Consider the following 57189-nt stretch of genomic DNA (forward strand, 5'->3'; position numbering starts at 1 on the left):
GGGTGCGTCTCGTAGCGTGGTGTCACTTCCCGCGGGTCTTCTTCGTCGTTGACGTAGGAGGGCCATCGTGGGATACCCAGTTGTTTCCGCCAAGAAGCAAAGAAGAGACCCCACGATGACCCACAACCAGTCTGCCTTGACGACCCTGATCGCAGAAGTTCTCACTGACCCTGACCTGGCGCATTCGGATGTGTTCCGGCGGATGCTGCAAGCCGGGCTGCAGGATCTGATCGACGCGGAAGCGACCGCGAAGATCGGCGCCGCCCCGCACGAGCGCACCCCGGAGCGCACCACCCGCCGCAACGGCACCCGCCCGAAGACCCTGGCGACCCCAGCCGGGGAGGTCGACCTGCAGATCCCGAAGCTGCGGGAGGGGTCGTTCTTCCCGTCGCTGCTGCACCCGCGCCGCCGAGTCGACAAAGCCCTCTACGCGGTGATCTGCCAAGCGTGGATCGACGGGGTCTCGACCCGCAAGGTCGACCAGCTGGTCCGCGCCTTGGGGAACGACACCGGCATCTCCCGGTCGACGGTCTCACGGATCTGCTCCGAAATCGACGAGACGGTGCAGGAGTTCCTGCACCGCCGGATCGATCACACCTGGTTCCCGTACCTGTTCCTCGACGCCACCTACCTCGACGTCCGCCACCGCGGCCGAGTCGTCTCCCAGGCCCTCGTCGTGGCCACCGGTGTCTCCGGAGAGGGCCGCCGGGAGATCCTCGGGATGGCGCTCGGGGACGCCGAGACCACCGACTTCTGGACCGAGTTCCTCCGCGGTCTGCGCGACCGCGGACTGAAAGTCGCGACCGATACCGACCCGCTCGGCGTCGCGCTGGTCACCAGTGACGCGCACGCCGGCATCAAGGCTGCCGTCAAAGCGATCCTGCCCGGAGCCGGGTGGCAAAGATGCCGCGTCCATTTCGCGCGCAATGTCACCCAGAAGCTCGGCTCAGCGAGGTCGAAGCCCGTGAACGCGCTGATCTCCACGATCTTCGCGCAGACCACGCCGGAGTCCGTGATCGCTCAATATCACCAGGTCGCCGACTCGCTACGCGGCTCGTTCCCAGAGATCACCGCGATGCTCGAGGCAGCCGAACCGGACCTGACCGGGTTCGCGTCGCTGCCGCGCGAGCACTGGCAAAAGGTCTGGTCGAACAACCCCATCGAGCGCCTCAACCGGGAGATCAAACGCCGCGCCGACGTCGTCCAGATCTTCCCCGACCGTGACAGCGTGACGCGCTTGATCGGCGCCGTCCTGCAAGAGCAGCACGAGGAATGGTCCTACGGCGAACGCCGCTACTTCTCCGACATCTCCATGCGCAAGCTCGTCCACACCCTCCACGACCACACCGAGCAGCCCCGCCCCGAGCTCCTGCTCACCGCCTGACCCACCCATCAGGAACAACCGCAGTTACACCACCAGACGAGACTTGACCCACCGAAGGGGGCGGCACGCGATGCCGAAACAAGAAAAACCCCCGGTCAACCGGGGGTTTCGAATGGTGGGCGATACTGGGATCGAAACAGTATCAGCGCAACTGGGACACCACCCGATCCGGCCGCATGAATCCGCCATTCTGCCGCGTGTTCTAGCGGAAACTGCCGATCCAGTGTTAAGGTCACTGGAAGACACAAGAGGACACCACCGGACTTTAGATATTGCACGGTGTTGCACGAGACGGGATCCGACATGGCGGCGAAGAAGACCCGCAAGCGGCGCGAGTCGTTCGGCGCGATCCGCAAGCTCCCCTCCGGCCGCTACCAAGCGTCCTACGTCGGACCCGACGGCATCCGGTACACCGGCCCGCAGACATTCGACGCGATCGAGGACGCCCGCGGGTGGCTCGCGCGACGTCGCATCGAGATCGCCGACGGCGAATGGACACCCCACACGGCGAAGTCAGCGACGGCCGCGAAGAAGGGGCTCACCGAGTCGTTCGCGGACTACGCCGAGAAGTGGATCTCCACACGCACGAACCGGCACGGAGACCACCTCCGCCCCCGCACCGCCGCGGAGTACCGTCGACTCGTCGCCGGCCCCCTCTCCCCCTTCGCCGACCAACGACTCACGGCGATCACCTCGGAGAGCGTCCGCGCGTGGTACGCCGACCTTGTTGGGCGCGGCACGAAGACTCAGGCGGCGCGCGCGTATGAGCTTCTAAAGGCGATCCTCGCCACGGCTGTCGCCGATGGGCGGATCAAGTCGAACCCGTGCCAGATCAAAGGCGCCGCGTCCGCGTCGACCGGGAAAGCGGTCAAACCGCCCACGGGCGCCGAGCTGCAGAAGATCCTCGACACGATCACACCCCGCTACCGCGCCGCCGTGGTTCTCGCGGCTTGGGCCGGTGTCCGTTACGGCGAGCTCACCGAGCTTCGACGGAAGGACATCGAGCTCGTCCGCGAGGGCGGCAGGCTCGAGATGGTCGCGGTCAACGTGGCCCGCGCGGTCACGCACGTCCCCGGGCAGGGGTTCATCGTGGGGCCCACGAAGAGCGAAGCGGGCGTTCGCACGATCGTCCTGCCCCCGCATGTCAACGCGATCATCGAGGAGCACCTGCAGGAGCACACCGGCCGGTTCCCGGACTCGCTGTTGTTCCCCGCCGCGGACGGCAGCACGCATCTCGCGCAGTCCGCGTTCTACAAGCACTGGAACCCCGCACGGATCGCCGCGAAACGCCCCGACATGCCCTGGCACGCGCTCCGCCACTACGGAGCCACCCGCGCCGCGCTCGCCGGCGCTACCCTGCGCGAACTGCAGGCCAGGCTTGGGCACTCCACCGTGGCCGCGGCGATGCGCTATCAGCACACCGTCGGCCGGGACGAAGAACTTGCGAGGCGCATGTCCGAACTCGCCTAAAGACTTACCCGTCACCCGACGGGCAAGAAGATGCCCCCGCCGCTGGGCAAGAGCGACGAGGGCCGATCACGAAGGACACCCATCATGACCAGCAACATCGTAACCACCGAGCAGACGCTCCAGCGCGCCCGGTTCACACTCGACCAGTACGCCGCCAGCATCGAGGCGATTCTGCGCTCGCGCGACGACCTCCTCACGGACACGCTCACCGAGCTCACCGCGGCCGGATACGACGCGAAGATCGTACGCCGGTGGAGGACCCATGAACTCCTCGCGGGCGACGTCATCGGGGTCCTCGAGACGTTCGACCGTTCGGACGGTGGCGGCGTCCTGCGCCGTCTCGAGCCGTGGGAGTACCCGGACCGGTTCGACCGTGTGGGGGTCTACGCGGAGACGTGGTCGACCAACTCCGCACGGATCACGGTCCACCACGGGCCACACCGCGTCATGCTCGTCGACGGCCGCGACGTCCTCGCCGTCAAGGACGAGGACGCGGAGTCGGAGGCCGCGCACCGCCGCTCCGTCGCACGCCTCCGCACCCTCGCGCGCCACGACGACCTCCGCGTCCGCGTCCTGGACCACGACATCGCACTCGTCGACCCGCTCGACAACGTCGTGCACGAAGGCGACGTCCTGTCGGCGTTCGCGTGGATTCTCGACATCGACCTCGACACCCCGGTCACAGCATGAGCTATCGCCCACGCGAAGGGCGACCGGCGGAACCTCGCCGTCGGTCGCCCCGACCGCTCGCCCGGTGTGACTGCGCGGAAGGCCACTGGCTCGCGCGCGTTGCGATCCACGACGGCGAGCCGTGCATCGAGTACCGAACCGCAGTTGTCGGGGTCACACGCTCTGGAAACTACACATCTTCGACCGGCAGTCGGCTCGCGTGGGAACCGCTGGCTCAGCTGCGAGCCGAGATGGCGGACGGCCTGGAATCGTTCACGGTCAATGGCCGATGCCCGCGTGATCGCAACTACCGCCTCGATCTCGTGGAGCTCGCCCGGAGGATCGGCCAACCGACCGTGATTCTCACCGCGCAACACGCCGACCGGATCGACATTCGGCCCTTCCGGGCGGACATGGACTAACTTGTCCGCTAACGGCTCGCTCATCGAGTAGCGAAACAGCCGCCCAACTGGCAAGGGGCGCACGACTCCATCGGAGTGTGCACTCATGCCTGAAGACACCCCGCAGTGGGTGCGGATCAAGACCGCAGCCGCCCTGACTGGCCTTTCTGAGAAGACCATCCGGCGGCGAATCGCCGACGGAACCATCGAGGCACGCCGTGTCGGTCCTCGAGCGATCCTCATCCCTCTCTCAAGCCTCGACACCATGGGGCGCCCGCTGCAGTACGTCGGCGGTGCCGCGTGACCGCAAAGAGAAACCGCCCCACGGCGGAGGCGGCACTCAGAACTCCTGGCGGGCGAGTTCGGGTCGATGCTACCGCGTCGGGGCTCCGGTGCCCGGCCGCACGCGCGCATCTCGTCGACGCGCTGGTCGCCCGCACGATCGCAGCTGAACGGCCAGCGCTCGCCACGCTGGGCGGTGATCTGACATGGGCGCTGGGCTCGTGAACGCCGCGTACGAAGTCGCCGAGCGGCTGAGTCTCGAGCACGCACCGACCCGCGTCTTCGTGTACATGGCCGTTCGTGCGCTCGACGGTGACCCGCAGCCGGCGTTCTGGGAGGGCTACGACGCGCTTGCGCGTGCGCTCGGCAAGTCCGGTCCCGCGGGCCACCGCGCCGCCGGTCGCGCGATCCAGGCGCTCAAGGAGGCGGGTGCGATTCGCACCGTTGGGCACCCGGCGCCGGGAAGCCGGACCGCACGATATGCCCTGCTCGACGGTCGCGGGTTGCCGCTCGCGGCCCAGAGCATCACCGGACGCTCACCGTCCGACGATGACAACTCACACGACGCTCACCGTCCGGTGAACACAGGACGCTCAGCGCCGAACACCGGACGCTCAGGTGTCAACTCACAAGACGCTCACCGTCCTGCAGAGGAGAAGGAGGAGGACAAGGAGGAGGGGCCCCCGCCCTCGACCTGCCCTCGTCACCCCAACGGCACAAGCGAACCCTGCGGCGCCTGCGGTGCGGCGCGGCGCGCGGCCGAGGCATGGCGACCGCCCCGACGTCCGGCCCCTCCGCACGCTCACCGATTCGACCCCGGGTCGGGTTACTGCGCGTGCGGCATCCGAGAGGATCTCGCGTCGTGACCGGCCCGGGACTGTGCGTCCGCGACCTCCGCCACGAGTGGGACCCCGCGAGCGGTTGGTGCTTGCACGGCTGCGGGTGGCGTGAGGACGGCCGCTCCGCGTACCGGCCGCAACGCCGCCGACACACCGCCGATGACGTCGACATCACCGAGCCGCGAAGGAGCGAACCGTGATCGGTCGGCTCGTCGCGGAGCACACGCCGTCGCCGGTCGCGCGTCGGCGTGAGGTGTCGCGGGAGCGTGGGTGGCCGCGCGAGTGGGGTCCGATCCTGGACCTCGAGGCTGCGGGTGTGGACGAGTGGCGGCGGTGGCATGAGGGGTGGCTGACGACTCGCCGGTTCGATGACGGGTCGGTGGGGTTCTTCATCGTGTGTGGGTTCGCGCACCCGCGGATGATGCGAGCGCTCGCGGAGCTCATCGCGTGCGGATGGACGGTCACCGTGTACGCCGCGGAACGGCATGTCGCCGTCGAGATCCGGGAGGCGACGTGACGCCCGCGACTGAGGCTGTGGCGTGGCTGAGATGGCTGGCCGCGCGGATCGAGCAGGCGCAGGGCGTGAGTAGAACCACGGAGCGGACGTGGCGGATCGCGGCGGAGCTCGAGCAGTACGAGCGCATCCGGCGGGCGTTCCACGAGCCCGGGATCTGTCCGACGCCGGGGTGCGATAGGCCGATCGCTCCGGCCACGGGGCGGCGTGGCCGTCCACCGGAGCACTGCGTCGAACACAAGCGTGTGCATAAAACGCGCATAAATCCGTGACCGGCGAGGGTGGAGTCATGGCAAAGACAGCAGAGCTGATCACCGTTCAGGAGATCGCGTCCGCGTTGGGCGTGCCCGGACAAGCCGACGCGGTCCACGACGGTCTCCGCGCCGACGGGATCGAGATCGTCGAGGACTGGGCGGGGCGACCCGCTGTGTCGTTCGACGACGCGAAGGCGGTCGTGGACCGGCACCGGAAGGCGCAGGCGGAATGGGATGAGCGGCAGCGGCGTCTGATGTACGAGGAGGACGAGCGCCGCAGGTGTCAGACGGAGTTCGACATCCTCGTCGGGACGATCGTGCCCGTCCTGCGGCGGCAGGAGCCGTACTTGGGAAGCGCGGAGGACGACCACCGCCGGTTCGGGCGGGCGCGCCGCGCCGCGCTCGACGTGCTGAAGGGCCGCCACAGCAAGCAAGCGATCGCGTCGCTGCAGGTCAAGCCCGTCGTCACGCTCGGTGAGACCCACAACGCCAGCCTCGAGGCCCTCGAACCTGAGGTGCGAGAGCGCGTCAAGGCCGCACTCGGAATGTGAAGGGAACCATCATGACCGGGACCGAATACGCAGACCGCGCCCGAGGCCGCGGCACCTTCCCGAAGCACTGGCGCGGACTCGTCGAGGGGCAGAGCTCCGAGGAGCGCGCCGCGACGATCGTCATGAACATCGCCGCCGACCACCGGGCCCGCGGCAACCACGACAAGGCCGAGGCGACGCTCCTCAGCTACCGCACCGCGGGCGCGTCGAACCGGTCCGCGACCATCGCGCTCGCACGCGCACGCCGGCTCGCCGGACACTGACATGCACCAGACCGCGCGCGGGCACAACGGGTACTCCTTTCCCCAGGTCGGTTCCGTGCGCACGGGGGAGGCTGCCGTAGTGGAAGCGGCAACCTCCCCCAACCCCAACGGAGGTGAATGATGGCCGGACGTGGCATCAGCATCGACATTCTCGCGAACGTCCGCGACGCACTGCAGGGAACCGGTGACGTCGAGAAGGCGCTCGCCGACGTCGAGGCCACCCTCGACGACCTGCAGCGGTCGGGGGACGACTCGACCGACAAGATGTCGCGCGGGTTCCGTGACCTCGCACGTGACGCGGACGCATCCGCCGACAAGCTCGAACGCTCCTACAAGACCGCGTACCGGGACACCGCACGCGCGGCCGACGACGCCGCCGACGACGCGGTCCGCGCGCAACGGAGACTCGGTGAGGCGTCCGAGGAGGTCGGGCAGGAGATCCGGCAGAACCTCGGCGAAGGGATCGCGAACGCCGCCCGCGGCGACTTCGAGTCCCTCGCGGACACGATCGGCGACACCCTCGGCGGTGCAGTGTCCGGTATCGGCGGGATCGGTGCCGCGGGGCTCGCCGCGGCCGGCGCGCTCGGGATCGGTGCGCTCGTCGCAGCGTTCCAGCTTGCCGAGGAGAACCGCAAGAAGCTCGAGGAGCGCGCGAACGATCTCGCGAAGGCGTACATCGACGCCGGGTCGAACGTGCTCGACGCGATGACGGTCGCGGCGCGGTCGTCCGAGATCCTCACCGACCCGGAGCGGCGGAAGGAAGCCGAACAGCTCCGTGACGTGCTCGGCGTCGATCTCGCGACCGCGGTGCGCGCGCTCGCCGGTGATCAGAACGCGCTCGCGATCGCGAACAAGATCGTGCAGGACTCCGAGACGGAACGCCTCGACCTGATGCGGCAGTCCGCGAACTACATGTCCGGCGAGTTCACGCAGGCGGAGAAGGCACGCCTCGACCAGCTGCAGAGCCAGAAGACGAAGGTCGACGAGCTCAACGGCGTCACGAAAGAAGCGACCTCGACGTTCGACGCGCAGCAGAAGATCCTCCGCGACCTCGTGAACAACGCCTCGTCCGCGACCAAGGAAGTCGACGAGCTCGGCAACGTGCTGTACACCCTCCCGGACGAGACACAGGTCCTGATCGAAGCGCAGACAGGCAAGGCAACAACCGATGTGTCGAAGTTCAAGGGCGACCTCGACGGCATCCCCGAGACGGTCACCAGCCGCGTGAAGGTCCTCGTCGACGACTCGGCATGGCGGAACTGGCGCCCGAACCCCAAGACGGGCGTCATCATGGCGACCCGCGCACGCAACCTCCCCGACTGGGACTGATCATGCGCACCCTCACCCCGGACGACGTCCTCAGCCTCATCCCCACCGCCGACCAAAGGCCAGACGGTGCACTCCTCGACCGCACACTCGACGGGCTCGAGCTCCCCGTCCACGACGGCGTGGTCACCATCGACGCACTCATCAACCCCGCCCTGCGGGTCACAGCAGAAGCGATCTACTACGCCGCCGAACACACCGGCCGCGACGTCGCCGAGGTCATCTTCGACCTCCGCACCCGACTCCACCCCCAGGACTGAACGATGGTCGCGAAGTCCGCGCACGACCGGAAGTACGACTACGCCCACAAGAAGCGCCGGAAGCAGTGGGTCCCGATCGTCGAGGCCGGCGGGGTCCGATGCCACCGCTGCAACAAACCCATCCAACCCGGCACACCCTGGCACCTCGACCACCACGACGACGGCTCCGGATCCTCACCCTCCCACCGCGCCTGCAACGCCGCCACAGCCCGCATCTGGCGCGACAAAGCCCTCGGCATCGACTCCACACCCAACGACGGCTACTGCCCCTGCGGACAGCCCTACGCCTGGTTCACCTGCACCAGCGACCTACCCCACCGACCCCTACCCCCACGCGCACCCCGCGAAGACGGCACACGAAGCATCTGGGACCGCCAACCCCGGAATCTTTAGCGATCGAACACCCACCACCACCCGCGAGTGGACTCGATCTCTCCCCGCAAGATCCCCCCTCCCCCCGTCCCAAAAAAAGGGGGTCGACTCGCGGGTCGTCATGGTGTCGGATCCGGAAAGAATTGGGGCGAACCTGCTGTTCAACCGGCGGCACGGGCGGCTACGCTCACCGGCGCCGGGTCCGGTCCATTCGACGACGACGACGCGGTCGTTCCATCCGGACGCGAACGCGGGGATGCGCTCAGCTGGGCGGTCGGGCCACTGCACCCACGCCCACACGGGCGGCTTCGACTGTCCGTGCTGCACCCACTGGATCGGGTGCGGCCCGTACGCTTGCGCCGGCAGCGTGCACGGTCGCGCGGTGGACTCGGCGATGCGCCTGTCGTTCAGCGTGTCGTAGTGCGTCTCGTAGCGGCGGTTCTTCGTCAATCGGCCCGGGTCCCCCTCCCCCGGCCGTGTGACTAGGTTAGCCGCGCAGCTTCTTCGCCGCCCGACCCGCCCACCACGCGGAGAGGTCCGTTTGCGCGGCCATCGCGGTGAGGATGAGCCCCGGCAACCCCAGTCCCAGGCCCCATGCAAGGAGCCCGACGTCAAAGACATCCGGCTCCGGCGAATCGCTGATCCGGAGAGTAGCGACGAACTGGACGATTAGCGGGATCGCGATCCCGAGCAGCAGCAAGCCGCCCTGCTTGCACCAATCCAGGAGCGTTTTGCCGCCGTCATCGGTCTTCGGTCGCAGTCGCCTGGCGGCACTGGTGATGTGATGGCCGTCGACGACGGTTGCGTCGGGGTCGGTGATCGCGATGACCTCAGCTTCGGCGATCAACCGGTCGGAGTAGAGGCCAATCTCGTCGCTCAGCTTCTCTACCGCGCGGGGACTCAGATTAACCTTCCGTTGGAGGCCGCCCGGCGTCATGCGGACGGAACCGATCGTGCGACGGCGTCGGTGTGGGGCGTTCTGACCCGCGCCTCAATGAACCACAGTTCAGCCTCACGCCACTCCCGCGCTATCGCGCGTCGGCTTTGAGGCCGCGCAACGCTTTCGTCCCGCCACAGCGCCAGGCGCACAAGAAACGCAGCGATTACCGGAAGCACCGTCATAGCCAGCACCACCAGGGTGATCGTCAACCACAGCGGTACGGACAGGATCGCGATTCCGACGATCGTGCTGACGCTCACCAGAACGCCGACCGCGGTAGCCACGGCGCTCGCGGCCGGAGTGTGACCCCGTGCGTTCAGCGCACTCCAATGCAACTCGGCGTCAATCGCGAACTGCGCGCCGCCCGATTCCTCATAGCCGACCCTTCTCGCCGCCACATGCGCTCCGATCCCTTGCCGCGTTTGCAGTGACGCCAGGCTAGCGCGTGCCCCGGATCACCGTGCCTGGCGTCGATCGCCACCACCGGTCCGCATTGCGGGGTGGTGCGAAGCCTAGGGACGTGGATACGGGGATCCGTTATCGCACGCATGTTGCACGACGCCGCCCGGGATGCAGAAAACCCGCGGAATTCCGCGGGTTTCGTGGTGGGCGATACTGGGATCGAACCAGTGACCTCTTCCGTGTCAGGGAAGCGCGCTACCGCTGCGCTAATCGCCCGAGTCATGCTCCGGTCGGGACCGGGAGTGGAGGTGGCGACGGGATTCGAACCCGTGTAAACGGCTTTGCAGGCCGGTGCCTAGCCGCTCGGCCACGCCACCGCGTGTGGTTTGACCCCACGTGCCGCGGTCCCATTCCGGATCTCTCCGGGCAGAAAACCCCTGCACTCGAGCGGATGACGAGACTCGAACTCGCGACCCTCACCTTGGCAAGGTGATGCGCTACCAACTGCGCTACATCCGCATTTCGCGTCCGGGTTTCGCACCCCGGGCACTCCAAAGACTTTAGCCGATCCTCGCGATCATGCAAAACCGAACGCGCCTCGCGCGTGTCATTGTCACGGTGGTTCGAGCGGGTCCTCGGCATCCGGTAGGATCGTTACTCGTTCCCCACGGGGCACGGGCGATTGGCGCAGTTGGTAGCGCGCTTCCTTCACACGGAAGAGGTCATCAGTTCGAGTCTGGTATCGCCCACCACACGCTCCGCGTCCGGCCGGCGCGGCCGGCCGGACGCATCGAGGTCAACGACCGCGACCGAGCGCTTCCTCCATGACCGAGTGGTCGATGAAGGTGCTCAACTCCTCACGGCTGCGCGGCTGCCGACCCGTCTCCTTCGCAACCCAGACGTCTTCGCGCTCCAGGACGTCGAGCATGTCCGGGACGATCTCGCCGGGGAAGGCGAGCTCCGGCCACGACTCCTCGATCTCGTGGAGAGTGAAGCCCGTCACGTCCGACACGAGCGGCCAGTGCTTCTCGGGGTGGCGCTCCAGCGACTTGTTCGCCTTCAGGATGGAGCGGACGAATGTCACGATCGAGCGACGCTTATCGGGGTCTGCGAGATCCTGAGCGCGTGCGTGCAGGTTGAACACCTCGCGGTACAGTTCACGGTCTTGGAAGACGATCGCGTCGTCACCGAGCTCTTCGATCGCGCCGACCGGCTCCGGTTCCCAGATGGAGATCGCGTCGACGTCGCCGCGCACGAGGTACTCCGACATCTGCTCCATGCCGCTCTTGCCGTCGACCTCGGGCGGGAGGCCCACGATTGTGACGTCGTCCTCGGTGAGTCCGACCGTCTCGAGCATCGCGACGAGGAAGAAGTTCGCAGAGGTGTTGCGCGGCAGCATGATCGTCTTGCCCTCGAGGTCCTCCAGCGTCTCGATGCCGGCGGACTTCCTCGCCACGAGCCGGAAGAAGCCCTCGGTGACGGTCATGATGATCCGCAGGTCGGGGTTCACGAGGGACTCGCGCAGAAGCTGCGTCTCGGCATTCGTCGCGAGGTCGACTTCGCCCGCGGTGATCCGCGTGATGCCGCCTTCACCGACCTCCAGGCCTCTCGGATAGAACTTGTCCGCAGCTACGAGCACGGGAGCGAGCTCGATCCAATAACTGCCCGACACCGAGATCGGTGCTGGCGGCCCGCCACGGCCGTCATCGCGGCCGTGAGCTTCCTCGTCACTGCCGACGGCGGATGCGGCGCCGTTGGGCGCCGGCGCCACCGAGGACGCTCCCAGCAGCGTCAACGTCATCGTCGAAGCCGCCACGAGGGCGAGCGCGTTGCGGATCAGGCGGTGGGATCTCATCGGGAGCCTTTCGGTTGCGTAATACGAACTTTTGATTCACATTACGAACTTACGGCGACCCTGTCGAGGGCCCGGATGCATCGTGAGGGGCTCCCTCGTCAGCGGGGGCGCTTCACCAACCCCTTCTCCAATGCAGCAGCACGCGGCCGTACAGCAGCCGCTTGACCGTGCTGCCCGGCAGCACCTCTTTCGCGATGCGTCGCAGGTCTCCGAGCGTGTCCTCGGGCGGCCACTGCGTCGGAGCCGTGTGCTCCCACTTGCCGCGCATCCGTATCGCGATTCCCCGTGCCACCCACGCGACGGCCACCCACGGCAGGTCCCGCACACGCGGGCGCACGAACGTCACCACCCCGAGCACTCCCCCTGACTCGACGAGCGATCCGAGGTGTTCGAGCGCCCGCCGCGTGTCCGGCAGATGGTGCAGCGTCGCGTTCGACACCACCGCGCCGAATCTCGCCTCCGCGGGCGCGAGCTCGAAGACGTCCGCGAGGCGCCACTCGACGCGGGCGTCGGGGAATCGCGCACGAGCGCGATCCAGCACGCCCTCGTCACGATCCACGGCGACAACCGCGGGAAGCGACTCCGCGAGACGGGCGGCGAGGAACCCGTCTCCGCAGCCGACGTCGAGCGCCGCGCGCGCACCCGCCGGGACCGCCGCCGACAGCCGTGCGTCGTAGTGGATGTTGACGTTCCAGACGCGGCGTCCGGCATCCGCGACACGCTCAGCCATGCGATCAGCACCCGTCTCGCACGCGGTCACGCGGCGGCGACCGCCGCCTCGTCCTGCTCCTCAGCGGACTGTTCATCATCGAGCCGAGGCGCCCACACCGCGAACGCGATCGCAACCAGACCGAGGGCGATGGCGGGTCCGTGCGGGTAGTACGTGCTCACGAGCGTCGCCAGAGCGATGATCGGCAGCGTCAGCCCGAGCGTCAGCGCCTCCCACAGCGGCAGACGCCTCGCGCGCGGTGCGAAAGCGGCGACGATCCCCCAGATGCCCAGCAGGATGAGCACCGGGCCCTCCCAGCCCCACAGGAACCGCAGCGGCGCATCTTGCCCGTGGTTCAGGTAGCTGAGGACGATCACGACTGCGAGCACGAGCAGCAGGGCTCCGTACACGCGGCCGCTCCAGCCGACGCGCGCGAGGGTCGGCCCCATCGCGAGCCACAGCAGCACATACGACACACCAACCGCGGCGCCGAGTATGAGGTAGAGATCCAGCAGCCCCGCTTCTGCGAGTGCCGTGCGGATGCGCGTGTAGAACGGCGTGCGCGCGATGGCGATCGCCCACTCGGGCGCCGCCGAGCCCGACCACACCACCGCCTGCTGCGGCAGCAGGAAGAGCGCCCACAGCGACGCGATCGCCGCGAGCACCGCGCATCCGGCTCGACTCGGCCGCGCGCGCATCAGGCGACCACCTTCCAGCCGTAGCGGCGGTGCAGGGCATCCGCGACCAGCGCGAAGCGATCGGGATCGAGGGCGGATGCCTCGCGCCGCATGCCGTCGACGTGGACGCTGTAGAGCTGGTCGACATCTGCCCACGACGGACGGCCCTTCGAGTCCCACGGGCCGGAGCCGACGTGCAGGAAGTCGCGGTCTCCGTCGTGGGACTGGCTCGTGAGCTTGATCGCGTACACGCGCTGGGCGTCCTGCCGGCCGATCACGAGCACCGGGCGATCCTTGCCCCGTCCGTCGCGCTCGACGTAGGGAACCCACGTCCACACGACTTCGCCCCCGTCGGGATCGCCGTCCGGTTCCGGGGCGTAGTGCAGCTCGAGCGCGCCGGCGGAACGTGGTTCGAGTTCGACGGTCGCCGACGCTCCGGTGCGCCCCGGCTGGTCCTCTTCGCCGACGATCGTGGTGGTGCGCTTGGACGGTCGAAGCAGCCCGCCCAGCGTTGCGAGAAAGCGCTTGCGTTTGGTCACGTCGAAACCCTAGCGCCGCGGCGGCTGTACCCCCGGCAGGCCGCAGGCATGCGGCAGGGGCGCCGCGGCTGCTGCCGCGACGCCCCTGCGCGATGGTGCGGTGCCCGGCCGGGGGGATCCGGGTTCGTTCGGTATTACGCCCGCTCTGCGAGGAGGTAGCCCTCTTCGCCGTGCACGACGGTGTCGACACCGGCGATCTCGTCCTCGTTCTTGACGCGGAAGCCGATCGTCTTCTCGACCGCGAAGCCGATGATCCACGCGAGAGCGAACGAGTAGATGAGGACGCCGACCGCTGCGACGACTTGCAGCACCAGCTGCTCCCAGCCGCCACCGAGGAAGAGGCCGGTCTCGGTCGCGAAGAAGCCGAGATAGATCGTGCCGATGAGGCCTCCGACGAGGTGGATGCCGACCACGTCGAGCGAGTCGTCGTAGCCGAGCTTCCACTTGAGCTCGACGGCGAGGGCGCAGACGGCACCCGCGAGGACGCCGAGGAGGATCGCCCAGCCCGGGGTCAGGTTCGCGCAGGACGGGGTGATCGCGACGAGACCCGCGACCGCACCCGAGGCGGCACCGACCGATGTGGCCTTGCCGTCCTTGAACTTCTCGACGACAAGCCAGCCGATGATGGCGGCGGCGGTGGCACCGAGCGTGTTCACGACGATGAGGCCGACGCTCGAGTCGCCCGTGCCCAGCAGGCCCGCGGTACCCTCGGCACCGGCGTTGAAGCCGAACCAGCCGAACCACAGGATTGACGCGCCCAGCAGCACGAGCGGGACGTTGTGGGGCTTCTGGATGCCCTTCTGGAAGCCGATGCGCTTGCCGAGCACGAGCGCGAGCGCGAGAGCCGCGGCGCCGGCGTTGATGTGCACGGCGGTGCCACCGGCGTAGTCGATGACGCTCGTCGAGAACCCGAAGGTCTCACCGAGGCTCATGACCCAGCCGCCGCCCCAGACCCATGCCGCGACCGGGAAGTACACGAGTGTGGCCCAGACCCCGGCGAAGATCATCCATGCGCCGAACTTGGCGCGGTCGGCGATCGCTCCCGAGATCAGGGCGACGGTGATGATCGCGAACGTCGCGCCGAACGTGGCGCCGACGAGCGTGTCGCTGTCGGCGTTCGCGAGGCCGAAGTCCGAGAACGGGTTTCCGGCGAACGCCCACGAGCTTTCGACGGCACTCATGTTGAATCCGTAGAGGACCCACAGCACGCCGACGAGCGCGAGCGAGCCGAAGCTCATCATCATCATGCTGACGACGCTCTTCGCCTTGACGAGGCCGCCGTAGAAGAACGCCACTCCCGGCGTCATGAAAAGCACCAGAGCCGTCGCTGCGACGGACCAGGCGAGGTTACCGCTGTCCATGAGAATCCTCATCCATGTCGTGTTACTCGAGGGACCCCGGAGGTCACGCGGTTTTCGGGTTGCTTGTCTCCGGGCGAGCCCCAGTTTCGCGATGCAGGATTTCCAGCGGCGTGCGTGTCTTGTTTCGCCCTCGTTACGCGACCCCGTCTGAGGTAAACATCACGTTTCAGACGGGCGAGAACGCGCCGCGAGTTCGCTCAGCGAAGCGCGTACGGGGTCACGCGAGGGTTGACGCGACGAGGCGCGAGATGGCCCGCAGGTACTTCTTTCGGTAACCGCCCGCCAGCATCTCTGCGGGGAAGACGCCGTCGAGCGTGATGCCCGTGGCGCGGATGGGGATCTGCGCGTCGTACACGCGGTCGATGAACGCGACGAAGCGCAAAGCGGCGGACTGGTCGTCGAACTCGGTGACATCGCGGATGCCGACGAGCGACAGCCCCTCGATGAGCCGGATGTACCGCGACGGGTGCACGCGCGCGAGGTGGGAGATGAGATCGGAGAAGGCGTCGTCCGACACGAGGCCGCGGGTCGCGGCATCGGCGATCTCGGCTTCGTATGCGTCGGCGTCGAGCGCGACCGCGTGCCCGTCGACCGCGCGGTGCCGGTAGTCGGTGCCGTCGATGCGGATCGTCTGGAAGCTCGAGGCCATCGCGTGGATCTCGCGCAGGAAGTCCTGCGCGGCGAAGCGCCCCTCGCCGAGCGCGTTCGGCGGGGTGTTGCTCGTCGCGGCGAGGCGCGTGCCGCCCGCGACGAGCTCGCCGAGCAGTCGCGTCATGACCATCGTGTCGCCCGGGTCGTCGAGTTCGAACTCATCGATGCACAGCAGGTCCGCGCCGCGGAAGAGGTCGACCGTGTTCTTGTAGCCGAGCGCGCCGACGAGGGCCGTGTACTCGATGAACGAGCCGAAGTATTTCCGGCGCACGGGCATCGCGTGGTAGATCGCCGCGAGCAGGTGGGTCTTGCCGACGCCGAATCCGCCGTCGAGGTAGACGCCGGGCTTGAGCTCGGGCCCCTTCTTCGCACGCTTGAAGAAGCCGCCCTTCGCGGGTCCCGCTCCCCCGCCGGCGAACGCGATGAGCAGGTCCTTCGCCTCCTGTTGCGACGGGTACGCGGGATCGGCCTGGTACGACTCGAACGTCGCCTCGCCGAACTGCGGCGGCGGCACGAGCTGGGACACCATCTCGGCGCCGGACAGCTGGGGCGCCCGCTCAGCGAGGCGCACGATGCCGGAGCGTGCCGCGGTCGTTGTCATGTGCTCGTCTCGTGGTCGGACCGCAGGCGGAAGCCTCGCGGTAACAGGATTACGGAAAGAATGCGCTCGCCCGCGCGGGACCCTATGGTCGTAGGCAGCGCGGCGAGGGATGCAATTACCCTACGCCGTTCCAGCACGCCGAGACCCGAGGAGCATCCGGTGACCGTTGAGTTCGACACGTCTTCGCCCAAGTTCGCCGAGTACGCCGAGCCCGGCCGGCTGGTGACCGGCGAGTGGCTCGAAGCCCGCCTCGGGCAGCCCGGCCTCGTCGTGGTCGAGTCCGACGAGGACGTGCTGCTGTACGAGACGGGTCACATCCCGGGAGCGGTCAAGGTCGACTGGCACACCGAGCTGAACGACCCCGTGGTCCGCGACTACGTCGACGGCAAGGGCTTCGCCGACCTGCTCAGCAGCAAGGGCATCAGCCGCGACGACACCGTCGTCATCTACGGCGACAAGAACAACTGGTGGGCGGCGTACGCGCTGTGGGTGTTCTCGCTGTTCGGCCACGAGGATGTTCGCCTGCTCGACGGCGGCCGCGACAAGTGGATCGCCGAGGGCCGACCCATCACGACCGAGCCCACCGTGCGCGAGCGCACCAAGTACCCCGTCGTGGAGCGCGACGACAGCGTCCTTCGCGCCTACAAGGACGACGTGCTCGCCCACCTCGGCAACCCGCTCATCGACGTGCGCTCGCCCGAGGAGTACAACGGCTCGCGCACGTCGGCCCCCGCGTACCCCGAGGAGGGCGCGCTGCGCGCCGGCCACATCCCCACCGCGAAGAGCGTCCCGTGGGCGCGCGCGGTCGCCGAGGACGGCGGGTTCAAGCCGCGTGCCGAGCTCGACGCGATCTACCGCGAGGAAGCCGGTCTGTCGGACGGCGACCCGATCATCGCGTACTGCCGCATCGGCGAGCGCTCGAGCCACACGTGGTTCGTGCTGAAGCACCTCCTGGGCTTCGAGAACGTCCGCAACTACGACGGCTCGTGGACCGAGTGGGGCTCCGCCGTGCGAGTGCCGATCGTCACCGGCGACGCCCCCGGCGAGGTGCCCGGCCGCTCCTGAGCGGACCGGGGCCCGGATGCCCGTGGGATGATTGAGCGGATGACCGAGACCACCCTGCCCGCGAGCCTCGCCGAGATCCGCGACGAGTTCCTCGAGCTGCCCGAGCCCGAGCGGCTCCAACTGCTGCTCGAGTTCTCGAACGAGCTCCCGGCGGTCCCGGCGCGCTACGAGGGCCATCAGGAGCTCTTCGAGCAGGTGCTCGAATGCCAGTCGCCCGTGTTCATCGCGATCGAGGTCGACGACGACCGCGTGGCGATGTTCGCGACGGCGCCGCGCGAGGCGCCGACGACGCGCGGCTTCGCGAGCATCCTCGTGCAGGGGCTCTCGGGTCTGACGGTCGACGAGGCTCTCGCGGTGCCCGACGACTACCCCGACTCGATCGGTCTGCGCCGGGCCGTGTCGCCCCTGCGCCTGTCCGGCATGACGGGCATGCTCGCGCGCGCCAAGCGGCAGATCCGCGCCAAGCGCCACAGCTCCTGATGCTCGTCACCGAGGTCGTCCCGCGGACTCTCGAGACGACGGATGCCGCGACCGACGCAGGCCGTGAATGGCTGAGTTCCCGCTACCGTCGCGACGACCCTGCGTACGTGCGGCTCAACATGGTCACGAGCCTCACGGGCGCCGCATCCGGCGCCGACGGAACGAGCGACACGCTCACGAGCCGCGTCGACCGCGCCGTGCTCGGCGCGATCCGCCGCGACGCGGATGTCGTGGTCGTCGGCGCCCAGAGCGTCCGCACGGAGGGCTATGTCGTCCCCAAGACGGCGCATCTCGCCGTCGTGACCGCGTCGGGTCGCCTCGACGGACACCGCCTCGAACTCGACGCCGAGCTGGCGTCGCGCGTGCTGCTGGTCGCACCCGAGGCGGGCGCGGACGGCATCGCCGAGCGCGCCGGGCTCTCCGGCGTGCGAGTGCTCGCCGTCCCCGCCGATGAGCGTCTCGACCCGCGCGCGATCGTCGCGGCGCTCGCAGCCGAGGGCCTTCCCCGCATCGTGTGCGAGGGAGGACCGACGCTCGCGGGTCAGTTCGCCGCCGCCGGCGTCATCGACGAGTACTGCGTCACGGTCGCGCCGACGATCGACCCCGTCGACGCGGTGTTCCTCCCCGTGCCGGCGCGCGTCGACGCGCTCGTCGCGGGCATGCTCGTCGACGAGGCCGGCTTCAGCTATCTGCGTCTGCGCCCGCAGGGATGAGCCCCTGGCGGGCGAGCCAGTCGCGGATGCTCGTGGTCCACCGTTCCTGGTCGTAGTTCCACAGCTTCGTGTGACGGGCGACCTCGAACACCTGCATCTCCACGAGGTCTGGCCGCGCCACCACAAGGTCGTGCGACGCGTCGGACGGCACGAACCCGTCGTCGTCGCTGTGCAGGATGAGGATCGGATGCCGCAGCTCGTCGGCACGCGCGACGACATCGAGCTGCTCGAAGGGGATGCGCCCGCCCGCTCGAGTGATCGTCGATCCCCACTCCGAGCCGAGCGCCCCGAGGGCGAGATCCTTGACGGGGGGCGGCAGCTTCAGCATCCGCGCCTGATAATCCAGCACGACGCGCCAGTCGATCACGGGCGATTCGAGCACAAGCCCTGCGATGACGCTCCGGTGCGCCGAGTTGAGCGCGAGCTGCAGGACGATGGCTCCGCCCATCGACCAGCCCATGAGGATGATCCTGCGGGCGCCCCGGCGGCGTGCGAACCCGACCGCCGCGTCGACGTCGCGCCATTCTGTTGCGCCGAGCGTGTACGTGCCGGCGCGACTGCGCGGCGCCTCGCCGTCGTTGCGGTACGACACGACCAGGCTCGTGATGCCGAGTCCGTGGAAGAGCGGCACGGCGCGAAGGCACTCCGCGCGGGTCGTGCCGCGGCCGTGCACCGCGATCACCCACACGTCGCCGTCGCCGGCGGGGAACAGCCACGCGGGGCACGGACCGAGCGGCGAGCCGATCAGCTCGGACGTGAACGGGATCTGCAGATCCTCGGGGCGGTCGAAGTACCAGCCGCTGAACGCCGCGTCGCGCGATATGCGAGCCTGCGGGCCGACGTGCGTGAGGAGCTTGCGCTTGACGCTCACCGCGTCCTGCGCGAGGACCGACCCGAGCTTGAGGTAGTTCTCGGTGCCGTTCGTGAACAGACCGTACCGCCCCGGCAGCACCGTGTCGTCGGTGCGCTCGAGTGTGATCGTCTGCGCGGCCGTGTCGAGCGCGAGGATGCGCGTGTCGGCCACGCGGTCCGCCGGAGTGACGACGCGGCGCGCCACGCGCGTCGAGAGCACGGCGAGCACGGCGACGACGCCGGCGAGCGCCGCGCTCAGAACGGTGAGCGCCGCCCTCACGCCGGCGACGAGTGCGGGAGAGGCGCCGCTGCCCGCGGCGCGCCTGGGGCTGGTCATCGACCCATCACTCTAGTCTGTCCGCGTGGCCGAGCTTCGCCCTCCCGAATCGTCGTCGTTCGCGCACGCGGCCGCCGAGGTCCGGGCGACGAGATTCCGGGCTGATCTGGTGGTCCGTGAGATCCCTGCGCCGACGGGACTCGCGCCCGACGCCATCGCGCTCGCCGGCGACGTGCGCCCCGACGCCGACACCGGCGACTCCGTCTACGGCACGGGCCGCTTCGTGCTCCTGAACGACCCCGATGAGCCGCCGCCGTGGAACGGCCCGTGGCGCATCGTATGCTTCGCGCAGGCCCCCCTCGAACCCGACATCGGAGCGGACCCCCTCCTCGCGGATGTAGCGTGGTCATGGCTGGTCGATGCGCTCGACGCGCACCGCGCCGGCTACCACTCCGCGTCGGGCACCGCGACGAAGACGATCTCGAAGGGCTTCGGCTCGCTCAGCAGCGAAGGCGACGGCTCGCAGATCGAATTGCGGGCCTCGTGGTCGCCCACGGGGCCGTTGGGCCCCCACGTCGAGGCCTGGGCGGAGCTGGTGTGCATGCTCGCAGGTCTTCCGCCGGGCTCGGAGGACATCGCGGTGATCGGGATACGAAGGACGACGCGTGGCTGAATACGACGTGCTCGCGGATGCCGCGGGCCTGGTCGCCGCCGCGCGCGCACTCGCCGCGGGCACGGGCCCCGTCGCCGTCGACGTCGAGCGCGCGTCCGGGTTCCGGTACTCGCAGCGGGCGTACCTCGTGCAGGTCTTCCGCCGCGACGCGGGCGTCTTCCTCTTCGACCCGCCCGCGATCGGGGGCTTCGAACCGCTGCAGGAGGCGATCGGCGACGCCGAATGGGTGCTGCACGCCGCGAGCCAGGACCTCCCGTCGCTGCGCGAGCTCGGACTCGAGCCCGCGTCGATCTTCGACACCGAGCTCGCGGCGCGTCTGCTGGGCCACGCGCGCGTCGGACTGGCCGCGGTCGTCGAGGACACGCTCGGCATCTCGCTCGCGAAGGCGCATTCCGCGTCGGACTGGTCCGCCCGGCCGCTTCCCCAGGCGTGGCTCGAGTACGCGGCGCTCGACGTGGAGCACCTCGTCGACGTCCGCGACGCCCTGGCCGCCGAGCTCGCCGAGCAGGGCAAGACCCGCTTCGCCGAGGAGGAGTTCCGCGCCGTGCTCGAGCGCGAGCCGAAGCCGGCGCGCGAGGAGCCGTGGCGGCGCTTGAGCGGGCTCCACGCCGTGCGCGGACGCAAGGCGCTCGCGATCGCCCGCTCGCTGTGGATGGCGCGCGAGGAGTTCGCGCGGGCGGAGGACATCGCCCCGGGCCGGCTCGTGCCCGATGGCGCCCTCGTCGCCGCGGTGCTCGCCGATCCGCAGAGCAAGCAGGAGCTCGCAGGACTCAAGGAGTTCACCGGCCGTGCGAGCCGCACTCAGCTCGACCGGTGGTGGGCGGCGATCGAGCGGGGCCGGGCCGCGAAGGATCTTCCGCTCGAGCGCGCGCCGCGCGGGGACTCGCTTCCTCCTCCGCGCGCGTGGGCCGACCGCAACCCCGCAGCCGATGCGCGACTGAAGGCGGCGCGTCCGGCCGTCGAGGAGGTCGCGACGTCGCTCTCGATGCCGGTCGAGAACCTGCTGACACCAGATGTGCTGCGTCGCGTCGCGTGGGCGCCGCCCGAACCTGTGACTGCGCAGTCGATCTCCCGAGCACTGGCTGAACTGGGCGCGAGGACGTGGCAGATTGAACAGACGGCACAGGTGATCGCCGACGCGTTTGTGGCTTCTGCGCAAACTGCGGCGACCAGTTCGGATGCCGCTTCGTAGGTTGCATCAACCGATTTCGTGATACCCAGTCCCACAATAGGCTGGACGCGATCCCAATACTTGGAGGCAGAGTGGCCGAGACCTCGGACGTCTTCTTCGTCGATGGAATGCGCACCCCGTTCGGGCGCGCCGGCGAAAAGGGCATGTACTGGAACACGCGCGCCGACGACCTCGCTGTGAAGGCGACGATCGGACTTCTCGAGCGCAACACCGACGTTCCCAAGGACCGCATCGACGACGTCGCCATCGCGGCGACGTCGCAGACCGGCGACCAGGGGCTCACGCTCGGGCGCTCGGTGGCGATCCTCGCCGGGCTCCCGCAGACGGTGCCCGGATTCGCGATCGACCGCATGTGCGCGGGCGCGATGACGAGCGTCACCACGATGGCGGCGTCGATCGGCGTCGGCATGTACGACCTCGCGCTGGCGGGCGGCGTCGAGCACATGGGCCACCACCCCATCGGCTCGAACGCCGATCCGAACCCGCGGTTCGTGGCCGAGCGCATGGTCGACCCCGGCGCACTCAACATGGGCGTGACGGCGGAGCGCATCTTCGATCGCTTCCCGCACCTCACCAAGGAGCGCTCCGACCGCTTCGGCATGCTCAGCCAGCACAAGGCGCAGGCGGCCTACGAGGCCGGCAAGATCCAGCCGGATCTCGTGCCCGTCGCGATCAAGGACGCCGACGGTGCGTGGGGACTCGCGACCGAAGACGAAGGCCGCCGCCCCAACACGACGATGGAGGATCTCGCGGCCCTCAAGACGCCGTTCCGCCCCCACGGACGCGTCACCGCGGGCACCTCGTCGCCGCTCACCGATGGCGCGACGATGTCGCTGCTCGCGGGCGAGGCCGCCGTCAAGGAGTTCGGCCTCCGGCCCAAGATGAAGCTCGTCTCGTTCGCCTTCGCCGGCGTCCAGCCCGAGATCATGGGCATCGGTCCGATCCCGTCGACCGAGAAGGCGCTCAAGAAGGCCGGTCTCACGATCGACGACATCGGCCTGTTCGAGCTCAACGAGGCTTTCGCGATCCAGGTCATCTCGCTGCTCGACCACTTCGGCATCGCCGACGACGACCCGCGCGTCAACCAGTGGGGCGGCGCGATCGCCCTCGGGCACCCGCTCGCAGCATCCGGCGTGCGCCTCATGATCCAGCTCGCGGCGCAGTTCGCCGAGCGTCCCGACGTGCGCTACGGCCTGACCGCGATGTGCGTCGGCCTCGGGCAGGGCGGGTCCGTGATCTGGGAGAACCCGCACTACGACGGCAAGAAGAAGAAGCACTGAGGACCGGGAACGATCGATGACCGACTACGAAAAGATCGACTTCTCTCCGCTTGACGCGCTCGCGGAAGGCGAGGTCGTCACGCACTCGCGCGTGCGCGACGTCCGCCTGCCCTCCGGCAAGGTCCTCGCGCTCATCACGCTCGACAACGGGCGCGACCACACCCGTCCCAACACCCTGGGGCACACGACGCTCAAGGAGCTCGGCGCGACGCTCGACGCGCTCAAGACGCGTGCGGCCGCGGGCGAGATCCAGGCGGTCGGGGTGACCGGCAAGCAGTACATCCTCGCGGCAGGTGCGGACCTGTCCGACATCTCGCGCGTCGGCTCGAAGGACAACGCCCGCCTCATCGCCCAGCTCGGCCACCACGTGTTCGGCAAGCTCGACGAGCTCGGCGTTCCCTCCTTCGCGTTCGTGAACGGGCTCGCGCTCGGCGGCGGCCTCGAGATCGCCCTGAACTCGACGTACCGCACGGTCGACGCGTCGGCTGCCGCGCTCGCGCTCCCCGAGGTGTTCCTCGGCCTCATCCCCGGCTGGGGCGGCGCCTACCTGCTGCCGAACCTCATCGGCATCGAGAACGCGCTCGACGTCATCATCTCGAACCCGCTCAAGCAGAACCGCACGCTCAAGCCGCAGCAGGCGTTCGACCTCGGGATCGTCGATGCGATCTTCCCGGCGGCGAACTACCTCGAGGACTCGCTGCGCTGGGCCGACGGCGTGCTGTCGGGCGCGATCAAGGTCGAGCGCAAGAACAAGCCGGGCAAGCTCGAGCGCACCATGAAGTGGCCGGTCGCGATCAAGGTCGCGCGCGGCATGCTGGAGTCGAAGATCGGCACCGTTCCCCGTTCGCCGTACGTCGCACTCGACCTGCTCGACAAGGCGCGCAGCGGCACGAAGGCCGAAGGCTTCGAGCGTGAGGACGAGGCCCTCGCCGAGCTCGTCGCAGGCGACCAGTTCGCCGCGTCGATGTACGCGTTCGACCTCGTGCAGAAGCGCGCGAAGCGCCCGGTGGGCGCACCCGACAAGGAGCTCGCGAAGAAGGTCACGAAGGTCGGCATCGTCGGCGCCGGCCTCATGGCGAGCCAGTTCGCGCTGCTGTTCGTGCGCAAGCTCCAGGTGCCCGTGCTCATCACCGACCTCGACCAGGAGCGCGTCGACAAGGGCGTGGCTTACATCCACGAAGAGATCGGCAAGCTCGAGGCGAAGGGTCGTCTCGACGGCGACACCGCCAACAAGCTCCGCGCTCTCGTGACCGGCACGACCGACAAGAGCCTGTACGCGGACTGCGACTTCGTCATCGAGGCCGTCTTCGAGGAGGTCGGCGTCAAGCAGCAGGTCTTCGCCGCGATGGAGCAGATCATCGCCGAGGACGCGATCCTCGCGACGAACACCTCCTCTCTCTCGGTCGAGGAGATCGGCTCCAAGCTCGCCCGCCCCGAGCGGCTCGTCGGATTCCACTTCTTCAACCCGGTCGCGGTCATGCCGCTCATCGAGATCGTGAAGACGCCGCAGACGGCGGATGCCGCGCTCTCGACCGCGTTCGTCGTCGCGAAGAACCTCGGCAAGAACGCGGTCCTGACCGCCGACGCGCCGGGTTTCGTCGTCAACCGACTCCTCGCGAAGGTCATGGGCGAAGCCGCCCGCGCCGTCTACCAGGGCACCCCTCTCCTGACGGTCGAGAAGGCCTTCCAGCCGCTCGGCCTTCCGATGACGCCGTTCCAGCTCATCGACCTCGTCGGCTGGAAGGTCGCGGCCCACGTGCAGGACACGATGGTGCGCGCGTTCCCCGACCGCTTCTACGCGAACGAGAATTTCCACGCGCTCGCGGAGCTGCCCGAGGTCGTCGAGAAGGACAAGAACGGCAAGGTCACCGGCTGGACGAAGGCCGCCGAGAAGACGCTCAAGGGAGCGGTCGGCTCGACTCCCGCGACCGAGGGCGAGATCCTCCGCCGCGTGCAGGACGGCCTCGCACAGGAGATCAAGATCATGCTCGACGAAGGGGTCGTTCCCGAGGTCGAAGACATCGACCTGTGCCTCATCCTCGGTGCCGGCTGGCCCTTCATCGACGGCGGCGCATCCCCGTACCTCGATCGCGAGGGCGCATCCGAGCGCGTCTTCGGCGACACCTTCCACCACCCGCCCATCAAGGGCGTCGGTGCCTGACCTGTTCCAGCAAAGACAGGAGAAGGGCGGTCCCCACGGGGCCGCCCTTCTCGTCGTCTGTGCGCTGCCGGAAAGTCACACCGCGGTCGACGGCGACTGAACCGCGCGGACCCGCAGGTCGCGCGCGAGATGGTCGCGCTGCTCCACGACGATTCGGCGCAGCGCCGCAGGTGCATCCTCGTTGTTCGCGAGCCACCCGTCCACGAGATCGAGGGAGTCCCGCTCGGGGAACAGTCCGCGTACGAGGCGTGTGGCGATCTCGATGCTCCGCTCTTCCCACACGCCGCGGATGCGCGCGAAGTACTCCTCGTCGAAGGCCGCGATGAGGTCCCGTCGCCCGCCGGCGCGCACACCGGCGATCGTCGCGCTGAGATGGTCGTTCGTGAGCGTTGTGTCATCCCACGCCGCGTGCCACGCGGCGCCCCGAACCTCGGGGTCCGGTCGCGCCGCGAGTACCGTGCGGTGCGCGGTGCGGCCCTTCGCGGTCGGGTCGCGCCGGAGCTCCTCGTCGGCGTCCTCCGCGGTGGCGTGGCCGGTGGCTGAAAGGGCCGCGAGCCATGTCCAGCGCAGCTCCGGATCCAGCTGCAGGCCGTGCGGAGCCGCGAGCGTGCCCGCGAGCATATCGCGCAGCTCCTCTGCGCGCGCGTCGTCGTGCGAAGCCGCGACGCCGACGGCGCGCGCCCAGGCCAGTTGCGCATCGCCGCCGGCTTCGGCCGTGTGCATGCCCTCCCACGCGGTCTCCAGCCACGCGGCCCATTCCCGAGGCCGGGCGTCGTCCGCCACGTAGTGCCCGATCGCGAACGCCGCGTTGGCGAGCACGTCGGAGCGGAGAGCGGAGTGGGTCTCTGCGCGAGCGTGGCGCCGGACGATTTCCACGTATCGTGCGGCCGGCAGCTCGCCGTCGCGTGTCGCATTCCACAGCGCCGACCACACCAGCCCGCGAGCGAGGGCGTCGTCCAGCGTCGACAGCGACCGCTCGACCGTCGCGAGCGACGCATCGTCGAGCCGCACCTTGGCGTATGTGAGATCTCCGTCGTTGGGGAGGACGAGGTCCGCAGGGGCGAGCGCACCGAGCGGCGTGCGCTCTGCAAGGACATCGGCGTCGACGGCAGCCGTGCGCTTTAGTCGACCGTCTCGCAGCGCGTACAGCCCGATGCGGAGCCGATGCGGACGCGGATCGGTCTGAACGAGGACGGCGCCTTCGGTGTCGCGCTCGAGCCGGATGGTGGAGACGCCGGTCGTCTCGAGCCACGCACGCGACCATGCGTGCACATCGCGCCCGGATGCCTCCTCGAGGTGGCGGAGAAGATCGCCCAGCGTCGTGTTCCCGAAGGCGTGCGCCGCGAAGTACCGCCGGGCGCCCTCGAAGAACGCCGCCTCGCCGACGAACGCCACGAGCTGCTTGAGCACCGACGCGCCCTTGGCGTACGTGATGCCGTCGAAGTTCAGCTTCGCTGCCTCGAGATCGTGGATGTCGGCGACGATCGGATGCGTCGTGGGCAGCTGATCCTGCTGATACGCCCACGCCTTGCGCCTGGTCGCGAACGTCACCCACGCATCCGGAAACCGCGTGACCGCGGCGGTCGCGTGCGCGCCCATGTAGTCGGCGAAGGACTCCTTGAGCCACAGGTCGTCCCACCAGCGCATCGTGACGAGGTCGCCGAACCACATGTGCGCCATCTCATGGAGGATCGTGTTCGCACGCGCTTCGTGCTGCGCGACCGTCGACGCACCGCGGAAGATGTAGGACTCGGTGAAGGTGACCAGTCCGGGGTTCTCCATCGCGCCGATGTTGTACTCGGGCACGAAGATCTGGTCGTACTTGCCCCACGGATACGGGTACTCGAATGCATCCGTGAAGAAGTCGAGGCCCTGGCCGGTGATCTCGAGGATCTCGTCGGAGTCGAGGTGCTCCGCGAGTGAGGCCCGGCAGTGAACGCCGAGCACGATCTCCTGCTCGCCCCGGCGCCACTCCCCCTCGACCCGGTGGTACGGTCCGGCCGCGACCGCCGTGATGTAGCTCGAGATCGGAAGCGTCTCGGCGAACTCCACGCGCTGCGCATCGCGGTGGGCGTCGGTCGACGCGACCTCCTGGTTGGAGAGCACGAGCCAGCCGGCGGGCGCGGTCACGACGAACGTGTACCGCGCCTTCATGTCGGGCTGCTCGAAGCACGCCATGACACGGCGGGCGTCGGCGGGCTCGTAGTGCGTGTACAGGTAGGTCTGGTCGTCGACGGGATCGACGAAGCGGTGCAGCCCCTCCCCTGACCGGCTGTACGCCCCGCGCGCCGCGATCCGCACCGTCTGGCGTCCGCGGAGGCCGGTGAGCCGGATGCGGGACCCGTCCCATTCGACGGGTCGTGAGACGCCGTCGACCTCGACGGAGTCGACGCCCTCGCCGATGAAGTCGACCCACGTGTCGACACCGCCGCCTGCGGCATCCGTCTCGATCTCGAGAATGCTGACCGTCGCGAACCCGCTCTGGTCGGGATCGGGAGCGGTCGTCACGTCCAGCTCGACGCGGGCGGTGCGGACGGTCACGGATGCGGACCGCGCGGCGGTCTCCTCGCGGGTCAGATTGGCGGTGCTCACCCGTCCATGCTTCCACGGCGGGGAGCCCGCTCCCGACGCGCGCGGCGACAGGGCGTCAGCGGCTCTCTTCGTCGGCGCGGGCGAACGCCTTGAGGGTCGGCAGCTCGTTCGCGGCGGCACCGCGCGCGACGGGGACGCGGGTGCCGAGCACCTGCGCGACGACGTCGTGCGCGATCTTCGACGGCGTCAGCCCCGCGTCGGCGAGGATCTGCTCGCGACTCGCGTGATCGATGAACTCGTCGGGCACGCCCAACTCGTCGACGGCTGTGTCGATACCCGCCTCGCGCAGCACCTGGCGCACGCGCGTGCCGATTCCGCCGACCCGGATGCCGTCCTCGATCGTGATCACGAGGCGGTGCGCCGCCGCGAGCTCGACGATCGACGGCTGCACCGGGATGACCCACCGTGGGTCCACCACGGTCGCTCCGATGCCCTGCGCGCGGAGGCGGTCGGCGACGTCGACGGCGATGTGCGCCATGGGGCCGATGCCCACGAGGAGCACATCCTGCGCGTCGGACCGCACGAGCACGTCGACGCCGTCGGACAGGCGCTCGATCGCGGGAAGCTCGGGCGCGACCGCGCCCTTCGGGTAGCGGATGACGGTGGGGGCGTCCGTGACGGCCACCGCCTCCTGAAGCTCCTCGCGCAGACGCTCCGCGTCGCGCGGCACGGCGATTCGGATGTGCGGGACGAGCTGGAGCATCGCCAGGTCCCAGATGCCGTGGTGACTCGGGCCGTCGGGCCCCGTGACGCCCGCGCGGTCGAGTGCGAAGGTGACTCCGGCGCGGTGCAGCGCGACGTCCATGAGCACCTGGTCGAACGCACGGTTCATGAAGGTCGCGTAGATCGCGACGACCGGATGCAGCCCGCCGTACGCGAGCCCGGCGGCCGCCGCGACCGCGTGCTGCTCGGCGATGCCGACGTCGTACACGCGGTCGGGGAAGCGCTGCGCGAACGGGAGAAGCCCGGTCGGCCGGAGCATCGCGGCCGTGATCGCGATGACGTCGTCGTTCGCCTCGCCGACCCGCACAAGCTCGTCGGCGAAGACGTCGGTCCAGTCATCCGTGGCGCCCGTCTTGCCGACTGTCTTGCCGGTGACCGGATCGATCTTTCCGACGGCGTGGAACTGGTCGGCCTCGTCGTCGAGCGCCGGCTGATAGCCGCGGCCCTTCTCGGTGATCGCGTGCACGATGACCGGCGCGCCGTACTGCTTCGCGAGCTCGAGCGTCTCGATGAGCGACGCGAGATCGTGTCCGTCGACCGGGCCCAGGTACTTGATGTCGAGGTTCGAGTAGAGCGCCGCGTTGTTGGTGAACCGCGAGAGGAATCCATGCGTGCCGCCCCGCACCCCGCGATACACGGCGCGGGCGGCGGGGCCGAGCTTGCGGAAGAGGTTGTCGGATCCGCGGTGCAGGTTGCGGTACGCCTCGGCGGTGCGCACGCGGTTGAGGTAGCGCGCCATGCCGCCGATCGTCGGCGCATAGGAGCGGCCGTTGTCGTTGACGACGATCACGAGGTTGCGGTCGTTGTCGTCGGAGATGTTGTTGAGCGCCTCCCACGTCATGCCGCCCGTGAGCGCGCCGTCACCGACGACGGCCACGACGTGCCGATCGCGACGGCCGGTGCGCGTGAGAGCACGCGAGATGCCGTCGGCCCAGCTCAGCGAGCTCGACGCGTGCGACGACTCGACGACGTCGTGCGGGCTCTCGGAGCGCTGCGGGTACCCGGCGAGTCCGCCGCGCGCGCGAAGCTTCGAGAAGTCCTGCCGCCCCGTGATGAGCTTGTGGACGTACGACTGATGCCCGGTGTCGAACACGATGGGGTCGTCCGGCGAATCGAAGACCCGGTGGATCGCGATCGTGAGCTCGACGATGCCGAGGTTCGGGCCGAGATGACCACCCGTGCGGGCGACGTTCTCGATGAGGAACGCGCGGATCTCGGCGGCGAGCTGCTCGAGCTCGCGGACACTCAGCGAATCGAGGTCACGCGGACCCTTGATCGACGGAAGAAGCGGCATCCGTCTCCCTTCGCAGTCGCCTCGTGGCGCATCCGACCATCGGATGACCCGACACAGTTTAGTCCGCGGGGGCTGTGCGGCCGGTCCGAGAAACCCGTACCCACTCCGCGTGGCGATTCCCTTCTCCGTCCGCGTGACCGACCCCCGCCGGCTGGGCGAGATCGCCCTGCGGGCGCGCGAATGCCTGCGCGCGCGAGGCATGGAGCCGCTCGGCGAGCTGGAGCAGGTGCACGTGCGGCCGTGGTCGACGGTGTTGACGATCGAGACGGATGCAGGCCGCGCGCGCTCCAGCGGGCGCGCCCCACTTCGATGTCTACGGCTCCCCCGCCGGCGTACACGCGTTCGACCTACGTCGCCGAGTGGGAGGTCGACGGCGACAGCGACAGGCTCCTCGCCGACGCGAAGCTCACACGCGGTCAACCGCTCGCAGACGTGGGCGGCGTGGCCGGACGACACGACGGATGCCGAGCTCGCCGAGCACGGCGGCCCCGGCGAAGAGCACTCACGAGCGTGCTGGATCTCCTGGGGATGCGAGAGGCCCCGGAACCGCGGGGTTCCGGGGCCTGACGCGCGAGGCGTGCGACGCTCAGACGAGCGAGCGGAGCACGTACTGCAGGATGCCGCCGTTGCGGTAGTAGTCCGCCTCGCCGGGCGTGTCGATGCGCACGACGGCGTCGAACGTGACCGTCTGCTTGCCCTCGGGCGAGAACTCGCTGGGCTCGGCCGTGACCTTGACGGTCTTCGGCGTGATGCCGTCGTTCAGCTGCTCGAGACCCTCGATCGAGATGATCTCGGTGCCGTCGAGGCCGAGCGACTTCCAGCTCTCGCCGGCCGGGAACTGCAGCGGCACGACGCCCATGCCGATGAGGTTCGAACGGTGGATGCGCTCGAAGCTCTCGGCGATGACCGCCTTCACGCCCAGCAGGCGCGTGCCCTTGGCGGCCCAGTCGCGCGACGAGCCGGAGCCGTACTCCTTGCCGCCGAACACGACCAGCGGGATGTTCTGCGCCTGGTAGTTCATGCACGCGTCGTAGATGAACGACTGCGGGCCGCCCGGCTGCGTGAAGTCGCGCGTGTAGCCGCCCTCGACGATCTGGCCGTCGTTGACCGCCGCAACGATCTCGTTCTTCAGGCGGATGTTCGCGAACGTGCCGCGGATCATCACCTCGTGGTTGCCGCGACGCGAGCCGTACGAGTTGAAGTCCTTCTGCGCGACGCCGTGCTCGGTGAGGTACTGCGCGGCGGGGGTGCCGGCCTTGATCGAGCCGGCCGGGCTGATGTGGTCGGTCGTGACGGAGTCGCCCAGCGTCGCCATGACGCGCGCGCCCGTGATGTCGGTGACCGGCTCCAGCTCCATCGTCATGCCGTCGAAGTACGGAGCCTTGCGGACGTACGTGGAGTCCTCGTCCCACTCGAACACGGGGCCGGTCGGCGTGGGCAGGTTCTTCCAGCGCTCGTCGCCCTCGAAGACCGTCTTGTACTGCGTGATGAACTGCTCACGCGAGATCGACGAGTCGACGACTTCCTGCACCTCTTCGGGCGCCGGCCAGATGTCCTTGAGGAAGACGTCATTGCCGTCCTGGTCCTTGCCCAGCGGGTCGGTCTCGAAGTCGAAGTGCATCGAGCCGGCCAACGCGTACGCCACGACGAGCGGAGGCGAAGCGAGGTAGTTCATCTTGACGTCGGGGCTGATGCGGCCCTCGAAGTTGCGGTTGCCCGAGAGCACCGCGGTCACGGCGAGGTCGTGCTCGTTGACCGCCGACGACACCTCCTCGATGAGCGGACCCGAGTTGCCGATGCAGATCGTGCAGCCGTAGCCGACCGTGTAGAAGCCGAGCGCCTCGAGGTCCTTGTCGAGGCCCGACTTCTCGTAGTAGTCGGTGACGACCTTCGAGCCGGGCGCGAGCGTCGTCTTCACCCACGGCTTCTGCTTGAGGCCCTTCTCGCGCGCCTTGCGGGCGAGCAGACCGGCGGCGACCATGACCGACGGGTTCGACGTGTTCGTGCACGACGTGATCGCCGCGAGGGTCACCGCGCCGTGGTCGATGGTGTAGGGCTGACCGTCCTTCGGCTCGATCGTGATCGGCTTCGTGACCGACTTCGGACCGCCGCTGTTGATGTGGACGGGGCGCGTGTCGGGGTCTTCCTCACCGGGGACGGCACCGGGGTCGGATGCCGGGAACGAGTGCTTCGACTCGAGGTCGACGATGTCCTCCGACGTGCACGGTTCGGCGTACGCGAGGATGTCCTCTTCGAACTTCTCCTTCGCCTCCGACAGCAGGATGCGGTCCTGCGGGCGCTTCGGGCCGGCGATCGACGGAACGACCGTCGACAGGTCGAGCTCCATGTACTCGCTGAAGTTCGGCTCGTTGGCCGGGTCGTGCCACAGCGACTGCTCCTTGGCGTACGCCTCGACGAGCGAGACCGTCTCGTCGGAGCGGCCCGTGAGGCGCAGGTAGTCGAGCGTCACGTCGTCGATCGGGAAGATCGCCGCGGTCGAGCCGAACTCGGGGCTCATGTTGCCGATGGTGGCGCGGTTGGCGAGCGGGACGGATGCCACACCCTCGCCGTAGAACTCGACGAACTTGCCCACGACGCCGTGCTTGCGCAGCATGTCGGTGATCGTGAGCACGACGTCGGTCGCCGTGACGCCCGCGGGGATCTCGCCCGTGAGCTTGAAGCCCACGACGCGCGGGATGAGCATCGACACGGGCTGGCCGAGCATGGCCGCCTCGGCCTCGATGCCGCCGACGCCCCAGCCGAGCACGCCGAGGCCGTTGACCATCGTCGTGTGCGAGTCGGTGCCGACGCACGTGTCGGGGTAGGCGCGGAGCACGCCGTTCACCTCACGGTCGTAGACGACCTTGGCGAGGTGCTCGATGTTCACCTGGTGCACGATGCCCGTGCCCGGAGGCACGACCTTGAAGTCGTCGAACGCGGTCTGGCCCCAGCGCAGGAACTGGTAGCGCTCGCCGTTGCGCTCGTACTCGATCTCGACGTTGCGCTCGAGCGCGTCCTCGCGCCCGAACAGGTCGGCGATGACCGAGTGGTCGATGACGAGCTCGGCCGGCGAGAGGGGGTTGATCTTGTTGGGGTCGCCACCCAGCTCGGTGACGGCCTCGCGCATCGTCGCGAGGTCGACGATGCACGGAACGCCGGTGAAGTCCTGCATCACGACGCGCGCCGGCGTGAACTGGATCTCGGTGTCGGGCTCGGCCTTCGGGTTCCACGACCCGAGGGCCTGGATCTGCTCCTTGGTCACGTTCGCGCCGTCCTCGGTGCGAAGCAGGTTCTCGAGCAGCACCTTGAGGCTGAACGGAAGCTTCTCGTAGCCGGCGACCTTGTCGATGCGGAAGATCTCGTAGTCGGTGCTGCCGACCGTCAGGGTGCTCCTGGCACCGAAGCTGTCAACCGTGGACACGTCAGTCTCCTCTGTCGGCGGGGTGGGCGCGGGCGCCTCGCATCCCCATCTTCCCCCGCGCGCGGACCGACGGCCAGTGAGGTCGCCCTAATCCCGCACGCGAGCGCAATTTATCTTGATATCAAGATAAATGTATCACTCCCCCGCCGCGGCCTCCGGTTCGCGCGGGGTCTTCGCGTAGGCCGCGCGCACCGCGAGCCACGTCACCGCGACGAGCGGTGCGAACAGCGGCAGCCCCATGATGAGCTTGAGCGTGCCGAGTGCGGTCACGTCTCCGGCGAGGTAGAGCGGGAACTGCAGCGCGAGCCGCGCGTAGAACAGCGCCGCCCACGCGATCGCGAGCCAGAAGAAGACGCGGCGCTTGCGCTTGTCGCGTCGCCACGCCGTCCCCTCGCCCATGAGGAATCCGGATGCGAGGCCGATCAGCGACCACCCGATGAGAGCCGACACGAGGAACGCCGTGCCGTACAGCGCATTGGTGATGAAGCCCGGGATGAAGTTCGTCTCGGCACGTCCGGTGAGAAGCGCAAGCGCCGCGGCGGCCGCGACGGCGATGAGACCACCGAGCGCCGCGGATACGGGCGAGCGCTGGATGAGGCGAATGATTGCGAAGATCGCAGCGACGCCGACCGACAGCCCGAGCGACAGCCACAGATTGCCTTGAGAGGTCGCGCCGTCCTCCGTCGCAGGCTCCAACGTGACCGTGTACGCGACGATGAACACGAGCCCCGGAAGGACGGACTCCAGCACACCGCGCCAGCCGCCCATCGCGGCCCACACGACGTGGTGCGTCTGCGCCTCCTTCGACGGGTCGAGGCCCGCCCTGCGAGCGGCGGCGCCGAGCGCCGCGCCCATCAGGTCCGAGGCGGACTGCTCGCGCGGCGCGGGCTCGTGCTGCTCGGGGGCGCCGGATGGGGCATCCGTCGGGTCGCTCACGCCGATCCCGGGGTCGCGGGCATCCGCAGCGGAATGAGGTCGCGCGGGGGCATGGGCGATCCGCCGCGGACCACGACGATCGAGCGGAAGAGGTCCTCGACCTTCGCGGCGGCCTCGACGTCGACCGCTGCGGCGCCGCCGATCACGCCGCGCAGGAACCAACGCGGACCGTCGACGCCCACGAAGCGCGCGATGCGCTTTCCGGCCTGGCCGCCCGCGCCCGCGACGACGGGCACCTCGGCGAGGAGCTCGGCGCCCAGCGGACCCTCGCGCTCCTCGACGCGGCCGCCCTGCTGGCGGATCTGCGTGCGGATCTGCTCGCGCGTCTCCTCCCACAGTCCCGCGTTCCGGGGCGCTGCGAACGGCTGCACCTGGAGGGTCGAGTCGGCGTAGTCGAGACCGACGGCGACGATGCGCTTGGTCTGCTCTTCGACCTCGAGACGGAGGTTCAGACCCTCGCGCGGCAGCACCTTGATGCCGCCGAGGTCGATGTAGGGGCGGACCGGGTTGGCCTCGGACTCGTCGAACGGACCGGCGGTCGCCCGATCTGCGGGAGCGCTCTTGGGAGCGTCGGGGGGCGGTACGTCGGTCATGCGGGGACTCCGTCCTTATTGGAACCGTTCGAGCTGAAACCGGTCGAGCCGAAGCCGCCTTCGCCTCGCACGCTCTCGGGAAGCGTCTCGACCGGGATGAATCGCGCCCGCGGCACGGGCATGACGATGAGCTGGGCGATGCGGTCGCCGACGTTCACATCGAACGTGTTCTCCGCGTCGGTGTTCAGCAGCGACACCTTGATCTCGCCACGGTAACCTGCGTCGACTGTTCCGGGGGCGTTGACGATCGTGATCCCGTGCTTGGCGGCCAGTCCGCTGCGCGGCACGACGAAGGCCACGTACCCCTCCGGGAGCGCGATGCGCACGCCCGTGCCGACCAGCGCACGCTGACCGGGCTCGAGGCGCACCGATTCGGCCGCGACGAGATCGGCGCCGGCGTCGCCGGGGTGCGCGTAGGCGGGAGCCTCGGGGGCGATAATGAGGACGTCCACCGTTTCAGTCACGCATCGAGGGTAATGCAGAAGCCAGCAGGCCATGGCGGCGGCGAGTCCGCCCAGCCGACGTATCGCGAACGCCTGAGCCCCTCGCTGTGGGTGCTCGCCGCCGCGGCGGTGTGTGCGCCGATGGCCGCACTCGTCGTCGCCCCGATCGACACGACCATCGCGCTCATCGCGGGACTCGCGGTCGGCCTGCTCGTGGTCGTCGCCCTGATCGTCGTGTCGCCCGTGGTCGAGGTGCGCGACGGCGAGCTGCGGGCGGGACGCGCCCACATCCCCGTCTCACTGCTCGAGAATCCTCACGCGCTCACGGGCGAGGACGCGCGCATCGCACGGGGTTCGGGCCTGCATCCGCGGTCATGGCACCTCATCCGCGGAGGGATCGACGGGATCGTCGTGGTGGATGTCGCCGATCCGGACGACCCGACCCCGTCGTGGGTCATCTCATCGCGGACGCCGGATCGGCTCGCAGCGGCGGTGCGCCGCGCTCAGGTCAGGCGCACTCCACACAGATAGGGCCGCTGGCCTCCTCGTGGTCGAGTTGCGAGCGGTGCTTCACGAGGAAGCAGTTCGAGCACGTGAACTCGTCCTCCTGAGGAGGCAGGACGACGACATCGAGCTCGACGTCGGAGAGGTCTGCACCCGGCAGTTCGAAGCCCGAGGGGTTGTCGGCATCTTCGACGTCGACAGAACCCGAGAGCTTGTCGGGCACGCGCTCCTTGAGAGCTTCGATCGACTCGCTGTCGTCCTCGGTCTTGCGGGGGGCGTCATAGTCGGTTGCCATGCGTGAACGTCTCAACTTCCGGTTGTGCAGCGTGCCTATGCCCGTCGGGCGGCGATAGTTTGCACGACTGCTGTGCTTTTCGCAAATGCTGATCGCGATTCGCTCGGCGGTTAAACTCGCGGCACGCGTCGGATATTCCCGCCGCCCGGGATGCCCTGTGTCAGCATGGTCACCACCGCCGGATCGGAGAGGCGTCCCCCATGGAACAGCTCAGAGTCATCGGAACCGAAGACGACGTGCTCGTCCTGGCCACCGAGTCGGGCGAGCGCTTCGCACTTCCCGTCGACGATGCCCTGCGCATGGAGTTGCGGCGCGCCCACCGCGACCGCACGGCCGAGGCTTCCGCACCCAAGGCCAGCCCGCGCGAGATCCAGGCCCACATCCGGGCCGGGCTGTCGGCCGATGAGGTGGCGAACCTCCTCGGCATCCGTGTGGAGGACGTCGCCCGCTACGAGGGCCCCGTACTGGCCGAGCGCGAGCACATCGTCGGGCAGGCGCTCGCCGTGCCCGTGCTGCTCGGCGGCGAGCTCGAGCACGACGCGCTGCCGACGTTCGGCGCGGCCGTGCGCGCGAAGCTGAGTGAGGCGGGTGCCACGGGCGAACGGTGGACGAGTTGGAAGGACCACTCGGGCTGGATCGTGAAGCTCGAGTTCACCGCGAACGACGTCGATCATGACGCCCGCTGGGGCTTCGACCCCCGACGCACGACGCTGTCGCCCCTCAATTCCGACGCGATCCAGCTGTCTCGCCAGGGCTCGTTGCCCGAAGGCCTCATCCCCCGTCTGCGTGCCCTCGACGCGGCCCCGCCGAAAGACGACTCGCGCTTCGACAGCGGCGCCTTCGGTCCGCGCCGTCCGCCCGAGGCGGACCTGGAGTCGCCCGAGCTGCCCACTCCGGTCGCCCCCGCGGTGCAGAAGGCCGCGATCAAGCGCGCCGAAGAGACTGTCGTGACCTCCGCCGAGACGGCCGACCTGCTCGAGGCACTGCGCCGCCGGCGCGGTCAGCGCGAGCCCGCACCCACCGCGGAGGAGTCGGCGCCCGTGCGCACGCACGCGCCCGTCGCGCTCTTCGACGCGCTCGAGCCGGGCTACGACGAGGCGCCGACCGAAGAAGAGCCCGAGACGGAACCCCCGCAGCGCCACGAGCCGGCGCCCCTTTCGCTTCCCACCCAGTCCGCCGTGGGCGAGTCGTCGGGTCGCCGCAAGGGCCGCGCCGCGATGCCGTCCTGGGACGAGATCGTCTTCGGCGCCCGCACCGAGGAATGACCCAGGCCGGGTCAACGCACCCCGGACGGGTTGAGGCGACTCGGGTCAACGCTGAGCGGGCGAAGCGAGACGAAGTGCAGCCGTCCCTCACTCCTACTGTCGCGCGAACGCGCCGAGGCGGATGAGCGGCACGATCCGCTCCTCGTCGGTGAGCGATCCGTGCTGCCCGACCATCCGCTGCGGCGCCTTGTCGGCAAGTCGGTCGTCGTAGTACGCGATGCCGGATCGCGCCGCGACGAGCACGTCGCCGATGCGCGCCCGCACAGCCTCGTCGACCTCGCCGAACAGCCCCGCAGCGATCGCCTCGTCGCGTGACACGATCCACGACCGCGACGCCTCGACATCGCGCCACGCCGTCAGCACGTGACCGGCCGCCCCGGGCTCGGCGTAGAGGTGGAGCATCCGCGGTTCCCCGCCGATGTGACGCACGCCTTCGACCAGCGGGCTGCCCTCCTCGAGCAGCACATGACGGTGGCGCGGAACGTCGATCATGCCGTGGTCGGCCGTCACCACGAGCCCGACGCCGGGCGCCAGCGACTCCGACAGTCTCCGCGCGGCGGAGTCGACGCGCTCGAGCGCCGTGCTCCAGCCGTCGGACTCCCAGCCGCGCCGGTGACCGATCGCGTCGAGATCCGGCACGTAGAGGTAGATGAGGGCGCCCGGATGCCGCGCCGCCAGCTCGGCCGCGCGATCCACTCGCGTCGTGAAGTCGTTCTCGCCGACGAACGCCGCACCGCGCATCGTCGCGACGGTGAATCCCGTGTTCTCGTACTCGGACTTCGTCACGACGAACACCGGGCGCCCGGCGGTCGCCTCGCGCAGCAGGAGGGGCTCCGCGCGCTGCCACGTCCACGGGTCGAGCCCGTCGGTGTCCCACCCGCGGAGCTGGTTGAGCACGCGGTCGGATTCCGGCTCGAGCGCGCGGTAGCCGACGATCCCGTGCCGGCCCGGGCCTTCGCCCGTGAGGAGGCTCGACAGCGCCGACGCGGTCGTCGACGGGAACACCGTGCGGGCGACGTCCTTCCTCGCGCGAACCGACGTGAGGAACCGCGCGTGACCGGAGCGCGACGAGAGGTTGTGCACCCCGAGGCCGTCGACCACGAAGAGGATCACGCTCGATGCCGGAGGGAACCACGGCGCATCCGGCCCGCCCGACGATGTGTGCGGCGTCGACCCCTCCCCACGGCGCAGCGCGTCGATCAGTTGCGGCACGAGCCCGGTGAGGCTCCGGGCCGACGGCGGGTCCGCCGGTAGGCTGAGGGACATCGGGGCCAGTCTCGCACACCGCGCACACGGCCCCTCGAACCGAGGCCCGAAGAACGTCCATGCCCGCATCCCGCACTGAATCCGCCCCTGCCGACCACGGCCGCATCGAAGACGTCGATGTCTCCGCCGAGATGCAGGGGTCCTTCCTCGAATACGCCTATTCGGTGATCTACTCGCGCGCCCTCCCGGACGCGCGCGACGGCCTGAAGCCCGTGCAGAGACGCATCCTCTTCCAGATGGCCGACATGGGCCTGCGCCCCGATCGCGGTCATGTCAAGAGCGCGCGCGTCGTCGGCGAAGTGATGGGAAAGCTCCACCCACACGGCGACGCCGCCATCTACGACGCGCTTGTCCGGCTCGCGCAGCCGTTCTCGCTGCGTGTGCCCCTCGTCGACGGCCACGGCAACTTCGGCTCGCTCGACGATGGCCCCGCCGCCCCGCGCTACACCGAGGCGCGCCTCGCGCCCGCGGCCCTCGCGCTCACCGAGAACCTCGATGAAGACGTCGTGGACTTCATCCCCAACTACGACGGCCAGTTCCAGCAGCCCGAGGTGCTGCCGGCGGCGTTCCCGAACCTCCTCGTCAACGGCGCATCCGGCATCGCGGTCGGCATGGCGACCAACATGGCCCCGCACAACCTCATCGAGGTGGTCGCCGCGGCGAACCATCTGCTCGAGAACCCGGATGCCACGGTCGAAGACCTCATGGAGTTCGTGCCCGGCCCCGACCTGCCCTCGGGCGGCGTCATCGTCGGACTCGACGGCATCAAAGACGCCTACACGACTGGTCGGGGTTCGTTCCGCACGCGCGCGAAGGTCTCGATCGAGCCGCTGGGCCCCCGCCGCACCGGACTCGTCGTCACAGAGCTGCCGTATCTCGTCGGTCCCGAGCGGATCATCGAGAAGATTAAGGACGCGGTCAACAGCAAGAAGCTGCAGGGCATCTCCGACGTCACCGACCTCACCGATCGACGCAACGGCCTTCGCCTGGTGATCGGCATCAAGACCGGGTTCGACCCGCAGGCCGTCCTCGAGCACCTGTACCGACTGACGCCGCTCGAGGACTCGTTCGGCATCAACAACGTCGCCCTCGTGAACGGGCAGCCGCAGACGCTCGGCCTCAAGGAGCTGCTGCGCGTCTACCTCGACCACCGCATCGAGGTCGTGACGCGCCGCAGCCGCTTCCGTCTCGCGCGTCGGCGCGAGCGCCTGCACCTCGTCGAGGGCCTCCTCATCGCGATCCTCGACATCGACGAGGTCATCCAGGTCATCCGCACCTCCGACGACGGCGACCAGGCGCGCTCGCGTCTCATGACGGTGTTCGACCTGACCGAGCCCCAAGCCGAGTACATCCTCGAGCTCCGACTGCGTCGCCTCACGAAGTTCTCGCGCATCGAGCTCGAGCGCGAGCGCGACGAGCTGCAGGCCGAGATCGCACGGCTCGAGGAGCTCCTCGGCAGCGACGTGCTGCTGCGGCAGCAGGTCGCCCGCGAGCTCGACGCCGTCGCCGAGACGTATGGCACACCGCGGCGCACGCTGCTCATGAACGGCGGCCCGGTGCAGCCCCGGTCGCGTGCGGCCGCGTCGGCGGCCGACCTGCAGATCGCGGATGCGCCGTGCCGGGTGTTCCTCTCCGCGACGGGCCGCATGGTGCGCGCCGACCTCCGCACGAGCGACGACGGCAACGGGAACGGGAGCGGCGGAATCGTGACGCCTTCGCGGCGATACAAGCACGACGCCATCCGCTCGTCGGTCGACACGACGACGCGCGGCGACGTCGGGGCCGTCACGACCGCGGGGCGCCTCATCCGCTTCTCCCCCGTCGATCTGCCGTCCGTTCCGGGCAACTCGGTGCAGCCGGCCGCCGGAACACGAGCCGATCAGTACCTCGGTCTTTCAGGCGGCGAGCACGTGGTCGCGCTCGTGCCCCTCACGGGCGAGCCGCCCATCGCGCTCGGCACGGCGCAGGGCGTCGTCAAGCGCGTGTCGGCGACCGAGCTCGGCAACAAGCACGATGTCGAGATCATCGCGTTGAAGGACGGCGATTCCGTCGTCGGCGCCGCGCCCGCACCTGACGACGCGGAGCTCGTCTTCGTCACGAGCGACGCGCAGCTGCTCCGGTTCGACGCGTCCGCGGTGCGGCCCCAGGGCCGCTCGGCGGGCGGCATGGCGGGCATCCGCGTCGCTTCGGGCGAGAAGGTCGTCTTCTTCGGAGCGGTGCAGCCCGGTGCATCCGACACCGTCGTCGTCACGATCGCCGGCAGCACCCAGGCGCTGTCGGGCACGGATGCCGGAACCGGAAAGGTCTCGCTGTTCGACGAGTTCCCACCCAAGGGCCGCGCGACAGGCGGTGTGCGGGCGCAGCGGTTCCTCAAGGGCGAAGACACGCTCACGCTCGCGTGGGTCGGCGACGAGCCGCGCGCGGTCGGTTCCGACGGGGGCGTGCGCACGCTCCCGCCCGCGGGCGCGAAGCGCGATGCGTCGGGTCAGCCGCTCGACGGAGTCATCGGTGCGGTCGGCACCGTCGTCTGCTGAGGCGCCGAACCCCTACGACACACCCGCACCCGCTCGCGTGCGGCGGAACACCGTCAGGTCGTAGTCGATCCACCCCTTCGCCAACCCCGTCTGCAGTGCGGTGCCCCCGATGAGCGGATCGAGGCGCGTCGACCGCCGCGGAAGGACGCCGAGTGGCGCGATGAGCACGGCGATCGCGACATCACGGGGTCGGCGCAGCTCGAGGTACGCGCTCAGTCGCTCGGTCGACTCGAGGACGAAGCCGGCCCGTTCCGCCATCGACCGCAGCTCGCCGGGTGTGAGCAGCGTGTTGGCGTGCCAGCCTCGCGCGAACCGCCGGAGCGTTCGGCCCGCCGCGCGGGCGTCGCCTGAGCCCCGCATGTCGTCGCAGATCGCCAGCACGCCGCCAGGCCGTACCAGGCGCGCGCACTCCGCGAAGAAGCGCTCGGGATCGGGCGCGTGCACGAACGACTCGATCGCGAACGCGACGTCCGCGGGCTCGAGGTCCGACGGCAGGTCGGAGAAGTCCCCCACGCGGCACGCCACGCGGTCGGCGAGGCCGAGCGAGGCGATCCGCGCGCGTCCGATCGCGGCCTGTTCGGGGCTGAGGGTGATCCCGGTGCCGCGCATGGGCATCCGCTCCGCGAGATAGCAGAGGCTCGCGCCCACCCCGCATCCGAGATCGACGACGTGCACCGACCCGGACTCGCCGGCCCGCCCGCGGATCACGCCGGCGATCCGGTCTTCGACGTAGTGGAGAGCCTGCTGCCGGTCGCCCACGCCGGGACCCCACACGGCACGATGGATCGCTCCCTCACCGCCGCCGTGACCGTAGCGGAGGAACGCGCGCGTGTTGCGGTCGTAGTACCGGCGGATCGCCGCCGCATCGAAGCCGGGCCGGTCGTTGCGCGTCGGAGGCCCGGCCATGGACGTCAGACGTCGATGCGCTCGCGGTCCAGGCGCGTGCTCGAGTCGATGATGAACTCGCGGCGCGGTGCGACCTCGTTGCCCATGAGCAGTTCGAACACGGATGCCGCCGCCTCGGCATCCGTCAGATTCACTCGCCGCAGCAGGCGCCCCGCGCGATCCATCGTCGTGCTCGCGAGCTGCTCGGCGTCCATCTCGCCCAGGCCCTTGTAGCGCTGGATGGGCTCCTGCCACCGCTTGCCGGCCTTCGTGAGCTTCGCCAGCAGCGCATGGAGCTCCTGCTCGCTGTATGTGTAGATCGTCTCGTTGGGCTTCGAGCCCGGGTTGATGACGATGATGCGGTGCAGCGGAGGAACGGCGGCGTAGACGCGCCCCGCCTCGATGAGCGGCCGCATGTACCGGAAGAAAAGCGTGAGCAGCAGCGTGCGGATGTGGGCGCCGTCGACGTCGGCATCGCTCATGAGGATGATCTTGCCGTAGCGGGCGGCGTCGAGGTCGAAGGTGCGGCCCGACCCCGCGCCGATGACCTGGATGATCGACGCGCATTCGGCGTTCGACAGCATGTCGCTGATCGACGCCTTCTGGACGTTGAGGATCTTGCCGCGGATCGGCAGGAGGGCTTGGTACTCGCTGTTGCGGGCGAGTTTCGCGGTGCCGAGGGCCGAGTCGCCCTCGACGATGAACAGCTCGGAATCGGCGACGTCGTTCGAGCGGCAGTCGACGAGCTTCGCGGGCAGCGACGAGGATTCGAGGGCGTTCTTGCGCCGTTGCGTCTCTTTGTGGGCGCGCGCCGAGATGCGCGCCTTCATCTCGGAGACGACCTTCTCGAGCAGCGCCGCCGACTGCGCCTTGTCGTCGCGCTTCGTGGAGCTGAACCGCGCGGTGAGCTCACGCGTGACGACGTTCGACACGATCTGGCGCACCGCCGGCGTGCCGAGGACTTCCTTCGTCTGCCCCTCGAACTGCGGCTCGGGTACGCGCACCGTGAGCACGACGGTGAGCCCCGCGAGGATGTCGTCCTTCTCGAGCTTGTCGTTGCCGACCTTGAGGCGCCGTGCGTTCTGCTCGACCTGCGAGCGGAGCACCTTCATGAGGCCCTGTTCGAACCCCTGCTGGTGCGTGCCGCCCTTGGGCGTCGCGATGATGTTGACGAACGAGCGCTGAACCGTCTCGTAGCCGGTGCCCCAGCGCACCGCGATATCGACGTGGCACTCGCGCTCGATCTCGGTGGGCACCATCGCGCCGGACGGCTGGAGCACCGGCACCGTCTCGGTGAACGTGCCCTCGCCGGTGAGACGCCACGTGTCGGTCACGGGCGCGTCGGGCGCGAGGAACTCGACGAACTCCGAGATGCCGCCGTCGTAGCGGAAGCTCGTCTCGACGGGCTCCTCTCCGTTCACGGTTCCGCGTTCGTCGCGGATGACGATCTCGAGACCCGGCACGAGGAAGGCCGTCTGGCGCGCGCGCTGCTCGAGCTCTTCGAGGTTGAACGTCGCGTCCTTCGTGAAGATCTGGCGGTCGGCCCAATAGCGGATGCGGCTGCCGGTCACGCCCTTCGCGACCTTGCCGACCACGCGGAGCTCGCTGCTCTCCTCGAACGGGGTGAACGCCGAGTCGGGCGACCCGTTCGCGAACACCCCGGGCTCGCCGCGGTGGAACGACATCGCCCACGTCTTGCCGTTGCGGTCGACCTCGACGTCGAGGCGCTCCGAGAGGGCGTTGACGACCGAGGCGCCCACACCGTGCAGACCACCGGATGCGGCGTACGATCCGCCGCCGAACTTTCCACCGGCGTGCAGCTTCGTGAAGACCACCTCGACGCCGGACAGGCCCGTGCGCGGCTCGATGTCGACCGGGATGCCGCGTGCGCGGTCGCGCACTTCGACGCTCCCGTCTGCGTGCAGGAGGATGTCGATGCGCGTGCCGTAGCCCGCGAGAGCCTCGTCGACGGCGTTGTCGATGATCTCCCACAGACAGTGCATCAGACCGCGCGAATCCGTCGAGCCGATGTACATTCCGGGGCGCTTGCGAACCGCCTCGAGACCCTCGAGCACTTGGAGATGATGGGCGGAGTACTCGGTGGTCACAATCCTCAAGGGTATCCGGGGCCGCCGACGCCCCCGTCCAGACACGCGCCGTCGCGCAAGGCCGTACGCGGTGAGCGAACTGTCACCCGTTCGCGGCATTCTCGAAACAATCCCGTGGTTGTATCTCATGACCGGTACGTGAGTTCAACGCAATCGAGGAGGCAAGAAATGAGCACATCGACACCGACTGAGGCCGCTGCCGTCCTCGAGTACCGTCTCACCGCGATGGATCGCTGCGACTCGTGCGGCGCCCAGGCCTACATCGCCGCCGAGGTCAACGGCAGCGAGCTGCTGTTCTGCGCGCACCACGGGCGCAAGTACGAAGAGAAGCTTCGCGCCGTCGCCACCACGTGGCACGACGAGACCGCCCGCCTGAACGAGTCGGTCTGACTCAGACCCCCCGATACTCGCGCGTGACGCGCGGCGACACCCGCAGCGCGATCTCTTCGCCGATCGTCCCGATGAGTTCGGCGAGGTCGGTCGCACTCGCAGCCGCTTCGCGCCCGAACACGTCCACCAGCTGACCGGGCTCGGCATCCGGCCACGACTGGACCCATGACCGACGCCCGTCGATCCGCGTCACCCGACGCGGGCCGGCGGGCGTCGCCACGTCGAAGCGGCCCGCGAGAGTCGACGGCAGTCCGTCGAGGGAGCCCACGCCCACGACGACCCACTTCCCGTCGACCGACACGACGGGCGCCCGCAGCGTCGCGATCGGACGGATGCCGAGCACCTCGTCGCTCGGCCCGCCGGACGGACGGATGCCGTAGCAGAACGCGCCGATGCGGCACAGGTCGTACCGGAACTCGCCCCGCGCGAACGAGGCCGCGCTGGCCGCGAGGTGCCGCAGCGCCGGACGCAGACCCGCCTCCTCCGCCTGCCGCACAGCGAGGTCGAACACGGCGCGCGCGGCGTCGTCCTCGGCATCCGACGCCTCGGCGATGTGGCTCCAGATGCCCACGACCTCGATCGCGCCGACACGCTCGAGCTGTGCGGCGCGCTCCACGAACGCGGGCCATTCCTCCGGGCGCACGCCGTTGCGATGCAGCCCCGAGTCGACCTTGAGGTGCACGCGCGTGCGTCGGCCGCCGGCGGCGATCTCGTCGAGAAGCGCGGCGTCGCCGACCCCGAGTTCCAGGTCCAGCTCCGCGACGCTGCGCAGCTCGTCCTCCCCGAACGCGAGCCACACGAAGATGCGCGGCTCGTCGCCGAGCGCCTCACGCACCGCGCGACCGGTCGGCACGTCGAAGGCGCCGAACCAGCGAACCCCCTCCTTCCATGCGCGCGTGACGAGGGGACGGATGCCGTGCGCGTACGCGTCGTCTTTCACGACGAGCATCACGTCGGCAGGTGCGACGCGTGAGCGCGCCGTCGCGACGTTCGCCGCGAACGCGTCGAGGTCCACCGTCAGAATCGCCTCGCTCACTCGTGATCCCTCCGCACGCGAGCTCCGACGAGCGCAACGAGCTCCGCCGCCCCCATCCCGGTCGAGCGAACCCATTCCCCGAGCGACGGCTCGCCTCGCGGCGGGTCGCCGAAGAAGATCACCGGATCGCCGCGGCGGACCTCGGCCTCCTGCACGTCGACGACGCACACGTCCATCGCGACGCGACCGATGATCGGATGCAGCGCCCCGCCCACGCGCACGTGCGCGTGCTCGCCGAGCGCCCGCACGACGCCCTGCGCGTAGCCGCCCGTGACGAGCGCGATCCGGGTGTCGTGCGCGGCGCGGTGGATGTAGCCGTACGACACGCCCTCCCCCGCCCGCAGGGGCTTCACACCGAGGACGGTGCCGCTCAGCCGCATGACCGGCACACCGGACCCGTCGATGCCGAACAGCGCGGCGGTGTCGAGCGTCGGCTCGCCCTCGGTGAGCACACGCAGGCGGCCGGACGCGGCATCCGTCACCGCGTCCGCCAGGTCCGGGTCGACGATCACCGCATCGACGCCCACCTCGGCGAGGGTGCGCGCACACGCGGCCGCACCGTGCCCGAGCGCGTCGTACCGCAGGTCGGCGATGCGATCGCCGGACGGGACGGCTGCCGCGCCCGCCCGCGCGTTGGCGGCGAGGGCAGCGAGCGAGATGCGTGCCCGCGGCGCGCTGCCCGTCCGAGTCGAGGGATGCTCAGGATCGGCCGCGGTCACGCCTCTAGACTATCCGGGTCCCCCACTCCCGACCCTGGAGACCGCATGCCTCGCAAGGGCCTCAGCCTCGCGCCTCGCCTTCGCTACCTCGCCGGACGCGCCCGCCGCATCGACGTCGGATCCGTGCTCGAGCGGGCGAAGGAGGTGTCGCGCACGCACGGCAAGTGGACCCCCGCGGTGATCGTCGACATGCTGTGGTCGGCCGGATTCCGGCAGGTCGGGTTCCAGGACTACGTGGACTACGACTTCGCGATCCTCAACAAGGCGGAACGTGCGACGTACATGACGCACCCCGTCTCGAACGAGCTGTCGCAGAAGTACGACCATCCCGACTACCGCCACATCTTCCAGGACAAGGTCGAGTTCGACCGGGTCTTCAGCGACCACCTCAAGCGTGAGTGGATGGTCGTCGAAGAGGGCAACGCGGATGCCGTCCGCGAGTTCACCGAGCGTCACGGCACCATCGTGACGAAGGAGCCCGTCGGCCAGGCGGGCACCGGTGTGCACCGTTACCACGCGGCCGAGATCGACGATTGGGACGCGTTCCACCGCGGACTCCTCGAGCGCGGCGAGCTGCTCATCGAAGAGGTGATCCGGCAGCATCCGGATCTCGCCGCCGTGTGCCCCGGCACCGTCAACACGACCCGCGTCACGGCGTTCTTCGACGGCGAGAAGACGCACATCCTCGCGATGGCCCAGAAGTTCGGCCGCGGCGCGGTGAGCGACCAGATGACGTTCGGCGGCTTCTACACGATGCTCGACGACGACGGCCACGCCGTCGGCGCGGGCTACGACTCGCACGGGCACGTGCACGAGAACCACCCCGACACGGGCTTCCGCATCGCGGACTTCCAGCTGCCGATGGTCGACGAGGTGAAGGCGTTCGTCGATCAGGTCGCGCGCGTCGTGCCGCAGGTGCAGTACGTGGGATGGGACATCGTCGTGACACCCGACGGCCCGGTGCTCGTGGAGGGCAACTGGGGCGCAGGCGTGTACGAGAACAAGCCGAGCGTCACCGGCATCCGCACCGGTCACAAGCCCCGCTATCGCGAGGCCATCGGGTTCTGACGCGGGCCGGGTCACGGCCGCGTATGTGAGAAGGCCCGGCCCCGTTCGACGGGACCGGGCCGTCTTCGTCAGTCGGTTCAGGCGGCGCGCACGATGCCGAGCGGCGTTGACTCATGCCCCTGGCCCAGCGGGTTGTCTTTGAGGATGGCGAGCAGCCGCTTCTCGCCCGTCTTGTCGAGCGTCGAACCGAGGATGTTGCCCCCGAGGTCGTTGATGTCGACGACCGCGACCTCCGGCACACCGCCGAGCAGCCGCTTGATGTGCGCGGCGACCTCGCGCGGGCGCTCCGGTCCGAGCACGACCGCCTTGTTGTATGGCGGGATCGTGCCGCTCGTCGGCCCGTCGATCGCGCGGGCCTTGTCGCCCGCGATGCGGTAGAAGTCGCCCTTGCGGCCGAACGCCTTCGTGACGGCCGCGACCGCCGCGGCGACGAGGATGCGCGGTGTACCGCACTCGCGCAGCGCCATCTCCATCGTCTCGGGCATGCCCAAGCCGATGCCGTAGGGCGTGCGCGTCACGTACGTCGACAGGAAGTACGCGAGCTTGCGCGGCTTGATCTCCTCGACGAGGTACGAGCGGCCCTGTGTGATCGCGACGATCTTCTCGGTCACGAACAGGATGTCGCCCGGACGCACCTCGGACTCGGCGTACTCGCGCACGAACGCGTCGAGGTCGTCTCCGGGCATCACCACGCGCGTCCGGATCGGGATGCGCGCGTACGACGACCCGTCGACGGCGACGGTGAGCGCCTTGCCGGCGTTCGCCTCGCCGCTCACTCGAGGTAGTCCCGCAGCGACTGCGAACGCGACGGGTGACGCAGCTTCGCCATCGTCTTCGACTCGATCTGACGGATGCGCTCGCGCGTCACGCCGAACGTGTCGCCGATCTGGTCGAGCGTCTTGGGCTGACCGTCGCCGAGGCCGAAGCGCATGCGGATCACGCCGGCCTCGCGCTCGCTGAGCGAGTCCAGGAGCGACTCGAGCTGGCGCTGCAGCATCGTGAAGCCCACGGCGTCGGCCGGAACGACCGCCTCGGTGTCTTCGATCAGGTCGCCGAACTCGCTGTCGCCGTCTTCGCCGAGAGGCGTGTGCAGCGAGATCGGCTCACGGCCGTACTTCTGCACCTCGATGACCTTCTCGGGGGTCATGTCGAGCTCGCGGCTGAGCTCCTCGGGCGTGGGCTCACGTCCGAGGTCCTGCAGCATCTGGCGCTGCACGCGCGCGAGCTTGTTGATGACCTCGACCATGTGCACCGGGATGCGGATCGTGCGGGCCTGGTCGGCCATGGCGCGCGTGATCGCCTGGCGGATCCACCACGTCGCGTACGTCGAGAACTTGAAGCCCTTGGTGTAGTCGAACTTCTCGACCGCACGGATGAGGCCCAGGTTGCCCTCCTGGATGAGGTCCAGGAACTGCATTCCGCGGCCCGTGTAGCGCTTCGCGAGCGACACGACCAGACGCAGGTTCGCACCGAGCAGGTGCGACTTGGCGCGCTGACCGTCGCGCGCGACCCACTGCAGGTCGAGGCCCAGCTGGCTGGACTTCTCCTCGGGCGTCATCTTCGACAGCTTCTCTTCGGCGAACAGGCCCGCCTCGATGCGCATCGCGAGCTCGACCTCTTCGGCCGCGTTGAGGAGGGGAACCTTGCCGATCTGCTTCAGGTAGTCCTTGACAGGGTCGGCGGTCGCGCCGGTGATCTGCGTCGAATAGACGGGGATGTCATCCTCGTCCGTCGAGGAGATGACGATCGCGCCGGTCGGCAGCGGCTCCTGGAACGGCGCCGGCTTCTCCTCCTCTTCCTCCTCGTCGTCGGAGGATTCGGATGCCTCAGCCTCGGCGTCGCCCTCGGCGACCTTGGCGCGGCGACCCTTCTTCTTGGCCGCAGGGGCCTCTTCGACGGCATCCGCCTCGTCTACCTCGGCGTCGACGTCTTCGACGACGGCCTCGTCGACATCGGCGACGTCGACCACGGCGTCGACGTCCAGCTCAACGTCCTCGAGCTCGACGTCTTCGAGCTCGTCGACCTCTTCGGAAGCGGCCTTGCCCTTGGGCGCGGCCTTCTTGGGAGATGCCTTGGCGGTGGACTTCTTGGCCGCGGTCTTGGCGGACGCGGACTTCGCGGATGCCGTGGCGGTGGTCTTGCCCGCGGTGGTCTTGCCCGCGGTGGTCTTCTTGGTGCCGGCGGTCTTCGAGCCCGGCTTCGTCGTCGTGCCCTTCTTCTCTTCGTCGGCGGCGGCCGTCTCGGCGCTCTTCGCGCGCGAGCGTGCGGTCGTGTTGGTGGCTGCGGTCACGGTTCGCCTTTCAGTGGCGGCGGGTGTCTGTCGCCCCCCGGTCGATTTCGGACACTAGTAAGACCCTTGTCAAGTCCCTGCGCCTGCGAAAGCACTCGCGGAGAGGGTTGACAATGGGTCAGATCATCCATTCTCTCACACTTGGCGTGCGGTGCTGACGCACGATGGACGCAATGGAGAGAACGCCCGGGGGCCCCTCAGCATTCCCTCTCGCCCGGCTCCGGGGCATCCGTTCCGTCGACCGCCTGAGGGCTTGTCAGGCCTTGTCGTCTTCGGCGCTCGGCCGCGTGGCCAGGAAGCGCTCGAGCTCGGCCGCGAGCTCGTCGGCGCTCGGCAGATCGCCCGTGTGGATCATGGGCGTCGCGAGAGTGGAACCCGCCATGTAGGCGTCGTACCGCTCCTCGAGGCCCTGCAGCATGCGCGAGAGCTCGTCGTTGCCCGACACCTGTTCGTCGACGCGCGACAGATAGTCGCGGTTCTGTTCGCGCAGCTCGTCGCCCGCGAACACGAGTCCCGTCGCGACGGTGAGGCTGTCGAGAGCCGCGAGGGTCGCCGCCGGGTAGTCGGTGTCGCCCAGATAGTGCGGAATGAGGAGCACGAATCCCGCGACCGCAGCGCCCGACTCGGCGAACCGGTACTCGAGGAGGTGACCGACGGTCGCCGGGACCTGCGTGTGGGGCTTCCACACCGAATGCGCCTCCGTGAGGTCGGTGCGCGTGCCGCTCACCGTCGTGCCGATCGGTCGCGTGTGCGGGACCGGCATCGGGATCGCGTGCACCCACGTGACGGTCGACACCGAGTACGCGTGCGCGAGCTGAAGCACGGCGTCGGTGAACGCGTCCCACGCGAAGTCGGGCTCGTACCCCGCGAGCACGAGGAACGGCTGCCCGAGCGCGTCGTGCGCGAGCGAGAGCTCGAGCCGCGGCGGCTTGAAGTCGGTGAGGTGATCGGCCTCGAACGAGATGATCGGCCGGCGCGCGCGGTAGTCGAGCAGCACGTCGTTCGAGAACACCGCGAGCGGGATCGGGTCGAGCACCTCGCGCACATACGTGATGAGCCCGCTCACGGCGCCGCCCGCGTCGGTGAACCCCGTCAGAGCGATCACGAGCGGGAGTCCCGGCGGTACCGGCGGAGCCGATGCGCTGCGTTCGAAAAGAGGCCCGGACCACGGCATGCCTCCATGCTACGAGTCGCCCCGACACACCCGGCGTCAGCGCGATGGCGCTCACAGCGAACAGCGCCGCGCGAGAGCGGACGCCCCCTACCTAGGATGGGAGCCATGTCGTTCCCCGACCTCGAGTACCGCACCGACCCTGTCCGAGAATCCGACGCCGACGCGATCCTCCTGGCCCTCCCCCCGCTGGACGACCTCGAGCTGAACGACTGGCCAGGCCTGCGCGACGCCCTCCTCGCGGTCGGCTTCACCGGTGCGCCGTCCTCGTTCCAGCGGGTCTCCGCCCCCGAGTCGACGAGCACGCCGCTCGCGGTCGTGGGAACGGGTTCCTCGCCGGATGACTCGGCCCTCCGCGATGCGGTGGGAGCCGGCATCCGCACCCTCACCGGATTCGAGCGGGTCGCCGTCTCCGCCCCCTTCGCGGATGCCGCGCAGTGGCGCGCGGTCGCGGAAGGCGCAGCACTCGGCGGGTACCGGTTCGACGGCTACAAGTCCGAGGCGCCGAAGGCGCGCGCGTCGAAGGTGGTCGTGCACGGCGCATCCGAGATCGGCGACGACGAGCTCGCGGCGGTGAGAGCCGAAGCGGATGCCGTGGCCCTCGTCAAGGACCTCGTGACGACTCCCGCGCAATGGCTCGGACCTGCCGACTTCGCGCAGCGTGCGACCGAATCGGTCGAAGGCCTTCCCGTCACGGTCGAGGTGTTCGACGAGGACGCACTGCGCGAGGGCGGGTTCGGCGGCATCCTCGGCGTCGGCCAAGGCTCCGATCGTCCGCCGCGCCTCGTGCACCTCTCCTACTCCCCCGAGGGCGCCGGCAAACACATCGCGCTCGTGGGCAAGGGCATCACGTTCGACACGGGCGGCCTCTCGCTCAAGCCGGCGACCGGCATGGTCGGCATGAAGTACGACATGGCGGGTGCCGCGACCGTGCTCAGCGTGCTCCGCGCGGTGGCCGCCCAGGGACTCCCTGTGCGCGTGAGCGCGTGGCTGTGCATCGCCGACAACATGCCCTCGGGGCGCGCGACGCGTCCCGGCGACGTGCTGCGCATGACTGACGGCACGACCGTCGAGGTGCTGAACACCGACGCCGAAGGACGCCTCGTGCTCGCCGACGGGCTCGCGGCGGCGAGCCGCGAGCACCCGGACGTGCTCGTCGACGTCGCCACCCTCACGGGGGCGATCTCGATCGCGCTCGGCACGCGCCACGCAGGCGTCATGGGCGACGACGACACCGTCGCAGCGTATCTGACCGCGGCCCGCGAGGCCGGAGAGCCCGCGTGGCAGCTCCCGCTCCCCGATCACATGGTCGAGGAGCTCGACTCCCCCATCGCCGACCTGCAGAACGCGAAGATCGGCGACACCGCAGGCGGGTCGCTGTTCGCAGGGCTCTTCCTGCGGCACTTCGTCGGCCGCGTGTCCGATGACGACGACGCTCCCCGCATCCCGTGGGTGCACCTCGACATCGCGAACGTCGGGATGAACAAGGGCGGCCCCTACGGATACACCGACAAAGGCCCGACCGGAGCGACGGTGCGGTCGCTCATCCGGTTCGTGTCGAACACCGCGAAGGAGGCCTGATGGCCGAGCACACATTCGATCTCGTCGTGCTGGGCGGCGGCAGCGGCGGCTACGCCGCGGCGCTGCGGGCGGCCGAGCTCGGCAAGAGCGTCGCGCTCGTCGAGAAGGACAAGGTGGGCGGAACCTGCCTGCACCGCGGTTGCATCCCCACGAAGGCGCTCCTGCACGCAGGCGAGGTGGCCGACATCGCGCGGGATGCCTCGACGATCGGCATCCGCGCGACCCTCGAGGGCATCGACCCCGACGGCGTGCGCGCCTACCGCGAGGGGATCGTCGCGAAGAAGTACAAGGGCCTGCAGGGCCTCGTGAAGGCGCGCGGCATCACCGTCGTCGAGGGCGAGGGCCGGCTCGAGTCCGGACCCGCGGTGCGCGTCGGCGACGACCTCTACCGCGGCGCCGACGTCGTGCTGGCGACGGGCTCGTACACGCGCACGCTCCCCGGCCTCGAGCTCGGCGGACGCGTGATCGCGAGCGAGCAGGCCCTCGAACTGAGCGAGATCCCGTCGAAGGTCGTCGTGATCGGCGGCGGCGTGATCGGCGTCGAGTTCGCCAGCATCTGGCACTCGTTCGGCGCCGAGGTGACGATCGTCGAGGCGCTCGACCGGCTCGTGCCGAACGAGGACCCGGCGCTGAGCAAGGCGCTCGAGCGCGCGTTCCGCCGCAAGGGCATCCTCGCGAAGACGGGTGTGAAGTTCAGCTCGGTGGAGCAGACGGATGCCGGAGCCGTCGTCACCCTCGAGGACGGCTCGACCGTCGAAGGCGACTACGTCCTGGTTGCGGTCGGTCGCGGACCCGCGACGTCCGGTCTCGGCTATGAGGAGGCCGGAGTCACGCTCGATCGGGGCTTCGTCACGACGGACGAGCGCCTGCGCACGTCGGCTCCGAACGTGTGGGCTGTCGGCGACATCGTGCCGGGGCTCCAACTCGCGCACCGCGGCTTCCAGCAGGGCATCTTCGTCGCGGAGGAGATCGCGGGTCTCAAGCCCGTCGCCGTGCCCGAGAGCACGATCCCCCGCATCACGTACTGCAGCCCCGAGGTCGCCTCGGTCGGCCTCACCGAGCCGCAGGCGGTCGAAGCGCACGGCGCCGACGCCGTCACGTCGTACGAGTACAACCTCGCGGGCAACGGTCGCAGCGAGATCCTCGGAACGTCGGGCATCGTCAAGGTCGTCCGTGTGAAGGACGGCCCCGTCGCGGGCGTGCACCTGATCGGCGACCGCGTCGGCGAGCTGATCACCGAAGGGCAGCTCGCGGTGGCGTGGGAGGCCCATCCCGAAGACATCGCGCCCTACATCCACGCGCACCCGACTCAGAGCGAGGCTCTGGGCGAGGCTTTCCTGGCGCTGGCGGGCAAGCCGCTTCACGCGCTCTGAGATCGACGGTGCGTGCGGTCACTAAGCTAGACAAGACATCCGCGTTCTGAAGGAGACAGGTTCATGAGCACTTCCGTGGTCCTCCCCGCGCTCGGAGAGAGCGTCACCGAGGGAACGGTCACCCGCTGGCTCAAGAAGGTCGGTGACACTGTTCAGGCCGACGAAGGTCTCCTCGAGATCTCGACCGACAAGGTCGACACCGAGATCCCCTCGCCCGTCAGCGGCGTCCTCGAAGAGATCCTCGTCCAGGAGGACGAGACGGTCGAGGTCGGCGCGGTCCTCGCGAAGATCGGTGACGGGTCGGGCGCTTCGACGGATGCCCCGGCTCCCGCCGCGGCAGAGGCGGCTCCCGCGCAGGAGGCGCCGGCCGAGGAGGCCGCTTCCGCTGCCGCTGAGGCGCCCGCCGCAGAGGCTTCTCCGGCCACCGCGGAAGCGCCCGCCGCCGAGTCGGCTCCCGCGCCCGCCGCCGAAGCACCCGCCGCTGACGCTTCTGCTGCCGAGACTCCTGCCGCCGGCGCTCCGTCCGGCGAGGGCAAAGACGTCGTCCTCCCCGAGCTCGGCGAGAGCGTCACCGAGGGCACCGTCACGCGATGGCTGAAGAACGTGGGCGACTCGGTCGCGGTCGATGAGCCGCTGCTCGAGATCTCGACCGACAAGGTCGACACCGAGATCCCGTCGCCCGTCGCCGGTGTCGTGCAGCACATCTACGTGCAGGAGGACGAGACCGTCGAGGTCGGCGCACCGCTCGCCCGCATCGGCGAAGGCGCGGCAGCTGCGCCCGCGGCTCCCGCTCCGACCGAGGCTGCCCCTGCCCCGGCCGAGGCGGCTCCGGCCGCGGCCCCCGCCGCCGAGCCCGCACCGGCTGCCCAGCCCGCCGCGCAGGCCGCCCCGGCTCCGGCCGCTGCTCCCGCCGAGGCACCGGCTCCGGCTCCCGCCGCAGAGACGCCCGCACCGGCTCCCGCGGCCGCGGCTCCCGCTCCCGGTGCCGCTCCGGCACAGGCCGCTCCGGCACAGGCCGCTCCCGCGCAGGAGGCTCCCGCACCGCGTCCGGCGCCGGGCGGGGGCGACGACGACGGCATCCCGTATGTCACGCCGCTTGTGCGCCGCCTCGCCCAGCAGCAGGGCGTCGACCTCGCGAAGGTGAAGGGCACGGGCGTCGGTGGACGCATCCGCAAGGAAGACGTGCTCAAGGCTGCGGAGGCGGCATCCGCTCCCGCGGCGACCCCGGCGCCGGCCGCCGCAAAGCGCGAGCCGCTCGAGGTCTCGCCGCTGCGCGGCACGACGCAGCCGATGTCGCGTCTGCGCAAGGTGCTGGCCGAGCGTGCTGTGGCGTCGATGCAGCAGACCGCGCAGCTGACGACGGTGGTCGAGGTCGACGTGACCAAGCTCGCGAACTACCGCGACGCGGTCAAGGCGGACTTCCAGGCCAAGACGGGCGACAAGCTGTCGTTCCTCCCGTTCTTCGCCCTCGCGGCCGCGGAGGCGCTCCAGGCGTACCCCGTGATCAACTCGACGGTCGACGGCACCGACATCGTCTACCCGCCGACCGAGAACCTGTCGATCGCGGTCGACACCGAGCGCGGCCTGCTCACGCCGGTGCTGCGCGACGCGGGCTCGAAGAACATCGCGCAGATCGCGCACGAGATCGCCGATCTCGCGACGCGCACGCGCGAGAACAAGTTGAAGCCCGACGAGCTGGCCGGCGGCACGTTCACGCTCACGAACACCGGTTCGCGCGGCGCGCTGTTCGACACGCCGGTCGTCTTCCTGCCGCAGACCGCGATCCTCGGCACGGGCGTCGTCGTCAAGCGCCCGGGCGTCGTGACGGTCGACGGCAAGGACGCGATCTCGATCCGCTCGTACGTCTACCTCGCATTGTCGTACGACCACCGTGTGATCGACGGAGCCGACGCGGCGCGCTTCCTGGGCGCGGTCAAGGCGCGCCTCGAGGAGGCCGCGTTCGAGGACCAGCTCGGAATCTGATCCGCTCCACGAGAATGGCTGAGCCGCGGCGCACACGCGTCGCGGCTCAGCCATTCTCGACGTCATAGACATCACGGAGCAGCCACCCCTCTCCTCCCCGTACGAGCACGACGAGCTGCGCACCGGATGCCCCGCCCACGGGCTCGACACGGAGCACCGCCACTCCCCCGAACTCGTCGACGAGCGAGACCCCCCGCGCGTCCCCCGCGAGATCGACGACACCCGGAGGGAATGTCGATGACGGATCCTCCGCGACCGCCGCGAGACAGGAGGTTTCGCCGGCGCAGGCCAGCCGCGCTGTCAGCAGCTCGTCGGCGACCGCGGCAAGATCGCCTGGTGCCGGCACGTCGGTGGTCGAATCGGCTGTCGATTCTTCGAGCACCGCGACAGCCTCGCCCGCCGCGTTCGTCTCGTCGCTCGGTGCCGCACCGAGCGACCCTTCCCGGGTGGGAACGCTCGACACCGGCAGAGGCGGCGCCTCCGTCGACACCGCATCATCGGCTCCAGCCGGCCAGACGAATCCTCCGGTCACGATCGCGACCGCGAGCCCTCCGGCGAGCAGCCACGGCCTGCGCCGCCCACCCGACCTCGCCGAGCGCAGCCGCCTCCAGGCCTCCGTCACGACACGCGACACCGCATCACCCAGGTCCGCGTCGATGTGACGAGCGAGCGACGCGATGAGACCACGCGGCTCGGCGTCGGACTCTGCGATCACTGCGCGTCTTCGTGGCGATGCCGGATCGGCCGCAGCATCCGTCATTGCCGATCGGGCCCGACGCGGGCCGAACACCGTCAGGGCGAGCGGCTCCGGTCGGGCCAACCCGAAGAGGCGCTGCTCGACCGCGTCGAGCTCATGGCGCGACGGTCGCTCCGCGAGCACCGCTCGCACCGCCTCGTCGAGCGTGGCGGCTGTTGCGGGCGTCGCGAGAGAGCGAAGCAGCTCCGCGCTTGCGAACGGCGCCGCCTCGCCGCTGGCACCGCACGCGAAGAGCGGGCGTCCGGCATCCGTCACCCACCACCTGCCGGCGACGGGCGCTCGGGCGGTGACGAGCTCTGCGAACCCGCGGACGATGCTGACGGCGAGCGTCACCGTCTCGCCCGGCGACAGCGGCGCGCCAGACGCCCCTCGTCGGCGCACGAAGGCGTCGGCGCGCTCGACACACACGGGGACGACGACATCGTGCCCCTCGGCGCGCCGCACGAGGTCGAGTGCCCCGAGGACATGTCCGTCGGGATCGGCCCACCACCCCGGCCACTGCGCATCGAGATGCCGGGCCTCGACGAGCACGCACGTGTCACCGGACGCCGCGCGTACGAGCGCCCCCGGCCAGGGCGACTCGTCGCCGCCCGACACTCTTCGCAGCGGGCGGTACGCAGCCATGAGCCGGTCGTCGAGCAGGGGCTTCTCGTCCACATCTCGATGGTCATCCGCATCCGTTGCGAGTCGGCCTCGCAGGCCCGCGACTGTGGACGCTCACCGGCCGAACGAGCGGTGGGGAGGAACCGAGGCGGTGGGCGCGGAAAGGTAGGCTTGAGGGCATGGCCGCCCGTACCACCGCCCCCGAGAAGCGCCCCGGTTTCTTCACTCAGCTGCGCACGCTGTTCACCTTCACCCGCAAGGCGTTCCCGTGGCTGCCGTGGCTGCTCGTAGGCATCCTCCTCGTCGGCATCGGGCTCGGCCTCCTCGTCGGGTTCCTCATTCAGCC

The 57189-nt window shown here is 69.5% G+C and carries 51 protein-coding genes and 4 tRNA genes (1 of these 55 only partly in view); 27 read left to right on the forward strand and 28 right to left on the reverse strand.

All coding sequences use genetic code 11. The features are described 5' to 3' along the window. Positions 1–115 precede the first annotated feature (115 nt). From VNR19_RS16890 to VNR19_RS16935, 10 genes are all read left to right on the forward strand, one after another. Positions 116–1384 carry an IS256 family transposase gene (locus VNR19_RS16890; RefSeq protein ID WP_325728440.1) on the forward strand — a complete coding sequence of 423 codons (1269 nt, stop codon included), beginning with the start codon at positions 116–118 and terminating at the stop codon, positions 1382–1384. Positions 1385–1663: 279 nt separating this feature from the next. After that, the gene (locus VNR19_RS16895) at positions 1664–2854 is read left to right on the forward strand and encodes a tyrosine-type recombinase/integrase (RefSeq protein ID WP_325728441.1); all 1191 of its coding nucleotides are present in this window, start codon (positions 1664–1666) and stop codon (positions 2852–2854) included. An 84-nt stretch (positions 2855–2938) separates the two neighbouring features. Beyond that, entirely contained in the window at positions 2939–3544 is a 606-nt protein-coding gene (locus VNR19_RS16900) for a hypothetical protein (RefSeq protein ID WP_325728442.1), read from the forward strand. A 230-nt stretch (positions 3545–3774) separates the two neighbouring features. Further along, positions 3775–3945 (forward strand): hypothetical protein, encoded by a 171-nt coding sequence (locus tag VNR19_RS16905; RefSeq protein WP_325728443.1) that lies wholly within the window; start codon positions 3775–3777, stop codon positions 3943–3945. 85 nt (positions 3946–4030) lie between these two features. Then, a complete protein-coding gene (locus VNR19_RS16910; RefSeq protein WP_325728444.1) occupies positions 4031–4228 on the forward strand; it encodes a helix-turn-helix transcriptional regulator in 198 nt (65 codons plus the stop codon). A 1013-nt stretch (positions 4229–5241) separates the two neighbouring features. After that, on the forward strand, positions 5242–5562 hold the full coding sequence (locus VNR19_RS16915) for a hypothetical protein (RefSeq protein ID WP_325728445.1): 321 nt from the start codon (positions 5242–5244) through the stop codon (positions 5560–5562). 286 nt (positions 5563–5848) lie between these two features. Beyond that, the gene (locus VNR19_RS16920) at positions 5849–6364 is read left to right on the forward strand and encodes a hypothetical protein (RefSeq protein WP_325728446.1); all 516 of its coding nucleotides are present in this window, start codon (positions 5849–5851) and stop codon (positions 6362–6364) included. 11 nt (positions 6365–6375) lie between these two features. Next, the gene (locus tag VNR19_RS16925; protein WP_325728447.1) at positions 6376–6627 is read left to right on the forward strand and encodes a hypothetical protein; all 252 of its coding nucleotides are present in this window, start codon (positions 6376–6378) and stop codon (positions 6625–6627) included. A 120-nt stretch (positions 6628–6747) separates the two neighbouring features. Further along, on the forward strand, positions 6748–7956 hold the full coding sequence (locus tag VNR19_RS16930; protein ID WP_325728448.1) for a hypothetical protein: 1209 nt from the start codon (positions 6748–6750) through the stop codon (positions 7954–7956). Between the two features lie 2 nt (positions 7957–7958). Continuing rightward, positions 7959–8213: a hypothetical protein gene (locus VNR19_RS16935; RefSeq protein ID WP_325728449.1), complete on the forward strand. Its 255-nt coding sequence runs from the start codon at positions 7959–7961 to the stop codon at positions 8211–8213. 859 nt (positions 8214–9072) lie between these two features. Here the strand turns inward: VNR19_RS16935 and VNR19_RS16940 are convergent. The 5 genes from VNR19_RS16940 to VNR19_RS16960 all read right to left on the reverse strand — a co-directional run bounded on the left by VNR19_RS16940 (position 9073) and on the right by VNR19_RS16960 (position 10446). Further along, positions 9073–9522, reverse strand: a complete 450-nt coding sequence (locus VNR19_RS16940; protein WP_325728450.1) for a hypothetical protein — start codon at positions 9520–9522, stop codon at positions 9073–9075. Further along, on the reverse strand, positions 9519–9923 hold the full coding sequence (locus tag VNR19_RS16945) for a hypothetical protein (protein ID WP_325728451.1): 405 nt from the start codon (positions 9921–9923) through the stop codon (positions 9519–9521). Before VNR19_RS16945 ends, VNR19_RS16940 begins: the two co-directional genes overlap by 4 nt. A gap of 205 nt (positions 9924–10128) precedes the next feature. Further along, a tRNA-Val gene (locus VNR19_RS16950) sits at positions 10129–10203 on the reverse strand. Between the two features lie 27 nt (positions 10204–10230). After that, a tRNA-Cys gene (locus VNR19_RS16955) sits at positions 10231–10304 on the reverse strand. A gap of 69 nt (positions 10305–10373) precedes the next feature. After that, positions 10374–10446, reverse strand: a tRNA-Gly gene (locus VNR19_RS16960). Between the two features lie 157 nt (positions 10447–10603). Between VNR19_RS16960 and VNR19_RS16965 the strand changes: the two genes are divergently transcribed. After that, a tRNA-Val gene (locus VNR19_RS16965) sits at positions 10604–10679 on the forward strand. A gap of 44 nt (positions 10680–10723) precedes the next feature. Here the strand turns inward: VNR19_RS16965 and VNR19_RS16970 are convergent. The 6 genes from VNR19_RS16970 to zapE all read right to left on the reverse strand — a co-directional run bounded on the left by VNR19_RS16970 (position 10724) and on the right by zapE (position 16320). Continuing rightward, the gene (locus VNR19_RS16970; RefSeq protein WP_325728452.1) at positions 10724–11782 is read right to left on the reverse strand and encodes an ABC transporter substrate-binding protein; all 1059 of its coding nucleotides are present in this window, start codon (positions 11780–11782) and stop codon (positions 10724–10726) included. A 112-nt stretch (positions 11783–11894) separates the two neighbouring features. Next, on the reverse strand, positions 11895–12512 hold the full coding sequence (locus tag VNR19_RS16975; RefSeq protein ID WP_325728453.1) for a class I SAM-dependent methyltransferase: 618 nt from the start codon (positions 12510–12512) through the stop codon (positions 11895–11897). A gap of 26 nt (positions 12513–12538) precedes the next feature. Further along, positions 12539–13189, reverse strand: a complete 651-nt coding sequence (locus VNR19_RS16980) for a hypothetical protein (RefSeq protein ID WP_325728454.1) — start codon at positions 13187–13189, stop codon at positions 12539–12541. Further along, positions 13189–13707: a type II toxin-antitoxin system PemK/MazF family toxin gene (locus tag VNR19_RS16985; RefSeq protein WP_414684200.1), complete on the reverse strand. Its 519-nt coding sequence runs from the start codon at positions 13705–13707 to the stop codon at positions 13189–13191. Before VNR19_RS16985 ends, VNR19_RS16980 begins: the two co-directional genes overlap by 1 nt. A gap of 134 nt (positions 13708–13841) precedes the next feature. Beyond that, entirely contained in the window at positions 13842–15068 is a 1227-nt protein-coding gene (locus VNR19_RS16990) for an ammonium transporter (RefSeq protein ID WP_325728455.1), read from the reverse strand. 217 nt (positions 15069–15285) lie between these two features. Further along, positions 15286–16320, reverse strand: a complete 1035-nt coding sequence (zapE, locus tag VNR19_RS16995; protein ID WP_325728456.1) for a cell division protein ZapE — start codon at positions 16318–16320, stop codon at positions 15286–15288. A 159-nt stretch (positions 16321–16479) separates the two neighbouring features. Between zapE and VNR19_RS17000 the strand changes: the two genes are divergently transcribed. Genes VNR19_RS17000 through VNR19_RS17010 form a run of 3 tightly spaced genes read left to right on the forward strand, consistent with a single transcriptional unit; the run spans position 16480 to position 18578 of the window. Next, positions 16480–17385: a sulfurtransferase gene (locus tag VNR19_RS17000; RefSeq protein WP_325728457.1), complete on the forward strand. Its 906-nt coding sequence runs from the start codon at positions 16480–16482 to the stop codon at positions 17383–17385. Between the two features lie 39 nt (positions 17386–17424). Continuing rightward, positions 17425–17865: a SufE family protein gene (locus tag VNR19_RS17005; RefSeq protein ID WP_325728458.1), complete on the forward strand. Its 441-nt coding sequence runs from the start codon at positions 17425–17427 to the stop codon at positions 17863–17865. After that, on the forward strand, positions 17865–18578 hold the full coding sequence (locus tag VNR19_RS17010; protein ID WP_325728459.1) for a dihydrofolate reductase family protein: 714 nt from the start codon (positions 17865–17867) through the stop codon (positions 18576–18578). Before VNR19_RS17005 ends, VNR19_RS17010 begins: the two co-directional genes overlap by 1 nt. On the opposite strand, the gene VNR19_RS17015 is transcribed toward VNR19_RS17010, so the two are convergent. Next, positions 18547–19767 (reverse strand): alpha/beta hydrolase family protein, encoded by a 1221-nt coding sequence (locus VNR19_RS17015; protein ID WP_325728460.1) that lies wholly within the window; start codon positions 19765–19767, stop codon positions 18547–18549. The genes VNR19_RS17010 and VNR19_RS17015 overlap by 32 nt on opposite strands. A 25-nt stretch (positions 19768–19792) precedes the next feature. Here VNR19_RS17015 and VNR19_RS17020 point away from each other — a divergent pair, with 25 nt between their 5' ends. From VNR19_RS17020 to VNR19_RS17035, 4 genes are all read left to right on the forward strand, one after another. Continuing rightward, positions 19793–20380: a DUF3000 domain-containing protein gene (locus VNR19_RS17020; protein WP_325728461.1), complete on the forward strand. Its 588-nt coding sequence runs from the start codon at positions 19793–19795 to the stop codon at positions 20378–20380. After that, a complete protein-coding gene (locus VNR19_RS17025) occupies positions 20373–21572 on the forward strand; it encodes an HRDC domain-containing protein (RefSeq protein WP_325728462.1) in 1200 nt (399 codons plus the stop codon). Before VNR19_RS17020 ends, VNR19_RS17025 begins: the two co-directional genes overlap by 8 nt. Positions 21573–21643: 71 nt before the next feature. Next, positions 21644–22852, forward strand: a complete 1209-nt coding sequence (locus tag VNR19_RS17030; RefSeq protein WP_325728463.1) for a thiolase family protein — start codon at positions 21644–21646, stop codon at positions 22850–22852. A gap of 16 nt (positions 22853–22868) precedes the next feature. Continuing rightward, the gene (locus VNR19_RS17035) at positions 22869–25013 is read left to right on the forward strand and encodes a 3-hydroxyacyl-CoA dehydrogenase NAD-binding domain-containing protein (protein WP_325728464.1); all 2145 of its coding nucleotides are present in this window, start codon (positions 22869–22871) and stop codon (positions 25011–25013) included. A gap of 75 nt (positions 25014–25088) precedes the next feature. On the opposite strand, the gene pepN is transcribed toward VNR19_RS17035, so the two are convergent. From pepN to dut, 6 genes are all read right to left on the reverse strand, one after another. Then, complete coding sequence (pepN, locus tag VNR19_RS17040; protein WP_325728465.1) at positions 25089–27605, reverse strand: aminopeptidase N; 2517 nt, start codon at positions 27603–27605, stop codon at positions 25089–25091. Positions 27606–27660: 55 nt separating this feature from the next. Further along, a complete protein-coding gene (gene dxs / locus VNR19_RS17045; RefSeq protein WP_325728466.1) occupies positions 27661–29622 on the reverse strand; it encodes a 1-deoxy-D-xylulose-5-phosphate synthase in 1962 nt (653 codons plus the stop codon). A gap of 586 nt (positions 29623–30208) precedes the next feature. Then, entirely contained in the window at positions 30209–33043 is a 2835-nt protein-coding gene (locus VNR19_RS17050; protein ID WP_325728467.1) for an aconitate hydratase, read from the reverse strand. A gap of 135 nt (positions 33044–33178) precedes the next feature. Then, complete coding sequence (locus tag VNR19_RS17055; protein ID WP_414684201.1) at positions 33179–33979, reverse strand: DUF3159 domain-containing protein; 801 nt, start codon at positions 33977–33979, stop codon at positions 33179–33181. Beyond that, positions 33976–34572 (reverse strand): DUF3710 domain-containing protein, encoded by a 597-nt coding sequence (locus tag VNR19_RS17060; RefSeq protein WP_325728468.1) that lies wholly within the window; start codon positions 34570–34572, stop codon positions 33976–33978. Before VNR19_RS17060 ends, VNR19_RS17055 begins: the two co-directional genes overlap by 4 nt. After that, positions 34569–35036, reverse strand: coding sequence for a dUTP diphosphatase (gene dut / locus VNR19_RS17065; protein ID WP_325728469.1), 468 nt, complete (start codon positions 35034–35036; stop codon positions 34569–34571). The genes VNR19_RS17060 and dut overlap by 4 nt, the downstream gene beginning before the upstream one ends. A 12-nt stretch (positions 35037–35048) precedes the next feature. On the opposite strand from dut, the gene VNR19_RS17070 reads away from it, so the two are divergent. Further along, positions 35049–35546: a DUF3093 family protein gene (locus VNR19_RS17070; RefSeq protein WP_325728470.1), complete on the forward strand. Its 498-nt coding sequence runs from the start codon at positions 35049–35051 to the stop codon at positions 35544–35546. On the opposite strand, the gene VNR19_RS17075 is transcribed toward VNR19_RS17070, so the two are convergent. Then, entirely contained in the window at positions 35524–35814 is a 291-nt protein-coding gene (locus VNR19_RS17075; RefSeq protein ID WP_325728471.1) for a DUF4193 domain-containing protein, read from the reverse strand. The genes VNR19_RS17070 and VNR19_RS17075 overlap by 23 nt on opposite strands. Positions 35815–36014: 200 nt before the next feature. Here VNR19_RS17075 and sepH point away from each other — a divergent pair, with 200 nt between their 5' ends. Further along, positions 36015–37079, forward strand: coding sequence for a septation protein SepH (gene sepH, locus VNR19_RS17080; RefSeq protein WP_325728472.1), 1065 nt, complete (start codon positions 36015–36017; stop codon positions 37077–37079). A 93-nt stretch (positions 37080–37172) separates the two neighbouring features. Here sepH and VNR19_RS17085 read toward each other — a convergent pair whose 3' ends face one another. Beyond that, positions 37173–38345, reverse strand: coding sequence for an alkaline phosphatase family protein (locus VNR19_RS17085; protein WP_325728473.1), 1173 nt, complete (start codon positions 38343–38345; stop codon positions 37173–37175). 59 nt (positions 38346–38404) lie between these two features. Between VNR19_RS17085 and VNR19_RS17090 the strand changes: the two genes are divergently transcribed. After that, positions 38405–40879, forward strand: a complete 2475-nt coding sequence (locus VNR19_RS17090) for a DNA gyrase/topoisomerase IV subunit A (protein WP_325728474.1) — start codon at positions 38405–38407, stop codon at positions 40877–40879. A gap of 12 nt (positions 40880–40891) precedes the next feature. Here the strand turns inward: VNR19_RS17090 and VNR19_RS17095 are convergent, their stop codons facing one another. Both VNR19_RS17095 and VNR19_RS17100 read right to left on the reverse strand, forming a co-directional pair. Then, a complete protein-coding gene (locus VNR19_RS17095; protein WP_325728475.1) occupies positions 40892–41785 on the reverse strand; it encodes an SAM-dependent methyltransferase in 894 nt (297 codons plus the stop codon). A gap of 5 nt (positions 41786–41790) precedes the next feature. After that, positions 41791–43872 (reverse strand): DNA gyrase/topoisomerase IV subunit B, encoded by a 2082-nt coding sequence (locus VNR19_RS17100; RefSeq protein WP_491715948.1) that lies wholly within the window; start codon positions 43870–43872, stop codon positions 41791–41793. Between the two features lie 168 nt (positions 43873–44040). On the opposite strand from VNR19_RS17100, the gene VNR19_RS17105 reads away from it, so the two are divergent. Beyond that, complete coding sequence (locus tag VNR19_RS17105; protein WP_325728476.1) at positions 44041–44262, forward strand: DUF7455 domain-containing protein; 222 nt, start codon at positions 44041–44043, stop codon at positions 44260–44262. 1 nt (position 44263) lies between these two features. Here the strand turns inward: VNR19_RS17105 and VNR19_RS17110 are convergent, their stop codons facing one another. Beyond that, positions 44264–45298, reverse strand: coding sequence for an alanine racemase (locus VNR19_RS17110; RefSeq protein ID WP_325728477.1), 1035 nt, complete (start codon positions 45296–45298; stop codon positions 44264–44266). After that, positions 45295–46017 (reverse strand): alanine racemase C-terminal domain-containing protein, encoded by a 723-nt coding sequence (locus VNR19_RS17115; RefSeq protein WP_325728478.1) that lies wholly within the window; start codon positions 46015–46017, stop codon positions 45295–45297. The genes VNR19_RS17110 and VNR19_RS17115 overlap by 4 nt, the downstream gene beginning before the upstream one ends. Before the next feature lie 45 nt (positions 46018–46062). Between VNR19_RS17115 and VNR19_RS17120 the strand changes: the two genes are divergently transcribed. Further along, positions 46063–47085 carry a sugar-transfer associated ATP-grasp domain-containing protein gene (locus VNR19_RS17120; RefSeq protein ID WP_325728479.1) on the forward strand — a complete coding sequence of 341 codons (1023 nt, stop codon included), beginning with the start codon at positions 46063–46065 and terminating at the stop codon, positions 47083–47085. A gap of 77 nt (positions 47086–47162) precedes the next feature. On the opposite strand, the gene VNR19_RS17125 is transcribed toward VNR19_RS17120, so the two are convergent. From VNR19_RS17125 to VNR19_RS17135, 3 genes are all read right to left on the reverse strand, one after another. Further along, positions 47163–47861, reverse strand: coding sequence for a coenzyme F420-0:L-glutamate ligase (locus tag VNR19_RS17125; RefSeq protein WP_325728480.1), 699 nt, complete (start codon positions 47859–47861; stop codon positions 47163–47165). Beyond that, the gene (locus VNR19_RS17130; protein ID WP_325728481.1) at positions 47858–49375 is read right to left on the reverse strand and encodes an RNA polymerase sigma factor; all 1518 of its coding nucleotides are present in this window, start codon (positions 49373–49375) and stop codon (positions 47858–47860) included. The genes VNR19_RS17125 and VNR19_RS17130 overlap by 4 nt, the downstream gene beginning before the upstream one ends. Positions 49376–49631: 256 nt before the next feature. Continuing rightward, a complete protein-coding gene (locus VNR19_RS17135) occupies positions 49632–50549 on the reverse strand; it encodes a proteasome assembly chaperone family protein (RefSeq protein ID WP_325728482.1) in 918 nt (305 codons plus the stop codon). A gap of 105 nt (positions 50550–50654) precedes the next feature. Between VNR19_RS17135 and VNR19_RS17140 the strand changes: the two genes are divergently transcribed. The 3 genes from VNR19_RS17140 (at position 50655) to sucB (ending at position 55483) form a co-directional block, all read left to right on the forward strand. Beyond that, entirely contained in the window at positions 50655–52127 is a 1473-nt protein-coding gene (locus tag VNR19_RS17140; protein ID WP_325728483.1) for a leucyl aminopeptidase, read from the forward strand. Further along, a complete protein-coding gene (gene lpdA / locus VNR19_RS17145; protein ID WP_325728484.1) occupies positions 52127–53500 on the forward strand; it encodes a dihydrolipoyl dehydrogenase in 1374 nt (457 codons plus the stop codon). The genes VNR19_RS17140 and lpdA overlap by 1 nt, the downstream gene beginning before the upstream one ends. A 63-nt stretch (positions 53501–53563) precedes the next feature. Beyond that, positions 53564–55483 (forward strand): 2-oxoglutarate dehydrogenase, E2 component, dihydrolipoamide succinyltransferase, encoded by a 1920-nt coding sequence (gene sucB, locus VNR19_RS17150; RefSeq protein WP_325728485.1) that lies wholly within the window; start codon positions 53564–53566, stop codon positions 55481–55483. 46 nt (positions 55484–55529) lie between these two features. On the opposite strand, the gene VNR19_RS17155 is transcribed toward sucB, so the two are convergent. After that, the gene (locus VNR19_RS17155; RefSeq protein ID WP_325728486.1) at positions 55530–56897 is read right to left on the reverse strand and encodes a hypothetical protein; all 1368 of its coding nucleotides are present in this window, start codon (positions 56895–56897) and stop codon (positions 55530–55532) included. Positions 56898–57022: 125 nt separating this feature from the next. On the opposite strand from VNR19_RS17155, the gene VNR19_RS17160 reads away from it, so the two are divergent. Beyond that, positions 57023–57189: the 5' end (the start) of a DUF4191 family protein gene (locus tag VNR19_RS17160; protein WP_325728487.1), read on the forward strand. It continues 544 nt past the right edge of the window; the window shows 167 of its 711 coding nt (coding positions 1–167); its start codon is at positions 57023–57025; its stop codon lies beyond the right edge, outside the window.

Source organism: Microbacterium sp. (genome assembly GCF_035556355.1).
GTDB lineage: Bacteria > Actinomycetota > Actinomycetes > Actinomycetales > Microbacteriaceae > Microbacterium.

Coding starts and splice junctions, on each gene's coding strand:
- VNR19_RS16890 (WP_325728440.1), top strand. CDS start 116: ATGACCCACAACCAGTCTGCCTTGACGACCCTGATCGCAGAAGTTCTC.
- VNR19_RS16900 (WP_325728442.1), top strand. CDS start 2,939: ATGACCAGCAACATCGTAACCACCGAGCAGACGCTCCAGCGCGCCCGG.
- VNR19_RS16905 (WP_325728443.1), top strand. CDS start 3,775: ATGGCGGACGGCCTGGAATCGTTCACGGTCAATGGCCGATGCCCGCGT.
- VNR19_RS16910 (WP_325728444.1), top strand. CDS start 4,031: ATGCCTGAAGACACCCCGCAGTGGGTGCGGATCAAGACCGCAGCCGCC.
- VNR19_RS16920 (WP_325728446.1), top strand. CDS start 5,849: ATGGCAAAGACAGCAGAGCTGATCACCGTTCAGGAGATCGCGTCCGCG.
- VNR19_RS16925 (WP_325728447.1), top strand. CDS start 6,376: ATGACCGGGACCGAATACGCAGACCGCGCCCGAGGCCGCGGCACCTTC.
- VNR19_RS16930 (WP_325728448.1), top strand. CDS start 6,748: ATGGCCGGACGTGGCATCAGCATCGACATTCTCGCGAACGTCCGCGAC.
- VNR19_RS16935 (WP_325728449.1), top strand. CDS start 7,959: ATGCGCACCCTCACCCCGGACGACGTCCTCAGCCTCATCCCCACCGCC.
- VNR19_RS16940 (WP_325728450.1), bottom strand. CDS start 9,522: ATGACGCCGGGCGGCCTCCAACGGAAGGTTAATCTGAGTCCCCGCGCG.
- VNR19_RS16970 (WP_325728452.1), bottom strand. CDS start 11,782: ATGAGATCCCACCGCCTGATCCGCAACGCGCTCGCCCTCGTGGCGGCT.
- VNR19_RS16975 (WP_325728453.1), bottom strand. CDS start 12,512: ATGGCTGAGCGTGTCGCGGATGCCGGACGCCGCGTCTGGAACGTCAAC.
- VNR19_RS16980 (WP_325728454.1), bottom strand. CDS start 13,189: ATGCGCGCGCGGCCGAGTCGAGCCGGATGCGCGGTGCTCGCGGCGATC.
- VNR19_RS16990 (WP_325728455.1), bottom strand. CDS start 15,068: ATGGACAGCGGTAACCTCGCCTGGTCCGTCGCAGCGACGGCTCTGGTG.
- zapE (WP_325728456.1), bottom strand. CDS start 16,320: ATGACAACGACCGCGGCACGCTCCGGCATCGTGCGCCTCGCTGAGCGG.
- VNR19_RS17005 (WP_325728458.1), top strand. CDS start 17,425: ATGACCGAGACCACCCTGCCCGCGAGCCTCGCCGAGATCCGCGACGAG.
- VNR19_RS17010 (WP_325728459.1), top strand. CDS start 17,865: ATGCTCGTCACCGAGGTCGTCCCGCGGACTCTCGAGACGACGGATGCC.
- VNR19_RS17015 (WP_325728460.1), bottom strand. CDS start 19,767: ATGACCAGCCCCAGGCGCGCCGCGGGCAGCGGCGCCTCTCCCGCACTC.
- VNR19_RS17035 (WP_325728464.1), top strand. CDS start 22,869: ATGACCGACTACGAAAAGATCGACTTCTCTCCGCTTGACGCGCTCGCG.
- dxs (WP_325728466.1), bottom strand. CDS start 29,622: ATGCCGCTTCTTCCGTCGATCAAGGGTCCGCGTGACCTCGATTCGCTG.
- VNR19_RS17060 (WP_325728468.1), bottom strand. CDS start 34,572: ATGACCGACGTACCGCCCCCCGACGCTCCCAAGAGCGCTCCCGCAGAT.
- VNR19_RS17070 (WP_325728470.1), top strand. CDS start 35,049: ATGCAGAAGCCAGCAGGCCATGGCGGCGGCGAGTCCGCCCAGCCGACG.
- VNR19_RS17075 (WP_325728471.1), bottom strand. CDS start 35,814: ATGGCAACCGACTATGACGCCCCCCGCAAGACCGAGGACGACAGCGAG.
- sepH (WP_325728472.1), top strand. CDS start 36,015: ATGGAACAGCTCAGAGTCATCGGAACCGAAGACGACGTGCTCGTCCTG.
- VNR19_RS17085 (WP_325728473.1), bottom strand. CDS start 38,345: ATGTCCCTCAGCCTACCGGCGGACCCGCCGTCGGCCCGGAGCCTCACC.
- VNR19_RS17090 (WP_325728474.1), top strand. CDS start 38,405: ATGCCCGCATCCCGCACTGAATCCGCCCCTGCCGACCACGGCCGCATC.
- VNR19_RS17095 (WP_325728475.1), bottom strand. CDS start 41,785: ATGGCCGGGCCTCCGACGCGCAACGACCGGCCCGGCTTCGATGCGGCG.
- VNR19_RS17105 (WP_325728476.1), top strand. CDS start 44,041: ATGAGCACATCGACACCGACTGAGGCCGCTGCCGTCCTCGAGTACCGT.
- VNR19_RS17120 (WP_325728479.1), top strand. CDS start 46,063: ATGCCTCGCAAGGGCCTCAGCCTCGCGCCTCGCCTTCGCTACCTCGCC.
- VNR19_RS17135 (WP_325728482.1), bottom strand. CDS start 50,549: ATGCCGTGGTCCGGGCCTCTTTTCGAACGCAGCGCATCGGCTCCGCCG.
- VNR19_RS17140 (WP_325728483.1), top strand. CDS start 50,655: ATGTCGTTCCCCGACCTCGAGTACCGCACCGACCCTGTCCGAGAATCC.
- lpdA (WP_325728484.1), top strand. CDS start 52,127: ATGGCCGAGCACACATTCGATCTCGTCGTGCTGGGCGGCGGCAGCGGC.
- sucB (WP_325728485.1), top strand. CDS start 53,564: ATGAGCACTTCCGTGGTCCTCCCCGCGCTCGGAGAGAGCGTCACCGAG.